This is a genomic window from Sulfitobacter delicatus (assembly GCF_900102535.1).
In the GTDB taxonomy this organism is placed as follows: Bacteria; Pseudomonadota; Alphaproteobacteria; order Rhodobacterales; family Rhodobacteraceae; genus Sulfitobacter; species Sulfitobacter delicatus.
Genome location: NZ_FNBP01000012.1, coordinates 57,016 through 114,289 on the forward strand (window position 1 = coordinate 57,016; position 57,274 = coordinate 114,289).

Below are 57,274 nucleotides of genomic sequence, written 5' to 3' on the forward strand. Positions count from 1 at the left end.
TCTGCTTTCCGGCCACCAGAACGAGAACGCGGTCTTCGGCTTTGACTCCATCCCCTTCCTCGCGCCCTCCTTTGAGGCCAGCGCGCAGCTTTGGGAAGCCGCCAAGCCCAAGGTCGAAGAGGTGCTGGCCGAGCAGAACCTCGTGCTCCTGTATAACGTGCCATGGCCGCCCCAAGGTCTCTACTTCAAGAAAGAGGTCGGCTCGGTTGAGGACATGAAGGGCGTCAAGTTCCGCTCTTACAACAACACCACCGCGCGTCTGGCCGAGCTGACCGGCATGTCGCCCGTTACCATCGAGGCCGCTGAAGTCAGCCAAGCCTTTGCCACCGGCGTCGCGGAATCGATGATCTCTTCGGGGGCCACCGGTTACGACCAAAAGGTCTGGGAAAGCCTGACGCATTTCTACGAAGTCGACGCATGGCTGCCGCGCAACTACGTGATGATCAACGCGGATGTCTGGGAAGACGTCTCGGACGCCAACAAAGAGGCGATCACCACCTGCGCCACCGAAGCCGAAGAGCGCGGTCTGACAGCGTCGAAAGAATACACCCAGTTCACCTATGACGGTCTGCGCGAAGGCGGCATGAACGTGGAGCCTGCCAGCGAAGAGCTGATGAAAGGCCTGCGCGAAGTCGGCGACACCATGACGCAAGAATGGCTTGAAGCCGCGGGCGAAGACGGTCAAGCGATCGTCGATAACTACAAAGCGATGCAGTAATCGCATCTGCGGCGGCCCTGATCCGGGGCCGCCGCTTTCATGCCAAGGCATGATCTAGGGAGGGTCACATGACAACGCTGCGCAAAATATTGGACGGGCTATACACCGGGGCGGGGGCGCTGGCGGCGGTCTGCCTGGTGGCCATCCTTACCTTGATCGTCGCCCAGATGGTCGCCCGCTGGACCGGCAATGTCTTTCCGGGGGCTGCAAGCTATGCGGGCTACGCCATGGCCGGCGCCAGTTTTCTGGCCTTTGCCAACGCGCTCAACCGCGGCTCGCATATCCGCGTCTCGATCCTTGTGAATGCGTTGAGCGATAAAGGCCGCCGCCTGCTCGATATCTGGTGCTTCGCCGTGGCAGCTGCTGTCGCTTGGTACTTCACCTATTACGCCTATTGGTTTGTCTACTGGTCGTGGAAGTTCAACGAAGTCAGTCAAGACCAAGACGCCACTGCGCTCTGGATTCCGCAATCGGTCATGGTCATCGGCGGCGGCATTCTCGCCATCGCGCTGACCGACAACCTTTTGCATCTCATCTTTAAGGGCGACCACCGCGTCACCCGTGATCTTGTCGATCAAAGCTTCGGGGAATGACGCCATGACCGAGATTTACGCCATCGCCCTGTTTCTGATCGTCCTGTTCTTCCTGCTCGGCACCGGTGTCTGGGTCGGGCTGGCCCTGATGGGCGTCGCCTGGGTCGGGATGGAGCTTTTCACCACCCGCCCCGTGGGCGACACGATGATCACCACGATCTGGGCCAGTTCCTCAAGCTGGACTCTCACCGCCCTGCCGCTCTTTGTCTGGATGGGCGAGATCCTCTACCGCACGCGGCTATCGCAGGACATGTTCAAAGGGTTGTCGCCTTGGCTGGCGAAACTGCCGGGCGGGCTGGTGCATACCAATATCGTCGGCTGTACGGTCTTCGCCGCCGTCTCTGGCTCTTCCGCCGCGACGCTGACCACCGTGGGCAAGATGTCGATCCCGGAACTGCGGGCGCGCAATTACCCTGAGAAGATGATCATTGGCACGCTAGCGGGCGCCGCGACGCTGGGCCTGATGATCCCCCCCTCGCTGGCGCTGATCGTCTATGGCGTGACGGTGAACGAAAGCATCACCAAACTGTTCTTTGCCGGCGTCATGCCCGGCCTGCTGTTGGCGCTGATGTTCATGGGCTATGTCGCGATCACCAGCCTCATGTCCAAGGACTGGAACCCCGACGTCGAGACCGACATGAGTTTCGCGGAAAAGCTGCGCAATTCGCGCTTCCTGCTGCCAGTCTTTGCGCTGATCTCGGTCGTGATCGGCTCGATGTATCTCGGCTTTGCTACCGCGACCGAGGCCGCCGCGATTGGGGTGATCGGCTCGCTGACGCTGGCGCTGTTCCAAGGCTCGCTCGACTGGCACAGTTTTCGCGAAAGCCTCATGGGCGCGATGCGCACCTCCGCGATGATCGCGCTTATCCTTGCCGGTGCCGCCTTCTTGAAACTGTCAATGGGGTTCACTGGCCTGCCCCGCGCGCTGGCCGACGGCATCGCGGCAATGGAACTCTCGCGGTTTGAGCTGCTGATGGCGCTTTTGGTCTTTTACATCGTGCTGGGCATGTTCCTTGATGGCATCTCCTCGGTCGTGCTGACCATGGCAGTGGTCGAGCCCATGGTGCGCGGCGCGGGGATCGACCTGATTTGGTTCGGCATCTTCGTGGTGGTCGTAGTTGAGATGGCACAAATCACCCCGCCCATCGGCTTCAACCTCTTCGTGCTCCAAGGCATGACCAACCACGAGATGGGCTATATCACCAAGGCCGCGCTGCCAATGTTTGCGATCATGGTCTTTATGGTCTTTGTCCTGATCTGGTTCCCCGAGGTCGCCACATGGCTGCCCGAAAACCTGCGCAGCGGTCCGGCGACCGGGTGATCCTAGATGCTGCATATCCTGAGGCTGGCCTCGCGCCATGCGCGGGCCTGTCTGGTCGCTGGCCTGCTGGCCGGGTTGGTCCTGCCCGGCCTCGCGGCGGCGCTTGCAGACTGGCTGCCGCAGATGGTGGCCGCACTGTTGACGCTCACGGCGCTCAGGATCGGGCACCGTGCGGCGACGGGCGCGGCGCGCGATCTACGGTGGGGCTTGGCCTCGGTGCTGGCCTTGCAGACGGTGCTGCCGCTGGTGCTGCTCGGAGGCTTCACCCTCGCAGGGTTGGGACACACGCCTGCGGCGCTGGCGGTGACGCTGGCTTCGGCGGCGCCCGCGCTGACGGGCAGCGTCAACCTCGCGCTTTTGCTGCGGCTCGACGCAGGGCGGATGATGCAACTAATGGTGCTGGGCACCGCCGCGTTCCCGCTGACGGTCCTGCCGGTTCTGGCGCTGCTGCCGCAGCTTGGTCCAGCGTCGGACGTGGTTGCCCCGGCCCTAAGGCTGCTGGCTGTGATCGTCGCGGCCACCGGGCTCGGCTTCGCCCTGCGCCACTTTTTGCTGCCCCGCCCAACAGCGCGCCAGATCGAGACGCTCGACGGGGCGTCGGTGCTGGCTTTTTGCATCATCGTCGTGGGCCTGATGGCCGCGCTCAACCCCGCGCTGCGCAGCGACCCTTGGGTCGTGGCGGGCTGGACGGTGCTGGCCTTCGCCCTAAGCTATCTACTGCAAGCGGCGGCTCTGCTGGCGCTGCGCCGTGGCCCGCTGCATCCCGTCGCCGGACCACTGGCGATTGGCGCCGGGAACCGCAATATCGCGCTTTTCCTCGTCGCACTCCCGCCCGAGGTTCTGGCTCCCCTGATGATCTTTATCGGCTGCTGGCAACTGCCGATGTATCTAACCCCGGTGCTGCTGCCGCGCCTTTACGAAAGGATGCTCCGCAATGACTGACTGGCCCCGCATTCGCAGCGTCGGCCTCTCTGGCCTGTTGATCACCTTTGCCGAGAAAATGTCCGAACCCGCCAACCGCGCAGCACTCGCCTTTCGCGCGGCGGTCGAAGCGCAGGACTGGCCGGAGGTGACCGAGACCAGCACCTCGCTGGTGTCGACCTTCGTGCAGTTTGAGGTCAGCCAAGACGCCATCGCAAAGATGACCGACCGCCTGCGCGCGTTGCTGCAAACCCGCGACTGGTTCGCCGAAGCGCTCCCCGCCGGGCGCAGCCTGTGGCATGTGCCGACGGTCTATGGCACCGACCTCGCCCCGCAGCTTGAGGAAGCCGCCGAAGCCGCGGGCCTCGACCCCGATGCGGCCATCGCCGAGTTGTCGCAGTCCCGCGTGCGGGTGCTCACCATCGGCTTCGCCCCCGGCCAGCCGTATATGGGTGAGTTAGCCGAGCATTGGGACATTCCGCGCCAGCAGGGGCTCACCAAATCCGTGCCGCCCGGGGCGCTGGTCGTCGCGATCCGGCAGTTGATCATCTTCACCAATGCCTCCCCCACCGGCTGGCGGCATATCGGACAGACCGCCTTCCGCACCTTCCGCCCCGGCAGCGAAATGCCCTTTCCGCTGTCCCCCGGCGATGAATTGATCTTCCCGTCGATCACCCGCCAAGAGTTCGAGCGCATCGCAGATGACCCCACCGGCGGTGCCGAGCAGGAGGCGCTGACATGAGCGCCCTGACCATCCTCCAAGCCGGCCCGGCCATGACGGTCCAAGACCTTGGCCGCCCCGGCTACCGCGCCTTGGGCCTGACCCACGGAGGGGCCGCCGACCCCATAGCGCTGCACGAAGGGGCCGCTTTGTTGAACCAAGACCCCGGCTGCGCAGCGCTTGAAATGGCGGGCAGCGGCGGGCAGTTCTCGGCGGACAGCGACACCCGCATCGCCCTCGCAGGCGCGCAGATGCAGGTGAGCATCGACGGCGAGCCGGTTGCATGGGACGCCAGCCACCTGCTGCCTGCGGGGGCCACGCTGACCATCGGCGGCGCACGGGATGGAGCTTACGGCTATCTCCACGTCGGGGGCGGGATCGACATAGAGCCAGTAATGGGCTCACGCTCCAGCCACCTCGCCGCGGGCATCGGCCAGCCCTTGGCAAGTGGCGATAGCCTGCCCATCAGCAAAGACAGCGGCGGCGAGACCAGTCAAACCTTGCCCCGCGACAGCCGCTTCGGTGCCGAACGCGTGCGCATCGTCGCCTCCATGCAGACCGAGGCTTTTGACGAAGAGACCCGCACCCGCTTCACCAATACCACCTTCCGCCGTGACGCCCGCGCCAACCGGATGGGCGCGCGGATGGACCACGACGGCGACGGCTTTGCCACCGGCGGGCAGCTCACCATCGTCTCCGAAGTCATCACCCCCGGCGACATCCAGATCACCGGCGACGGCGCGCCCTTTGTGCTGATGTGCGAATGCCAGACCACCGGCGGCTACCCCCGCATTGGCACGGTGATCCCCTGCGACCTGCCGATCGTCGCGCAAGCCCAGCCGGGCGCTGCGCTGCGGTTCGAGTTCATCGACCTCGACGAGGCGCTGGCCGCCGAGACCCGCCACCGCGATGCCCTCGCGGCCCTGCCCAAACAGCGTCAGCCCCTGCTGCGCGACCCTGCGCGCATCCGCGATCTGCTGGCCTATCAATTGATCTCCGGCGTGGTTTCGGCCACCGCCGACCCTTTCGAAGAGGACAAGACATGACATCCGTCGATCTCAACGCCGATATGGGCGAAAGCTTTGGCCCTTGGACGATGGGCGATGACGCAGCCCTGCTGCAAATCCTGACCTCAGCCAATATCGCCTGCGGCGGCCATGCGGGCGACCCTGATGTCATGGCAAAGACCATGCGCATGGCGCATGACAACGGCGTCGGCATTGGCGCACATCCGGGGTTCATGGACCTCGCCGGTTTTGGGCGCAACCGGCTCTCGGTGCCGCGCGCCACGCTGCAAAACCAAATCCGCTATCAGGTCGCCGCCAGCACCGGCATGGCGCGCAGCGTGGGGGCCGAAGTGCGGCATTTGAAACTGCACGGCGCGCTGGCCAATATGGCGTCGGAGGACGAAGGGCTGGCCCGCGACCTCTATGAAGCCGCCCTGAGCGTCGCGCCGGACCTGATCGTCATGGTCCTCGCCGCCACAGCGCAAGAACGCGCAGTGAAATCATTGGGCTGCAAATGGGCCGGGGAAATCTTTGCCGACCGCGCCTATAACGACGACGCCACGCTGGTCGACCGCAGCAAGCCCGGCGCGGTGATCCATGACGCCGAAGCCGCCGCCATGCGCATGGTCGAAATGGTCAAGGCCGGCGCAATCATCACCGAGAGCGGCAAACACATCCCCACGCAGATCGACACCATCTGCCTGCACGGCGACACCGCGGAGGCCGTTCAAATCGCAACCGCCGTCCGCAAGGGTTTGCAGGACGGCGGCATAACTTTGGCAAAGTTCAACGGAAACGCTTAGGAGCGCACCAGCTTTTCGTAGTCGGTGGCGATCTCACGGGTCAGCGCGCCGACCTCGAAATGCCAGTCGCCGATCTGCCCCACCGGGGTCACTTCGGCGGCGGTGCCGGTGAGCCAGCACTGCTCGAAGCCTTCAAGCTCTTCCGGCATGATGTGGCGCTCATGCACGGTGATGCCCTTGTCCTTGAGCATACCAATCACGGTCTGACGGGTGATGCCGTTGAGGAAGCAATCAGCCAGCGGCGTGTGCACTTCGCCGTCTTTGACGAAGAACATATTCGCGCCCGTCGCCTCGGCCACATAGCCACGGTAGTCATACATCATCGCGTCCGAACAGCCTTTGGCTTCGGCGGCATGTTTGGACATGGTGCAGATCATATAGAGACCGGCAGCCTTGGCGTGGCTTGGGATCGTCTCGGGGCTGGGGCGTTTCCATTTGGAGATGTCGAGCTTGGCGCCCTGCATCTTGGCGTCGCCGTAGTAGGCACCCCATTCCCAAGCGGCAATCGCCAGCCGCACCGGGTTGCGCGCCGAGGCGACACCCATGTCCGGCCCCGCACCGCGCCACGCGACTGCGCGCACATAGGCGTCCTGCAAGCCGGAGGCGGCGAGGACTTCGGCCTTGGCGGCTTCGATCTCATCAATCGTGTAGGGGATTTCAAAGTCGATCATCTCGGCCGAGCGCTTCAGACGCTCGGAGTGCTCGCGGCTTTTGAAAATCTTGCCGTTATAGGCGCGCTCGCCCTCGAAAACCGAAGAGGCATAGTGCAGCGCATGGGTCAGGATATGGACATTGGCATCACGCCATTCGACCATTTTACCGTCCATCCAGATGTGCCCGTCCCGATCATCATATCCGCCTGTCATGGTTTTACCCTCCCAAATGACCCAATATCTTTTCATAAATTGCGCAAACACCGGCAAAACCGGACATTTAGTTGCGCAAAACTCACGATTCGATAGCCTTTCACCCTTGGAATGTCAACAACGCTGACATAAACTGATCTCGACCGGCCCTTCGCGGGCTAAGCCAAGGATGAGGCACGATATGGCAGATGGGCGCATGATGGCCCCGCACAGCGGCGAAAGCCTGCTGTTCCTGACCGACGAACACCTGCGGCAGGGGATCGAGGCGATGTTCTTTGCCTATCGCGGTTTCACGGCGGATCCGGACCGGATCTTGGCCGACATGGCCTACGGGCGCGCGCACCACCGGGCGATCCACTTTATCAACCGCGCGCCGGGCACGACGGTGAATAACCTGCTGAACATCCTCGGCGTTACCAAACAATCGCTCAACCGTGTCTTGCGCACTTTGATCGCGGATGGTCTGGTGCAAAGCAGGGTTGGCCGCAATGACAAGCGCGAGCGGCATCTGTATCTGACCGACGAAGGTCGGGCGCTGGAGCAGGAACTGTCGGACGCACAGCGCGCGCGCATGCGACTGGCCTTTCGGACCGCCGGGCCAGAAGCCGTGGCCGGTTTCAGGACGGTATTGGAGGCGATGATGGACCCCGAAATGCGCGAAAGCTTTGACCGGCTGAGAGACAGCTGCCCATGAATGAGATGGACGCCCATCTGCTTGTTGTCGATGATGACGAGCGCATCCGCAGCCTGTTGAAGAAATTCCTGATGCGGCACGGCTTTCTGGTCACCACCGCGCGCGACGCCGCCCATGCGCGGCGGGTGCTAGCGGGGTTGGAGTTCGACCTTATCGTGCTCGACGTAATGATGCCCGGCGAAGACGGCATGGCGCTGACCCGCTCCTTACGCGAGAGCCTGCAAACCCCGATCCTGTTGCTCACCGCGAAAGGCGAGACCGACAACCGCATCGAAGGGCTGGAAGCCGGGGCCGACGACTATCTGCCCAAACCGTTCGAGCCTAAAGAGCTGCTGCTGCGGATCAACGCGATCCTGCGCCGCATGCCCGACACCTCTGCCGCCGACACCGCGCCAAAGGTGCTGTCGCTCGGCGCGATCCGCTATGACATGGAACGCAGCGAGATGTGGCAGGGCGATGAATTGGTGCGTCTCACCGCGACCGAAGTACATTTGATGAAAATCTTCTCGGCCCAGCCCGGCATCGCGCTCAGCCGCGCCAAGCTGGTCGAGGAATTGGGCCGCGACCGGGGCCAAGCGCAGGAACGCGCGGTGGATGTTCAGATCACCCGCCTGCGCCGCAAGATCGAGAGCGATCCGAAACAGCCGCAATACCTGCAAACCGTGCGCGGCGCGGGCTATATGCTGGCCCCAGACTGAACACCGACTGACCCCCGGCGCGGCTCTGCCGAATTCCGCAGCACCCCGCTGGCAATGCCCGGCGCGGCGTTCTATTGTCCCGCGAAATTCTGATACATGAGGCCCAATATGTCCGACACACCCGTAGAAGAAATGAACTTCGAAACCGCCATGGCGGAGTTGGAAAAAGTGCTTGGCCAGTTGGAGCGCGGAGATGTGGCGCTGGACGAAAGCATCGCGCTTTACGAGCGCGGGGCCAAGCTGAAGGCCCGCTGCGAAGCCAAGCTGAAAGAGGCCGAGGAAAAGGTCGCTGCGATCACCCTCGACGGCGAAGGCAACCCCAATGGGCTGAAGCCTGTCGAAGGGCTTTGACCGCCCACATGCTGACCCAAACCGAACCTTCCCTGCGCGACGCGCTGGCCCACGCCCGCGATCTGGCACAGGCCCAGATCGAAGCCGCGCTTGCCCCTCACGCAGGCCCAGTGGCCGAGGCGATGCGCTATGCATGCACCGGCGGCAAAGGGCTGCGCGGGTTTCTTGTGATCGAATCCGCGCGCCTCCACGGCCTCGCCCCCGGCATGGCCGCCCCGGCGGCGGGCGCGATCGAGGCGCTGCACGCCTATTCGCTGGTGCATGACGATCTGCCCTGCATGGACGACGACGACCTGCGCCGCGGCCAGCCCACGGTGCACCGCAAATGGGATGAGGCCACCGCCGTGTTGGCTGGTGACGCGCTGCAAACCTTGGCGTTCGAGTTGATCGGGCATCTGCCCTGCTCTGCCGAAGCGCGGTTAAATCTAATGATCAGCCTCGCGGAAGCCGCAGGCGTCGGCGGCATGGTGGGCGGCCAAGCACTCGACATCGCCGCCGAGACTGCCGCCGAGCCGCTGACATTGGCCGAGATCACCCGGCTGCAAGCAGGCAAGACCGGCGCACTGATTGAATGGTCCGCCATGGCCGGCCCGCGCATGGCGGGGGCTGACCCGACCGCGCTTGGTCAATACGCCAAACACCTCGGTCTGGCCTTTCAAATCGCCGATGACATCCTCGATGTCGAAGGCGACGCCGCGACCGTCGGCAAGGCGGTAGGCAAGGACGATGCGGCGGGCAAGGCGACCTTCGTCTCGCACCTCGGCCTCGATGGGGCAAAGGCCCGTGCCGCCGAATTGGTGGACATGGCCTGTGACGCCCTATCTGACTATGGACAAGAGGCGCAAAGCTTGCGAGCGGCTGCGGCCTTCGTTATTGCCCGCGACAGCTAGTCGCGCAGCAAATGCACCGCACCGGCACCAGAGAGGCCCCGATGAGTGACACAACCGCCACCCCCCTGCTCGACCAGATCGCCCGCCCGGCGGACCTGAAACGCCTGTCCGATGCCGAGCTGACGCAGGTCGCGCGCGAGTTGCGCACCGAGACGATTTCTGCCGTGTCGGAAACCGGCGGGCACTTGGGCGCAGGGCTTGGCGTGGTGGAACTGACCGTGGCGCTGCACGCGGTCTTTGACACCCCGCGTGACAAGATCATCTGGGACGTCAGCCACCAGTGCTACCCGCATAAAATCCTCACCGAACGCCGCGACCGCATCCGCAGCCTGCGCATGAAAGACGGGCTCTCGGGTTTCACCAAACGCAGCGAGTCCCCCTATGACCCGTTCGGCGCGGCGCACAGTTCGACGTCGATCTCGGCGGCCTTGGGCTTTGCCGTGGGCCGCGATCTGGGCGGCGTGGTGCCCGAAGGTTTGGGCGACGCAATCGCCGTGATCGGTGACGGCGCGATGTCGGCGGGCATGGCTTACGAGGCGCTCAACAACGCGGGCGATCTGAAAAAGCGCCTGATCGTGATCCTTAACGACAATGAGATGTCCATCGCTCCACCTGTGGGCGCGATGTCGAGCTACCTCAGCCGCCTCTACGCCGAAGCGCCATTCCAAGATTTCAAAGCCGCCGCCAAAGGTGCCGTCAGCCTGCTGCCGGAGCCGTTCCGCGAGGGGGCGAAGCGGGCCAAAGATATGCTCAAGGGCATGGCCGTCGGCGGGACGCTGTTTGAGAACCTCGGCTTTTCCTACCTCGGCCCGATCAATGGGCATGACATGGACCAACTGCTGCCCGTCCTGCGCACCGTGCGCCAGCGCGCCACCGGGCCGATCCTGATCCATATCCAGACCCAAAAGGGCAAGGGCTATGGCCCCGCCGAAGCAGCACGTGACCGGGGCCATGCGACGGCCAAGTTCAACGTGGTGACCGGGGAGCAAAAGAAATCCCCCTCCAACGCGCCCAGCTACACCCGCGTCTTTGCCGACAGCCTGCTGACTGAGGCCGCCGCCGATGACAAAATCTGCGCCGTGACCGCCGCGATGCCGGACGGCACCGGGCTGGACCTTTTCGCCGAACGCTACCCCAGCCGTTGCTTTGACGTGGGCATCGCCGAGCAACATGGCGTGACCTTCTGCGCAGGGCTTGCGGCGGCAGGGATGAAACCCTTCTGCGCGATGTATTCGACCTTCCTGCAGCGCGGTTATGACCAAGTCGTCCATGACGTCGCGATCCAGCGGCTGCCGGTGCGTTTCGCTATCGACCGCGCCGGGTTGGTGGGTGCTGACGGGCCAACCCATGCGGGCGCATTTGACGTGACCTTCCTTGCCAATCTGCCGGGCTTTGTGGTCATGGCCGCCGCCGATGAGGCCGAGCTGCGCCATATGGTGGCCACCGCCGCCGCGCATGACGAGGGTCCCATCGCCTTCCGCTACCCGCGTGGCGAAGGACGCGGGGTCGAGATGCCCGAGCGCGGCACGCCGCTGGAAATCGGCAAGGGTCGGATGATTAAGGAAGGCAGCAAAGTAGCGCTTCTGTCCTTTGGCACGCGGCTTGAAGAGGTCGAAAAGGCCGCCGAAGCACTTAGCGCCAAAGGCATCACCCCCACCATCGCCGATGCCCGCTTTGCCAAGCCGCTGGACCGCGAGATGATCTTGAAACTGGCCGAAGATCACGAGGCGCTTATCACCATCGAAGAAGGCGCAATCGGTGGTTTTGGCAGCCATGTGGCACAGCTTCTGGCCGAGGAAGGCGTTTTTGATACCGGATTGAAATACCGCTCGATGGTCCTGCCGGATATCTTCATCGATCAGGCCAGCCCGGCGGATATGTATGCAGTGGCGGGGATGAATGCCGAACAGATCACCGCCAAAGTGCTCGAGGTCCTCGGCATCGGAAATCTCGACGCGCAGCGCGCCTGACCATCAGGTCGCGGTGAGCAGCAGCCATGCGCCTGCCCCCAAGGTTATCGCCACAAAGAGGTAGCCCAAGAGCACAAAAAGCCCGTCACGGGTAAAAAGCCCGAACACCAGCAGCGCCACGGTGGCGGCGCCGATGGAAGACATCATCGGCAGCACCTCCATAAAGGGCCATCCGATGGGGATGATCGTCACCATCAATAGGGTCAGAAAACGCATTGGCCCGGTGGTTAGAAACTGCAATCGCGGGCGGCAGCGGCGGTCGACAAAGGCGCAGGGGCGGCGCAGATAGCCGACGCAACCGCTCAACCTTTGGCCAGCGACCTCGCGGCGCAGCAGGAAACCCGGCAGCCAAAGGCTCCGCTTCCCCCGCACCGCCTGCACAGCGAGAATGATGATCGTGACCGCAGCGAGCGTCGACACCCCCGGGATGCCCGAAAGCGGCGAGACCAGCAGCAGCGCGACGACCAAGATCAAGGGCGTGATCGACCGGTCGCCAATCTCCTGCAACACGTCTTGTATCGAAACCGTCTCCCGCTCAGCCGCGCGGTCGATACTGTCGAGCAGAAAGGCAAGTGTATGTTCGTCTTGGCGCATGCGCAGCCTCGGGTTCAGCCGTCCGACGCCAGAAGGGCGGCCAGACCAGAGCGGTAGCCAGGATATATCGGCTGCCAGCCCAACGCGGCCTTCGCATGATCGTTCCGCACCCGCTTGCTCTCGGCATAGAAACTGCGCGCCATGGGGGACATTTCAGCGTTCTCGAAACCCTCCTCAGGCGGCAGGGGCAGGCCCAAAAGTTCGGCGGCATAGGCGATGACATCCTGCGGTGGTGCTGGGTCATCGTCGCAAAGGTTATAGACGCCGCCCGGCTGGGGCGACTTCAGCGAAAGCTCCAACGCCAGTGCGATGTCCTCTACATGCACCCGAGAAAAGACCTGACCGGGCTTGATAATGCGACGCGCGTTGCCGCTGCGGACCTTGGCAAAAGGGCCGCGACCGGGGCCATAGATGCCCGCAAGCCGGAAGATATGCAGCGGCAAATCGGGGATCGCACCCCAGGCTGTTTCAGCCTGCACCCGCGCAGCTCCACGCCGGGTGGACGGGGTCAGCGGTGTGGACTCATCCACCCAGTCCCCGCTGTGATCGCCATAGACGCCGGTGGTGGACAGATAGCCGAGCCAACGTAGCGACGGAGCAGCCGCAGCAAACTGGTCCGCGAGTGCCAAGAGCACCGGATCGCCCTCCGGCCCCGGCCCGGCTGAGACCAATACATTGGGGATTTTATTCAGCAGCGGCGCGAGATCTTCACTCGGCCAAAGCAGTGGCTCCGCACCGGTATCGGCAATCTCACGCATATTGTCGGCACTCCGTGTCGTGCCGATAACGCGCCACCCCTGCGGGATGAGACGTGCCGCCAAAGCGCGCGCGCTATACCCGTAACCTATCGAAAGAAGCGTTTTGTTCATGCCGGCAAACTGACCTGCCCGCCTGCGGAGCACAAGCGCAGAGCGCCCCGCCTGACGCGGAGATGATCAGCCCTTGAGCCGTGTGATCGTCATATACCCGTACGTCGGCCCGGCCCACTGCTTTGAGCGGCGCATCTTCCCTGTGCCTGTCTCGACCCAATATTCATTGCTGAATCGGGTCTCGCCAAAGGCGCAGTCTTCGCGAAGGTGATGGGTGGCCACAGTTTGATCTACAATCTGGATCACGTCACGACCAAGCTGGGTCACATCGCAAGAAAAGGGCACGGTTTGTGCTGTGCCATCCAAACGCGCCAAAGTGATCAGCCGCTCGCCGCCGCCGCCCTGCCCGTCAAACCCGTTAATCGTAGTTTGCGCCTGTGCCGAGCGCATGTCGCCGCCAAGGCCCTTAGTGCCGACAAGAACGCCTTCGCGCAGGATAATTTGAGCATTGTCCGAGGATTGCCAAACTTCGACTTTGCCGGGTGTAGGGTCGTCGCGTTGTCCGACCAACTTCAAGAAGTCTTGCAGACCGGTCCTGTCTGGCACAACTTCTAAAACAGCGCCGGGCGTCTTATCCAAACTTGCGCGTGTTACCGCGACCTTGATCAGGGGTGCATTGCCATTCGCACCCCTTGCTTTGACCGAATTCACCAGCGCCGAACCCGCGGTTAGCATCGGGCTGCGCGCCGTCTCGCGACCGCCCCCGGAACAGGCAGCCAAGGTGAGGGCAGCGATCACGGTCAATCCGATTGCAAAACGCTTCATTCCCAAACCCTCGACCATTGATCTTCGAGCGCATTGCGATGTCCGCTGCGCACCTGTTCATAGAGACGACCCGGCACATCAAGCCGCGCCCCGCCATCCCGCTGGATCGGCCGAATGGTCGTCGAAATGCTGCGTTTGTCTGGTGTGCCCAAGAACCAGCTCACCGGGATCGTCAGGTTGATGCCCTTGTCAAATGAGCCCTCCCCGAAATCATCCGCAGATACGTCGGTCACGGTGAAGAAACCGCCGACCCGCCAGCCGTTTTCAAACTCACGGCTAACCGTCACCGTCGCCCCGATATCGCCAGCGAGATAGCGGCCCACATCTACCTGTCCGTGATAACCGCCGCCAAATTCGTAATAGGCCGAGACATGGCCCGTGGCGACACTGTAGTCCTGAAAGCCGAAACCGCCGTCAAATTCGCGCTGTTTGACATAGTTCGCCTCTACCCCAAGGGCGAGATTGCTGGTCACCGGCTTCCAAAGAAGCTCAGCCGAAACACCCCCGAACATACGCTCAAGATAGCCTGCCGTTACCCGTGCATAAAGATCGTTTCCGACACTCCACTGCTTGCTGACATAGGCATTATCCAATACGGTTTCGGCCGTGAAGTAGCGCGGGCCGTTGGTGCGCACGGGTTCGAGTCTCGAGTTGCTTCTATGGGCGTCATTGCCCTTGTTACCCCAAAGCCGGTGCTTCAGGCTGCCTGCAATCGTCCAGCCGGGCGCCGGACGGTAGGTCGCGGTGGCCTCGACCCCTAAATTCAACCGAACGGGGGCCTCAGGATCGAAATAGCTGGTCGAGACATAGGGCCCGATTGACCAAGCAAAGTCGGGATATAGGTCCTCATTCTCCAACGCGCCCGGCAAGCGCGGCGCAGCCTCGCCAATTCCGACGACCGCCAGAAGCGCGTCAGCCGCCTGCGGATCAAACTCAAGCGCTTCCAGATCGGTGCGACGCACCGTCACCGCGGATTGGGCAAGATTGTCTTGCACCAATACGATGCGGAAGGTCTCGACAGAGGCAGGCAACACCTGTGCCATGGCCCGCGCAGCCCGGCCAACGGCGACTGCGGGCGCCTGATACCGTTCATTGCTAAAGCGCATCTCGGCACTGGCTGAGCCGAGCTGGAGCGCTACCAGCGTCAAGCCGCTCTCGTCCAAGATAGCTTTAAGACCATCACGCAGGCCAACTTTAGACTGGGTGCTAGACGCCCAAGCGGTATCCCAGGCCTGAGGCTCTACCGTACGGTTGGGACGGACACGAAGCGGGGCCGTCGGGGTATTGGCGATCGGTGTGGCCGGCTTCCGAGGGTGGAACTGGTATTGCAGGTTTACGCCAAACTCAGACCCATAAAGATAATAGGCACCCAGCCGCAAACCTTCGGAATATTGGTATTCCGTACCGAAGTTGAACTGCGACTTACGGGTGAATACGCCGCGCTGTCCTTCTTCAGTCTCATAGGCGTCAGAGCTGTACTCGGCCTTTAGGGTCCAACGGTCATTCACCTCCCATTCAACGCCCGCAAAGGGCGCAGCGGGGCCGCGGAACCATTGGTCGTAAGACGGTCTGCCGCCCGTCGCGCCCGGCGTGAAAGCACCCCGGTTTCCCCCGAACGGTGACCCAATGCTGTTGTGACTGCCCAAGCGCCCCCAACCCAGACCACCGGTAACCTTCACGGTGCCCGGTAGCGGACTGTTGTCGAATGTCTTGGTGGCGACAACGTATTCGCCGGCGTAAATCCCTGTGCCTGCGAAATCCTGCAGCCCGACAGTAACGGCAGGCCAGAACCCGTCTTCTTTCTTCAACAGATAGCGCAGGTCAAAGCTGCGGTCCCGATAGGTTTCAAAAGCACTTGGAACGACCGAGTTCCAATCTTGAATACCAATGTAGCGAAAGCTGGCAGAGAGACGCGGCGTGGCCTGAAATGTCAGGGTGTTGCGGGTCATCCCCGCAAAATGCGACACGCCAATCGCAAACTGCCCGTCCGGCATAGCATGAGCCGTTGGCATATCTACCAGCCCCGGTGAGCCGTAGAAGTTCAACGAGGGGCGGTTAGGGGTTTCAAAGATGCTGTAGGGCGAATCTGCGAGGGCGAGCCCGGCAGGTCCGACCGCAATCGCCGAAGCCAGCAGCGTCGCTTTGCCAGACCACAGGCTGCGTTCTAGCATTCCTAATTCCGTCCCCATGCGCACTTCCGCTCCCTGCCTGCGTTGCCTTACCGATGTGACACAGACTTCGCTGTGAAAGCAATCTTCAAGCTGGCTTCACAGCGCCCGCGGAGCGGAGCGCGGCATTAACGCGACAGATGCAAGCCTAGGAAGATTTTCGAACCGCTTCGTCTGACTGGAAGCCTTCGACCCAGCGGTAAACGACACTACGCGCCATATCCTCGTCGCTGGCGACCAATGCCTCCCGCAGATCGCGCAGGATTGCGGCGATCTCAATTTCGTTCACCCCATTTTCGCGGGTCGAGAAAATCTTGGGGTGTTGGGTCCCGATTAAGCTGCCGCTGAGGGTCAACTCTTCGGTCATCTTTTCGCCGGGACGCAGGCCGGTGATCTCGATCTCGATATCCCCGTCGGGGTTCTCTTCGTCCCGCACCGTGTAGCCTGCGGTTTCGATGACTTGCCGGGCGAGCTTCAAGATTGGCACCGGCTTGCCCATATCCAAAACGAAGACTTCACCACCCTCGGCCTGTGCACCAGCTTGCAGCACCAACTGAACCGCCTCTTCCACCGTCATAAAATATCTTGCAACGCCACGATCGGTTACGGTCAGAGGGCCGCCGCGGCTCAACTGGTCTTGGAACAAGGGCACCACGGAGCCCGAAGAGCCCAGAACATTCCCGAAACGCACCATCGAATAGATGACACCCCCTGGCCCGCCATACTTCCGCGCCATATCCTGCACCACCAACTCGGCCAGCCGCTTAGACCCGCCCATGATATTGGTTGGGCGCACAGCCTTGTCGGTAGAGATCAGGATAAACCGCTCAACCCCCGCCCGCGCGGCCTGTTCGGCAAGCGCTTGCGTGCCAAGCACATTGTTCACCAGTCCAGATAGCGGATTTGCTTCGACCAACGGCACATGCTTGTAGGCTGCCGCATGCAGAACCACATCGACCGAATGGTCGGAGAAGACTTTGCGCAGCTGCCTTGTGTCAGTCACCGTGCCGAGCACTGTCACGATCTCGATCCCAGTGCCTTCGGCCAACTGCCGCATTTCCATGTCAGTGTTGTAAAGCGCAAGCTCGCTCAGCTCGAAAAGCACCAGCTTTGTGGGGCGACATTCCAAAACCTGTCGGCAGATTTCCGACCCGATTGACCCACCGGCCCCCGAAACAAAAACAACTTTTCCAGCGTAACAGGCTGTGCTTTCACCAATTGTCTGCGCAACTTCGTCGCGATTTAGAAACCTGCGCGGCGCAACTGGCGAAAGTTTGTCTACAAGCGCTTCTTCGCCAATCAACTGCGCAAAAGAAGGCAGGGTCTGCACCTCCAGCCCCATTTTTTCGAGCCGCCGGGCAATCTGCGCTTGTTTAGGTGTGCTGAGCGAAGGAACCGCCAGCAGCACCCGGTTAATCTGCTTCTCCGCCACCAGTTCGGCGATACGCATGGGCGAATGCACTGGGAGCTTGGCAACGTTTAAGCCCTGCAGTGCAATATTGTCGTCTACAAACGCGATGGGCTCGATATTCTCATGCCCGCGCAGAGCTGAAACGAGTTGGGTACCGGTTGTACCAGCGCCGTAAATCAGAACACGGCAACGTGCGGCACCCTTGCGGTAAATCGCCAAAACCACCTGCAACAGCAGCGCGCGTGAAATAACGACGAATGAAAAGAAAATGGCGCCGAACATCACATGGACGCCAAATGGGTAGGTCACCCCCAACACCATTGATACGAGGAAGGATGTCATCGCCAATACTATGCCCAGTACAGCCGTGACCCCAACTGCCGCCGTCTCATAGGCGTTTAATTGAATGCTACAAATCCCGAGCCATATTGAAGTTCCTGCCGCAACGATAAGCACATAGGGCAACACAGGGATATAGCCGGCCAGAGCATCAATGAGGCCGCTAGGAAGACCACGAAGTGCCAATGCAGAGATAATAGCGAGAATAACTAAGACTGAATCGACGGTCAGCAGGATGGCGCGCTTTTGCCGTTTGGTTAGCGACTTAATAAAGCTCAACATGGGCTTTCCCCTGCTCTTAGTAACACCATTTAAACAATCAATAATGATCGGGTCCGGCAATATCGGACCAGCTGCCGCAATGGCAACATTCTCGCGCCGCGCCCAATGCCCGACCTTTTCGAGAAATTCAATTTTTTTCGAATCTTAATCATCCCCGATGCAACCTGCACAATGGCATGGCTTTACAGAAAAAACCAGAGCCTGCTCAAAAGCTTGGGCGGCAACCTGCCGCGGAATGCCGCGCTAACGCCGTTTAAACAGATTGCCGATTGTCTGGAATACGAGGTCAAAATCATAGCAGGTGCTTTGGTGACGCTGGTAAATCAGATCAAGGCGCGCTTTCCGGGGAACGCAGATCCGGCAATAGACGGCGTCAGTTTCCTCGGGGGTCTTACAACGCTCTAACAACCGATCTTCGTGCTTGTGAAACCGGATCGTCGCCAAACCGGTCACGCCGGGACGCGACTGAAGCACCTGACCGTAAATATCCGGGAAACGCTCCACATACTCACGCAACGGTGGACGCGGGCCGACAAAGCTCAGATCACCCCTTAGGATATTCCACAACTGCGGAAATTCATCCAACCGGCGTTTGCGCAGCCAAGCGCCTGTCGGCGTGATCCGCGCGCTTTTGTTTCCCCCAGAAACGCCCTGATCCCCTTCGACAACCGTCATCGTGCGAAGTTTCCACAAGTTGAAGCTCTGCTCCGGTGTCTTCATCCGTTCGGCGACATGAAACAGCGGTCGGCCTTCTTTTAGCAGAAGCCAGATCACCAGTCCCAGCAAGATCGGACCTAGGATGATGACAAGAAGGCTGGCGAAAAACAGATCAAAGATGCGTTTACGCCAAGTCATTGGGTAGAGCTCATGAGTGGTTACGGTCCTTCTGCCACTCGCCGACCAATCCGGAAGGGCTTTCGTTTTCTGGCGCAAAATCCACAAGGCGTTCAAGCATATTCGTGTCGAACTGCACTTCGGCAATACTGCCCTCCGCCGCCGGGCGAGGCTCCCACGGCAAACCCGCGGCGTCGAGCAACGCCCCCATCTCTACCGCACCCGGGGCCGAGAGATTCAGCACTGACGGAAGCTCATTGCTCGCGCACAGGCGGTGAAGCACCCGAGCAAAGGTAACAGGCCCGATATAGCTGCGACGCGGGGTGCGTCCGTCTGGGAACTGGTCAATTTGCATGCCGGGGCGCCAACCGCCCAAGATTGCATCAGCGCCTGCGACATTCCCGATGCGTAGAACGGTTGTGCCTGTCACCCCGCGGGCGAGCACGGTCTGCTCCATCTCCAGCTTTGCACGTCCATATTCAGACAGCGGCGTAGGCTCATCGGTTTCTCTAAGCATCCCCCCCCGGGCGCCGTAGACCGCCGCAGATGAGGCAAAAAATACCCGCGGCACCGCGGCTTCTTGGGCCAGTTCCAAAGTCGCAAGCGCGAGATTGGCATTCTCGCTCAAAAGTGCGCCGCTGCGCTTCGCAGCGGCAGGGGTCACGCCAGCAAGACAGATGATCGCTCGGACACCCCGCGCAGCGGACAGGGCCGTGTCAGACGCAGCCCCGCCCGGTTTCGGAAGCTCAAAAGGAATAAATCCGGGGATCGGTCGGCGACTATGACAGCGCAACTCCCCTGCCACCGGCCAGTGCCGGCGCAACATGCCCCCCAATTGCCCGGACGCGCCAATCACCAGCACGTCACCCGTTTGCTCGCTATCCGTAGAAGTCATTGACGCCATAGGTCTAGTCACTATCCTGTCGCGGTGAGAACTCCAATGGGGGTGGGTTCAAATCAGCCTTTACCACCACCGATTCCCCACTGCATACAGGCGGGGCCAAACCGGTTCACCGGGATAAAACATAAGAAAGCGGTCGCGCGACATATGAAGCAAGTATCCAAGCTTTTCCTGACGGCTCTGATGGCACTGACCCTCGCGGCCTGTGGCTCTCTGCCCCGCGGCGCAGCCATCGAAAAAGAAGTCACGCAGGATGCCACGGCACCCGAATCCGATATCGCGGTTTACCCCGTAACCCGCGCCTTTCTTCCCAGTATCGCGCAATGGCCCCGGACGGGTGAAGCCCGGCACGGCTGGATTGGCGCGAGCCGCGGGTCAAACGCGCAAGTCATTCGTCCCGGAGACCGGTTGGATCTACTGGTCTGGGACAGCGGCGATAATTCACTGCTCACAACACCCGCTCAACAGGTAGCGAACCTCTCGGGCATCCGGGTGTCAGAGAGCGGAACGATCTTTGTGCCCTATGTAGGCAATATCCGGGTTTCGGGCCGCACACCGGGATCTGCACGCTCCCTGCTGCAACGACGGCTTGAGGCGATCGTCCCCTCAGCACAGGTACAGCTTGCGATGACCGAAGGTCGTGGCAATTCGGTTGACCTGGTCGGCGGGGTCAGCCGCCCGGGCAATATCCTGATGCCCGACAACAACTTCACGGTTCTGGCCGCGATCTCAGCAGGCGGCGGGGTGCAAAACAATCTCGAAAACCCGCAGGTTAAGCTGCTGCGTGGCTCGAAAATCTATGCCACATCAGTCGCGGAGCTTTACGAAAACCCGCATCTCGACACGCGGCTAATTGGCGGCGACAAACTGATCATCGAAGAAGACCGCCGTTACTTCTTGTCGCTTGGTGCGGCGGGCCGCGAAGCGCAATTCCCCTTCAACCGCGATGACGTCTCGGCGCTGGACGCGCTGGCCATCATTGGTGGTGTGAACGACTCTCGCGCCAATCCCGAAGGCATCCTTATCCTGCGCGAATACCCCGCCAGCGCGATCAGCGCAGGGGTCCGCGGACCGCGTCGGACGCGGGTGGTCTTCACCCTCGACCTGACCACCTCTGACGGGCTCTTCTCCGCGCGGAACTTCTATATCCAGTCCGGCGATCTGGTACTGGCAACCGAAAGCCCGCTGACCGATACCCGCACCATTCTCGGCATTGTTGGATCGGTCTTCGGGCTGGTGAATACCGCGGGCAATCTGGGCAACTGATCCCAGCCAGATCGGCGCATCCTTTGCGCCGATCTAGCTAATCCGCTTGTCCTCAGGCACCAACGCGTTGATCTGCCTGATATGCTCGGGCAGACAACGGGTGAGGAAATCATAATTCTCAACCACATGCGCCCGCGCCGCCTGGCCAAGATGCGCATGGCCCTCTGGCCGCGCGACCACGTCGACAACCTGGGCGGCGAGCGCGTCCGGATTGAAGAAATCAACCAGCATCCCCGTTTCCCCATGGGTCAGCGCTTCGCGCACCGGAGCGACATCCGCCGCGACAATAGTGGCTCCCATCGACATGGCTTCCAACAAGGACCATGACAGCACGAATGGCATCGTCAGATAGATGTGACAGCGGCTGATCTGCACGAGCTTTTGAAACTCGGGGTAAGGCACCTTGCCGACAAAATGCACCCGGTCCCAATCGACCTCTTGCCCGACCTTGGCCGCCATCTCGCCGCGCAGTCCACCGGGATGGTCGCTCTGTTTGCCATAGGACACGTCGTTGCCGCCAACGATCACCACCCGCGCATTAGGCCGCTCCCGCAAGATGCGCGGCAGGGCCTGCATCATGATGTGAAAGCCGCGCGCTTTCTCCAGATTGCGCGCGACATAGGTGATGATCTCATCGTCGCGGGTAACGGGCCGCGCCAAACGGCCAAGACGCAGGCTGACCTTAGGATCAGGCAAAAGCTTGTCGGTCCGGATACCGTCATGGCAGACGTAAATCTTGTCGTGAAAGCTCTTCGGAAAACGGTCACGCTGCCAATACGTCGGGCAGTGCCCCAAATCGACCGTCTCGATATTCGCCAGCGGCACGAGATTGCGCGCGTGGTTCAGATAGGGCGCATGTTCCGAGATCGGCTCCTCCGGGTCAAACCCCACCATCCCGCCGGTCATGTTGTAGTAGTATTCAAAGTAGCCGATGATCGGCACATCAGGCCAAAGCTGCTTGAAAAAGGTCAGTTCCCCCCACCCCACATGGCCGATGATGATATCGGGGCGAAAGCCTTCCTTGGCTTCAATCTGCTGCGCCGCAGTTACCGCCCCAAAACCGCTGCCCGCGGCCTCTTCCCAGACCTTCGAGAGACCATAGGCTTTTCCATCAGGGCGGTGATGGGGGCGGTAGATGCGTGTCTCTACTCCCGGTATCTGTGGCGCATCGCGTCGCTGCGTCAGAAAATAGATCCGGTGTCCGCCCGCCTGCGCCAACCATTGCACCAACTCCCGGTACTGGCCGGGCATGTTCTGATGCACAAAGAGAAAATTCATCCGTAGTCCTGCTCTTGCCTTGCGCCCCAGTTAGCCGCAAGCGCGCACCTCTGGCAACCAGAGCGGGCGTTTCGCCCGCTTGAACCTCCCACACACCTATGTCACCTTGCGACATGACAGATAAAACGTTCCCCTCTTGGCCCGATGTGGCCGCACAATTGGTCGAAGTCGCCGCCGGACGGCGCGCTGCTGACACGATCATCACCGGTGGCATCTGGGTCAATGTCCATACCCGCGAATGCCTGCCCGACCATGACATCGCCATCTCTGCCGGGCGCATCGCCTTTGTCGGCCCCGACGCCAGCCATTGCCGCGGCGACGATACCCGCACGATTGAAGCGCAGGGCCGCTATATGGTCCCCGGCCTCTGCGACGGGCATATGCATATCGAAAGCACCATGCTCACCCCGGCTGAGTTCGCCCGCGCCGTGATCCCGCATGGCACGACATCGGCCTTCACCGACCCGCATGAGATCGCCAATGTGCTGGGCTTGAACGGCGTGCGCATGATGCATGACGAAGCGCTGATGCAGCCCATCAACATCTTCACCCAAATGCCCTCCTGCGCGCCCTCCGCGCCGGGGTTGGAAACCACCGGTTTTAGGATCACCGCCGAGGATGTGGCCGAGGCCATGGCATGGCCCGGCATTGTCGGCTTGGGCGAGATGATGAACTTTCCGGGCGTCAGCAACGGCGACCCGCAGATGCTGGCCGAGATCGCCGCAACCCAACGCGCGAACAAGACCGTCGGCGGCCACTACGCCTCGCCCGACCTTGGCCCCGCTTTTGCCGCATATGTCGCGGGCGGGCCTGCGGATGACCATGAAGGCACCTGCGAGGCCGACGCCGTGGCGCGAATGCGCCAAGGCATGCGGTCGATGATCCGACTGGGCTCGGCATGGTATGACGTGAAGACCCAGATCACCGCGATCACGGAAAAAGGTCTCGATCCGCGCAATATGATCCTCTGCACCGATGACAGCCACTCGGGCACAATCACCAACGAAGGCCACATGAACCGCGTCGTGCGCCATGCCATCGACTGCGGCTGCGACCCGCTGGTCGCGCTGCAAATGGCAACGATCAACACCGCGACGCATTTCGGGCTGGAACGCGAGATTGGCTCGCTGACACCGGGCCGCCGCGCCGATGTCATCTTGACCTCGGACCTCAAAACCTTCCCCGTAGAGACGGTGATTGCCCGGGGCGAAGTCGTGGCCGAAGACGGCAAATGCCTCGCCGACTGCCCGCACTTCGACTGGCCCGACATGGCGCGCCAGACCGTGAACATGGCGCGCGACCTCTCGGCCGAGGATTTCGACATCCCCGCCCCCGAGGGCGCCAATGCCGTCACCGCCAACGTCATCGGCGTGGTGGAAAACCAAGCCCCGACCCGCGCGCTCAAATTCGAACTGCCCGTCACCGAAGGCCGCGTGCAAGCCACCGGCGAAGTCTGCCAGATCGCATTGGTCGAACGCCACCGCGCCACCGACACCGTGACCAACGCCTTTGTTTCCGGCTTCGGCTACGAGGGCCGCATGGCCATGGCCTCCACCGTCGCGCATGATAGCCACCATATGATCGTTGTGGGCACCGATGCCGAGCAGATGGCCTTGGCCGCGAACCGACTGCGCGAAGTCGGCGGCGGCATCACCATCTTCCGCGAAGGCGAAGAACTGGCGCTCGTCGCCCTGCCAATTGCCGGGCTGATGTCCGACCGCCCTGCCGCCGAGGTTGCCGCCGATGCCGACCGTCTCGTGCAGGCGATGGTCGACTGTGGATGCAAGCTGAACAACGCCTATATGCAGCACTCGCTACTGGCCCTCGTCGTGATCCCGGAACTGCGGATCTCGGACCTTGGGCTGGTCGATGTGCAGAAATTTGAAATTATTCCATTGTTAGAGCCGCAAACATGAGCACCATCCTGACCCCGGACGCCCCGCACCCCGAAGAGTTCCGCGACGCCACCGCCGCCGTGGACCGTTTGACCGAGCTTTACCACAGCGCCACCCAGTTCCTGCGCGACGGCTTTGCCAAGGCGATGCAAAGCAGCGCGCCCGAGGCCCGCATCCGCGCTTTCTACCCGGAGGTGCGCTTTCGCACGTCGTCCTATGCGCAGGTCGACACCCGGCTGTCTTTTGGCCATGTCTCCTCGCCCGGCAGCTTTTCCGCGACGATCACCCGGCCTGATCTGTTCCGGAACTACCTGATCCAGCAGATCGGCCTCCTGATCGAAAACCACGACCAGCCGGTGATCATCGGCCCCTCGACCACGCCGATCCCGGTCCATTTCGCCATGGGCGGCGACAATGCGATGAACGTCCCCCAAGAAGGCGCGGCGGAGTTCACCCTGCGCGATGTCTTTGATGTGCCGGACCTCAGCACCACCAATGATGACATCGTCAACGGCACCTTCGTCCCCGAAGACGACATCCGCCCCCTTGCCCCCTTTACCGCACAGCGCGTCGATTATTCGCTCGCCCGCCTGTCGCACTACACGGCGACCGACGCTGAGCATTTCCAAGCCCATGTGCTCTTTACCAACTACCAGTTCTACGTCACCGAGTTCGAGCAATACGCCCGCGCCATGCTGCGCGATCCCGAGAGCGGCTACACCTCCTTTGTCTCCACCGGCAATGCCGAGATCAGCGACCCCGACGCGCCGTTGCCCGAGACGCTGAAGACGCCGCAGATGCCGACCTACCACCTCAAACGCGCCGATGGGTCGGGCATCACGCTGGTCAACATCGGCGTTGGCCCCTCCAACGCCAAAACGGCGACGGACCACATCGCCGTGCTGCGCCCGCATGCCTGGCTGATGGTTGGCCATTGTGCGGGTCTGCGCAACACGCAGGCTTTGGGCGATTTCGTTCTGGCCCACGGCTACCTGCGCGAAGACCATGTGCTTGACGACGATCTGCCAGTCTGGGTGCCGATCCCAGCGTTGGCCGAAATTCAAATCGCACTGGAGCAGTCGGTGGCCCAAGTCACCCAGCTGGAGGGCTATGAGCTGAAACGCATCATGCGCACCGGCACCGTCGCCACGATTGACAACCGCAACTGGGAACTGCGCGATCAGTCCGGCCCGGTGCAACGCCTGAGCCAATCCCGCGCCATCGCGCTGGATATGGAAAGCGCCACAATCGCCGCCAACGGTTACCGCTTCCGGGTGCCTTACGGCACGCTGCTCTGCGTGTCGGACAAACCGCTGCATGGGGAATTGAAGCTGCCGGGCATGGCGTCGGACTTCTACAAAACCCAAGTGGCACGTCATTTGATGATCGGCATTCGGGCGATGGAGCTGTTGCGACGCATGCCGTTGGAGCGTATCCATAGCCGGAAACTGCGGTCCTTCGACGAAACCGCTTTCCTGTAAGGGCAAAAACAGCAGAAAATCGCATGTTTTCGTGTTTTCGGCACCACAATTCGTTGTGTTATGCCACAACATACCGTTACATTCTGCCCTAGAGGCCCTAAAAAACGGGCAGTCCAAGGAGATAAAAAACATGGCAACCAAACCAATGACCAAGACCCAGCTCGTCGCCGCTCTGGCAGAAGAGATGGACACGGACAAGAAATCCGCAGGCGCAGCGCTTGACGCCGTTTGCAACCTGATCACCCGCGAAGTGTCTGCTGGTGGTGCCGTAACCCTGCCTGGCGTTGGCAAAATCTATTGCCGCGAGCGCCCCGAGCGTATGGTGCGTAACCCCGCGACCGGTGAGCAGTTCAAGAAAGACGCCGACAAAGTGGTCAAGATGACCATCGCGAAGGCGCTGAAGGACAGCGTGAACGAGTAAGCCATCGGCTGAGCGTTTACGAAAGGGTCGCCCGCGGGCGACCCTTTTTCGTTGGGGACGCTGAGGGCCATCGCCTGCCCGCGGGTCGGCGATCCAACGTCGCCTCGTGCTACTTTATGGTTCAGCCTTGGTGAGACTACGCAAAGTCGCACCCAGCCTCACCAAATCGCCTACCCGGTGAGGCGGGCAGGCGATGGCCCGGAGCCTACGGCTTGATCCCGGGCCGGGGGCAGATCGAAACGGAGAACCGCATCCCTATCAGCCCGAGAACTAGTTATCTGAGGGCCAGCGCCTGACCGCGGGTCGGCGATCCGAGGCCAGCTTCGTGCCACTTTGTGGTTCAACCGTGATGAGACTTCGCAAAGTCGCACCCAGCCTCACCAAATCGCCTACCCGGTCGCACCAGAGGTGCGCCCCTAAAAACACGGCACGCCTTTGGCGTGACGGGCGGGCAGGCGATGGCCCGGCGCCTGCGGCTTGATTCCGGGCTGGGGTGGTAGCCTTACCCGTTTTCCCCACCTTGTCCTCTCCCCGCAAACCAGCCATTGCTTAGCAAGTTCAGAACAGGGGGCATCTCATGGACATACGCGCAATTCTCATGGGTCTGGCCTTTGCCGTGATGTGGTCCTCGGCCTTCACCTCCGCCCGCATCATCGTGATGGACGCCTCGCCCCTCCTCGCCCTTTCCCTGCGCTACCTGATCTCCGGTCTCATCGGTGTCGGTATCGCGCTCGCCTTGGGCCAAAGTTGGCGCCTCACCCCCGCCCAATGGCGCGCCACGGTGATCTTCGGCATCCTGCAAAACGCCGTCTACCTTGGCCTAAACTTCATCGCAATGCAGACTATCGAAGCCTCCCTCGCTGCGATCATCGCCTCCACCATGCCCCTGCTCGTCGGCTTCGCCGCCTGGGCCTTTCTGGGGGAAAAACTCCGCCCCCTCGGCATCGCAGGCCTCCTCGCAGGCGTCCTCGGCGTCGCCATCATCATGGGCGCGCGCCTTGGCGGCCAAGTCGACCTCTACGGCCTCATCCTCTGCGCCATCGGCGTCGTCGCCCTCACCGCCGCCACCCTGCTGGTGCGCGGTGCAACCTCGGGCGGCAATTTCCTCATGGTCGTCGGCCTGCAAATGCTCGTCGGCTGTGTCGCGCTCAGCATCGCGACCCTTCTGTTTGAGGCCCCGCGCATCGACCCCAGCCTGCGCCTGACGCTGGCCTTCGCATATACCTGCCTCGTCCCCGGCCTTGCCGCCACCGTGGTCTGGTTCTGGCTGGTCAACCGCATCGGCGCCACCCGCGCGGCGACCTTCCACTTCCTCAACCCCTTCTTCGGCGTCGCCATCGCGGCCATGCTGCTGGGCGAAACCCTCGGCCCCCGCGACATCCTCGGCGTGGCGATCATCGCGGGCGGCATCCTCGCCGTGCAGGTCTCGCGCCAGCGTAAAACGTAACACCTCTGTGAGCCGCAAACCCTTTGAATTCCGTTCCCAGACCCCATCTAATAGGCCAACACCCCATCCGGAGGACGCCATGCCCCAATACGAAAAAACCACCGAAGCCATCGACGCGCTGAGCGCGGAAGAGTTCCACGTCACCCAACGCAGCGGCACCGAACGCCCCGGCACCGGCAAATATCTCAGCAACAAAGAGCCGGGCATCTATGTCGACATCGTCTCTGGCGAACCGCTCTTTGCCAGCGGCGACAAATATGAAAGCGGCTGCGGCTGGCCGAGCTTTACCAAACCGATCGAGCCCGCCTATGTCGAAGAGCTACAAGACGCCTCGCTCGGCATGGTCCGCACCGAAGTGCGCAGCAAACATGGCGACAGCCACCTCGGCCACGTCTTCCCCGACGGTCCACCAGACCGGGGCGGCCTGCGCTATTGCATTAACTCCGCCTCCCTGCGCTTCATCCACCGCGACGACATGGAAGCCGAAGGCTATGGCGAATACCTCAACCAAGTGGAGAACGTAACATGACAACCGAACGCGCAGTACTGGCCGGTGGCTGCTTTTGGGGCATGCAAGACCTGATCCGCCGCCGCCCCGGCGTGGTCTCGACCCGCGTCGGCTATACTGGCGGCGACGTGCCTAACGCGACCTACCGCGACCACGGCACCCACGCCGAGGGAATCGAGATCATCTTTGACTCAGAGAAAACCTCCTACCGCGAATTGCTGGAATTCTTTTTCCAGATCCACGACCCCACCACGATCAACCGCCAAGGCAATGACCGTGGCATGAGCTACCGCTCCGCAATCTACTACGTAAGCGACGAGCAAAAAGCCGTGGCCGAAGACACCATCGCTGATGTCGAAGCCTCCGGCCTCTGGCCCGGCAAAGTGGTGACCGAAGTCGAACCGGTTGGCGATTTCTGGGAAGCCGAGCCGGACCATCAAGACTATCTGGAACGGATGCCCAACGGCTACACCTGCCACTTCCCCCGCGCCGATTGGGTGCTGCCCAAACGCGACGCCGCCGAATAAACGACTGCCCCCGGCCCCGCGCCGGGGGTTCAGCCCACCGCCACGCGCGGACGGCCCGAGGCTTCGACGGTCACATCCGCCTCAACAAAAACCTCCCGCCCCTCGACACCCGCCGTGCGGATATTGCGCGAGACCTGCACCTCAATCTCCGCCGCACCCGCTGACTTTGCCCGCTCCCGTGCGGCCCGCGTCAAAACCGTCTCTAACAGGGCCAAAGCACTCTCCGGATCGCTGAAATCCTCCGGCCCCGCGTCCAAATGCACGCGAAACTTCCCTTCGACCGGCGAGGTCACCGTCCCGCTTTGCCGCATGATGACCCGCCCCACGACCGCGCCGATGGCATTCGCCACGCCCGCATGTTCCGGCAAAATCATTTCGGTCCCAAGCCGCGCCCCCACCGCCGGATAGTAACTCGCCGCCGACGCGCCCAGCCCTACGATAGGCAAGTTCAGCCCCGCATCAATTCGCAACAGCCCCCGATGCCCTGCCAAACCCCGCTGCAACAAAACATGCCGCGCCAAAACCTCCGGCGGAAGGTCGAAACCGGGGTCTTCCTCCGCAAAAGCAGTCTCTAACAAGGCCAAACTGGTCTGATAAATGAGCCGATCGATAATGATCTGCGCAAGCTTTTCAGGCTCCGGACAGAACTTGGCCCCCGATCCCCCGCGCTGCCGCCCGAACAGTTCCAACGCCTTGCGCGCCGCATGCGCATCCCAAGCGTCCAACTGCCCCGCCACATGGCTCGCATCCGAAGGCGTCACCCCCGCGACCTGCACCAAGCCCCGCGCCACCAACCGCGCCAGCGCGCCCTTCTCCATCCGCGACCGCAGGACATCTCCCAAAGGATGCACCGCAGCACCAATCCGCTCCAACAGAGCCGCTTCACGCGGGGCCAGCCCTTCCGCCTCCTGCCCGGACACAGCCCGCACAAAGCGCCCGTCATGCTCGCCCGGCACCGTCCGCCGCAACTGCGCATCAAGTGCCGTGTGGACGACTTCCGGTGCCTCCGTGGCCATCAGCGACACCGGCAAAACCCGCTTCGGCCCCAGCGTCACCCCCGCCATCAGCCCTTCGGCGACGAAATGCACCTCACTGTCCCCGCCCAGCCCATGGGTGCGCATCGCCACTGCTTCGACCATCGTGCGATAGGCCCCGACCTGCGCCCCCGCCGGGTCAATCGCGGGCCGCCCATCGCGCAACAGAGCCACATCCGTCGTAGTCCCGCCAATGTCCGACACCAGCGCATGCTCCGCCCCCGTCAGCCATTTGGCCCCGACCAAGGACGCCGCAGGTCCGCTTAAAATCGTCTCAATCGGTCGCTGCCGCGCCTGCGCGCTCGACATCTGCGCGCCGTCGCCGCGCACCACCATCATCGGCGCGTTGATCCCTAAAGCGCGCAACTGCGTCTCTGCCCGGCCGATCAGGCGGTCAATCATCCCAATCAACCGCGCATTCAGCAGCGCCGTCAGCGCACGCTTCGGTCCGTTCAACCGCGCCGATAATTCGTGCGAGGCCGAGACCGGTCGCCCCGTCACCTCAGCCACCAGTTCCGCCACCCGCACCTCATGCGCCGGGTTGCGCGTGGCGAACTGGCTTGCCACGGCAAAGCCGCTCACATCCCGCTTATGTGTCTCTAAAAAGGCCAATAGCGCCGCTTCATCCAGCGCCGCCACCTCGGCCCCGGCATGGTCATGCCCGCCTGCCAGCAGCAAAGATGGATCGCCGCGCAGCGCCTCTTCCAGCCCATGCGCCGCCAAGTCCCGCGCCCGAAACCCGACGTAGATCAACGCCACGCGCCCGCCTTGCCCTTCAACCAACGCATTGGTCGCCAAGGTCGTCGACAGCGATGCCATCGCAATGTCCGAAGGCGCGAAACCCGACTGCGCCAGCACCGCGCTCACGGCATTCCCGACACCAATTGCCAAATCCGCCCGCGTCGTCAGCGCCTTAGCCGAAGCAATCACCTCCGTCTCATCCCGGATCAACACCGCATCCGTATAGGTGCCACCCGTGTCCACACCCAGTAACACTGTCATTGCCTACCCAAGCCTTTCAGCCGCCCAACGCGCCGCATCCGCGACCGTCGCATCGGCATCCTCCGCCAAAGATTGCGCCACCGGGCGCAGCTCTGCCAGCCCAGAATTGCCGATGGCATAAAGCACATTGCGCACAAAGCGGTCCCGCCCGATCCGCTTGATCGGCGAGCCGGAAAACCGCGCGCGAAACGCGGTATCATCCAGTGTTGCCAGCTCTGCCAGATCGGCAGGCTGCACCGCTGGGCCGTGATAGCGCATGTCGCTCGCCGCCACGGCGAACTTGTTCCATGGGCAGGCGGCGAGGCAGTCATCACAGCCGTAAATCCGGTTGCCCAGTTTTTCGCGCAGCTCCAGATCGACCGGGCCTTTATGCTCAATCGTCAGATAGGAAATGCAGCGCCGCGCATCGAGTTGATAGGGCGCGGGGAAAGCATCGGTCGGGCAAGCGTCCAAACAGGCGCGACAAGAGCCACAGTGGTCCACCTCCCGCGCATCGGTTGCCAGATCGAGGGTCGTAAAAACAGAGCCTAAAAAGGCCCAATTGCCGAACTTCCGGCTCAGAAGGTTGGTGTGTTTCCCCTGCCACCCCAGCCCCGCCGCCTGCGCCAAGGCCTTTTCCGGCACCGGGGCGGTATCCACAAAAACCTTCACTTCAGGCTCCTGCGCGCGCGCCTCTTCCATCAGCCAACGTGCCAGCCGCTTGAGCCGTTTCTTGACGATGTCATGGTAATCACGCCCCTGCGCATAGACGGAAATCGCCCCCTTCTCAGGCTGCTCCAACACCGCACGCGGATCATGCTCGGGCGTATAGCTCTCGGCCAGCATGATGACCGACCGCGCCTCGGGCCACAGCACCGCCGGGTTGCCGCGCCAATGCATGCGCTCTTCCATCCAGCCCATCTGACCATGAAAGCCTGCTTCGACAAAACGGCTCAACCGCTCCGGCACCTCCGGCACGTCAGCGGGGCGGCAGATGCGGCAGGCGACAAACCCTTCCTCCAGCGCCCGTGCCACCACGCGCGCCTTCAGGTCTTCGCTGTCCACAGTCACCCTCGTGGCGCCTCGGACGCCATCAGAAGTCGAGGTTGTTGTATTGCTTGGGCGGCGGGAAGCCCGGCACCTGATCGGCAAGGATCGAGCGGAAGGCCGGGCGCGATTTGATCTTGGCGTACCAGTCCTTGACCACGGCAGAGCGGTTCCAATCCACATCCGAGATATAGTCGAGCGAGGACAAATGCGCCGCCGCCGCGAAATCCGCCAGCGTCATCACATCTCCCGCCAACCAACGGCGGTGGTCGAGCAGCCATGTCATGTAATCGAGATGATATTTGATCGCCTTAGCCCCGGCCTTGACGTTTTTGCTGTCTGGGTAGCCCTGCTTGGTGACCTTCTTGTTCACCCGCTCATAAAGCAGTTTTGACGTCACCTCATGGTGGAACTTGTCGTCAAACCAGCTCACCAGCCGCCGCACCTCCAACCGCTGCACCGGGTCGCTGGGCAGCAGGGGCGCTTCGGGGCGGGTCTCTTCGATATATTCGCAGATCGCCGCGCTTTCGGACATCATGATCCCGTCCAGCCGCAGCACAGGCACTTTGCCCGCCGGGTTACGGCGCAGGAAATCCGGGTCTTGCTCCCAATAGCGTTCCTCAACCAGTTCCACCTCGATCTTCTTCTCGCCCAGGCTCAGCCGCACCTTGCGGCAGAAGGGAGACAAGGGAACATGAAACAAGCGAGCCGTCATAAGAAGTCCGTCTGATAAAAGGGGTTACACTCTTCCATGCCTGTTGGCGTAGGGATTTTCAACTCTCGAAACAGGCGGCGCGACCGTCCGCGCGGATGGTCGCCGCCCCGTCCATGATCTGTGCCGTGCGTTTGCGGGTGAAGTCGCCGGGCTTGGAGGCCGAGCGGTCTTTGGGGTCCGGCAGGATCGCCGCAAGCCGTGCGGCCTGCTTGTCGCTGAGGTCCCCAGCGCTCACGCCAAAGTAATGTGGGGCCGCTGCGCCGACGCCAAAGACGCCCTCGTCGAACTCCGCAACATTCAGATAAACCTCGATAATCCGCCGCTTCGGCCAAAGCGCCTCAACCAGCGGCGTCATCCCGGCCTCCATCGCTTTGCGTATCCACGAGCGCCCGTGCCAAAGGTAGACATTCTTGACCGTCTGCTGGCTGATCGTGGACGCCCCGCGCTCCGAGCCGTTCTCGATCGCCGTGCGGATCGCCTCCATGTCAAAGCCCCAGTGGTTGCAGAAATTCGCATCCTCCGCCGCCACAGCCGAGCGCGCCATAACCGGGGCAATCTGCTCCAGCGGCACCCAGTCGCGCTGCACCCCGCCCAAACGGCGGCTTTCGGAGAACATATAGACCCCGGTCGGCGGATTGACGAAACGAAAGAGCAGCACGAGCAGCACCGCCAGCGCACCCAACAGGAGGATCGCGCCGAAAAACCAGCGTGTGACGCGTTGTTTGAAGGTGATCTGCGGCGCAGCCTTACGGCGACCCCGGCCCTTGGTGGCGGTCTTTTTACGTGTGCTCATGGTCTAGCTATAGGCTGCTGGCAGGCGTTTGTGAACGTTTCTCGCGCGCCGTGATCTCTTGGGCGAGGTAGGCCCCGATCCGTGCCGAGCCGCGTTTGGAGGGATGCACATTGTCGCCTGCAAAGAGCCCCCGGTCGCTGCGGTCGATCACGTCTTCGGAATCGACGAAATGCACGCCGGGGGTGCGGGCGGCGAAGCGGGCGATGCGGGCTTCGATCTCGACCAGATCGTCGCGGCACCCGGCGAAGGAACCGCTGCCAGAGCCTGCGTAATAGCCCATCCACATCACCTGCGCACCGGTTTCCGCGCGGAGCCTTTGCAGGAAGGCCGGTATGCTGCCCTGCCCATCGGGGCTGATGAGCGCGTTGACCGACGCTGCGCAGGCACCGCAGCCGCAGTCGGCGCTCAGGTCATTGGCCCCACCGTTGACCAGCACCCAGTTCCAGCGCCCACCGGGGAACTGCTGTTGGATGTCAAAGCCGACGGCGGAAGCAATGGTCGAGTCGTTGTCGAATTGCGCCCCCGGCACCGCGCGGCTGGTGACGCTGCGGCCCGTTGCGCTGGCGATGACATCGGGGATCGCGGCGCTGCCGTTCCATGCCATGATGGAATCGCCGAGGACGAGAATGTCGCCTGCGCCGCGGGGGGCGGTGTCTGTGCAGGCGGTGAGGCCTATGAACAGGGCCAAGATGATCAAAATTTTCCGCATACCGCCTCCTGTAAGACGGTTGAGGTAGTGCCCCCGGCAATCTCTACCACCCCAGCCCGGAATCAAGCCGCAGGCGCCGGGCCATCGCCTGCCCGCCCGGACGGGTAGGCGATTTCGAAAGACTAGGCGTGCCCTCTCAAGCGCACATCAAGGCCGAACCATAAAGTGGCATGAGGCCACGGAGGATCGCCCACCCGCGGGCAGGCGATCGCCCTCGTCACTCAGCCGGAACCGCCGTCTCTTCAACACTCAACGGCGCGGGCAGATGCACCAACATCTCCTTCGGGCAAACCTGCAAGAAGTTGTGCTTCTCCGTCTCCCAATGCTGCAGAATATCCGCTGCCTTGCGACTACCCGTCTCCGCCAAATGACGCTCGATCAGCCCGTGCAACTGATCCATCCAGTGATCCACCGTCACCGGACAGGTCACAATGGTCTCGGCATTCATCAGCTTCGGCGCCAGCCCATCAGGATCATACAGATACGCCATTCCCCCAGTCATCCCGGCGGCAAAATTCGCCCCGATCTCTCCAAGGATCACCGCCACACCGCCGGTCATATATTCACAACCGTTGCTGCCGCAGCCTTCGATCACCACATGCGCGCCCGAGTTGCGCACCGCAAAGCGCTCACCCGCACGCCCAGCGGCAAAGAGATAACCCGCCGTCGCGCCATAAAGCACCGTGTTGCCAATGATCGTATTCTCCGACGCCACCACCGGGCTGGCCATCGAAGGCCGCACCACAATCGTACCGCCCGACAAACCCTTGCCGACATAGTCATTGGCATCGCCCGAGACTTCGAGCTTCAGTCCCGGCGCCGCAAAAGCACCCAAAGACTGCCCGGCACTCCCGGTCAGCTTCACCGTCAGGTGATCCGGCTGCAACGAATTGCGCATCCCGAACCGCTTGACGATATGGCTCGACACACGCGTGCCCACCGTCCGATGCGTATTCTGCACCGCATAGGAAAGCTGCATCTTCTCGCCGTCCTCCAAGAACCGCGCCGCATCACGCACGATCTGCGCATCCAGCGTATCGAGCACCACCTGACGCGGCTTATCGCGGTCATAGACATTCTCATGCGCGCCATCGACGGTGATCAAAAGCGGGTTCAGGTCCAGATCATCCAGATGCGCCGAGCCTCGGCTCACCTGCGTCAGCAGGTCCGCCCGGCCAATGACCTCATCAAGGCTCCGCGCCCCAATGCTGGCCAAAATCTCCCGCACTTCAGTGGCGTAGAAGGTAATGAGGTTCACCACCTTATCCGCGTTCCCGGTGAACTTGCCGCGCAGGGCTTCGTCCTGCGTACAAACACCCACGGGGCAGGTGTTCGACTGACACTGGCGCACCATGATGCAGCCCATCGCGATCAGCGCAGCGGTGCCGATGCCATATTCCTCGGCCCCCATCATCGCGGCCATGACGATGTCACGCCCGGTCCGCAAACCCCCATCGGTCCGCAATGTCACCCGGTCGCGCAGGTTGTTCATCGACAGAACCTGGTGCGCCTCGGTCAGGCCCATCTCCCACGGCAAACCCGCGTATTTGATCGAGGTCGCAGGCGACGCCCCGGTGCCGCCGTTATGGCCGGAAATCAAAATGATATCTGCCTTGGCCTTAGCCACACCCGCAGCAATCGTGCCAACACCCGAAGACGCCACCAGCTTTACCGTCACCTTACAGCGCGGGTTGATCTGCTTTAGGTCATAGATCAGCTGCGCGAGGTCTTCGATCGAGTAGATGTCGTGGTGCGGCGGGGGCGAGATCAGCGTCACGCCCTTGGTCGAATGCCGCAGCCGCGCGATCAGGTCGGTGACCTTCATCCCCGGAAGCTGCCCACCCTCACCGGGCTTGGCACCCTGCGCGACCTTGATCTCCAACTCTTCACACTGGTTCAGGTACTCCGCCGTCACGCCAAAGCGCCCCGAGGCCACCTGTTTGATCTTGGCACTCGGGTTGTCGCCATTGGACTCCGGCACGAAATGCGCTGGATCTTCGCCGCCTTCACCACTGTCTGACTTCGCACCGATACGGTTCATCGCCACGTTCAGCGTCTTATGCGCCTCAGGCGACAGCGCCCCCAACGACATGCCCGGCGTCACGAACCGCTTGCGGATCGAGGTGATGCTCTCCACCTCCTCCAACGGCACCGGATTGCCCCGCGGCTTGATGTCGAGCAAGTCACGCAGATGGATCGGCGGGTTGCTCTGCATCTTCTTCGAGTATTGCTGCCACATCTGGTAGGACGCTTTGTTGCAGGCCATCTGCAGCATATGCATGCTGCTCGCCTCCCAAGCGTGTTTCTCACCCGACTTGCGCTGCTTGTAGAAACCGCCGATTGGCATGACGACGCCATCGCCCAACCAGCCACGCGCATGAACTTCCTCGGCCTTGCGCTGGATACCGACAACACCGATCCCGCTGATGCGGCTTGTCATGCCGGGGAAATATTCGGCGCACATGGCGCGCGACAGGCCCACGGCCTCAAAGTTCAACCCGCCGCGATAGGACGAGATCACCGAAATCCCCATCTTCGCCATGATCTTGAGCAGACCCTGATCAATCGCCTCACGGTACTTCTGCACCGCTTCGGTCAGCGACATATCCAGCAGCCCACGCCCAATCCGATCCGCCAAGGAATCCTCGGCCAAATAAGCGTTCACCACGGTCGCACCACAGCCCACCAGCACGGCAAAGTAATGCGGATCGACACATTCCGCAGAGCGCACGTTGAGCGAGGTAAAGGTCCGCAGCCCCTTGCGCACCAGATGGCTGTGCACCGCGCTGGTGGCCAAGATCATCGGCATCGCGACCCTGTCTTCGCCGCTATACTGATCCGTCAGCACCAGATGCCCCGCGCCCGAGCGCACGGCATCCTCCGCCTCGGCCCGGATACGCGCCAGGCCGGCGCTAAGGTTGCCGTTGCCCGGCTCAAAGCTGCAATCGATTGTCACTGTATGCACTTTGAACTGCGCCATCAGCTCTTCGAACTGGGCATTGCCGACGAAAGGACTGTCGAGCACCAGAATCTCGGTCTGGCTGCTGTCTTCGTCGAGCACGTTCTTCAGGTTCCCGAAGCGCGTCTTCAAGCTCATCACCCGGAATTCGCGCAAGCTATCAATCGGCGGGTTGGTCACCTGGCTAAAGTTCTGCCGGAAGAAATGGCTCAAAGGCCGGTACTGCCCGCTCAAGACCGCCGACGGGGTATCATCCCCCATGCTCGCCAGCGTCTCTTTCCCGTCCTCGGCCATCGGCGCAAGGATCTGCTCCAACTCTTCAATCGTATAGCCCGCCGCCACCTGACGCCGACGCAGCTCATTGCCCTCAAACAGCGGCTTTTCGGTCACCGCGCTCAACACATCGTCCAGCTCATGGATCTTGCTGACCCAGTCACCAAAGGGCTGGTTGCCCGACAGCTTGTCCTTGATCTCAGTGTCGTGGAACAGCTTGCCCTCGGTCATATCGACCGCAATCATCTGCCCCGGCCCAAGCGCGCCCTTGGCCACGACCCGCGCCTCATCCAGCGGCACCATCCCGGCTTCCGAACCCGCGATCAGCATGCCATCCGAGGTCACCACATAGCGCATCGGGCGCAGACCGTTCCGGTCCAGCCCCGCGCAGACCCAGCGGCCATCGGTCATCGCCAAGGCCGCAGGCCCGTCCCAAGGCTCCATCACCGAGTTGCAATAGGAATACATGTCCCGCCACGCCTGCGGCAATTCCACCGCCAGCTTGGACCAAGACTCCGGCACCAACATCGTCTTCGCCATCGGCGCCGAACGCCCCGCCCGCACCAAGACCTCAAACACCGAATCCAACGCCGCCGAGTCGCTCGACCCCGCCGCCACGATCGGTTTGATATCCTCGGCCATCTCACCAAAGGTCGCCGACGCCATGCGAATCTCATGGCTCTTCATCCAGTTGGTGTTGCCCTTAAGCGTGTTGATTTCGCCGTTATGCGCCAACATGCGGAAAGGCTGCGCCAGCCACCACTGCGGGAAAGTATTGGTCGAATAACGCTGGTGATAGATCGCAAAGGCGCTGACGAATTGGTCATCCTTCAGATCGGGATAGAACTCAGCCACCTGCTCGGCGAGCATCATGCCCTTGTAGATGATGCTGCGGCAGGACATCGACGCGATATACATCTGCGGCACCTGCGCCGCGATGGCAGCTTTCTCGATCCGGCGCCGGATCACATAAAGCTCACGCTCAAAGGTCTCCTCGTCCACGCCCTTGGCGTTGGAGATCAGGATCTGCTCAATCTCGGGCCGCGTTGCATTGGCCTTCTCGCCCAACACGGAAATATCCACCGGCACATGGCGCCAGCCATAGATGTAGTAGCCCATGCGCAGGACTTCGGTCTCAACGATGGTCCGGCACGTCTCCTGCGCGGCAAAGTTGGTGCGCGGCAAGAACACCTGCCCCACGGCAATCAGCTCATCCTCACGCGGCGTATGCCCGGTGCGGCGCACCTGATCGTAAAAGAACGGCACCGGAATTTGCAGGTGAATGCCCGCGCCATCGCCGGTCATCCCATCCGCGTCCACCGCCCCCCGGTGCCAGATCGCTTTCAACGCGTTGATCCCGTTCAGCACCACTTCGCGGGTCTTTTCGCCGTTGACGTTCACCACCAAGCCAACACCGCAAGAGGAATGTTCCTCTTCAAAGCTATACATGCCCTTCTCGGCCATCATCGCGCGTTTGGCTTCTTCGCGGGCTACCCAGGCGTCATCATATTTGGTCATGGCTTGGTTCCTTCCACAAATGCCGCAAATCCTGCTTCGACTTCGGCCTTGGTTTTGGTTTCGTGCTCCCCGGCAAAGGCATAGCCTGCGGGCTTCACATCAATGTAAATCTCGGTTGTCAGCTCTAGCCCGCCGGCGTCATCAACCAGCCCGGCACTAATGCTGTAATAATCATGCCCCGGCAGCGTCAGGTGATACCAAAGCGTCGTGCCACAGGCGTCGCACCAAGCGCGCTCGGCCCAGTCTGACGACGCAAAGCTCTTCACCGGCCCCTCATGGGTCAGGCTTCCGGGCTTCGCGTCGATCTCCAGAAAAGCGCTCCCGGTCCAACGACGGCACATCTCGCAATGACAGGCCCCAAGCGCATCCTTCAGCGGCTCGAAACTCAGCGTCACCGCCCCGCACAGGCATTTACCTTCCAAACGGCTCATGGCTTGTCCTCCACATGCAGGTTGCGCGCCTCGTAATCGGCTTTGCTCACCCGCTCCAAATCACCCGCGAGCGTCACATTGCTCGGCGCACGGTCGGCATAGACCACCCGCGCCAGCTTGGCCCCGCCAAAGCCGTCAAACAGCCCCGGTGCCAGTTCCAGCAGATGCGCATTATCGCCCTCGTGATCGGCAAACCAAACCGCCGTGCCGCAAGTCTCGCACCACGCCCGCTCGGCAAAGGAGGATGACGCATAGGTCCGGATCGGCCCCGCATAACTCACCTGCTCGCGCGGCACCTCAATGCCCATCTGCATGGACCCGCTCCAGCGCGTGCAGGGGTCGCAATGGCAGGCCGAAATCTCACCAAGCGGCCCGGTGACATCGACCGTGACCGCCCCACAAAGACAGTGCCCGTGATGCTTCTCTTCAGACATTCTTCACCTTCGCCCCGGCAAAGGTCACAGATGCTGACCTATCGGTCAAAAACGGGCGCAAGGGCATATGCACGCCCTGTGTACCTCCGGTGTACAGTTTGTGACATTTAACCTTTGGGTAATGAATCTTCATGTCATTCCGCAGCTATACGCTGCACCCCGTTGAAATCATTCAAGATTGCCTCAGCACAGTCGCGCCCGTCCTTGATCGCCCAAACGACGAGCGAGGCACCCCGCACGATATCCCCCACCGCATAGACACCTTCCAGCGCCGTCGCCCCGGTGACGTAATCGGCCTTGATCGTGCCCCAGCGGTTCACCGGCAGGTCCGGCTCATCCCAAAGCGTAGGCAGGTCTTCCGGCTCAAAGCCCAGCGCCATGATAACAAGGTCCGCATCCTCAACGTAATCCGCGCCCTCAATCACCTCAGGTGCCTGACGGCCCGTCACATCCGGCGCGCCAAGGCGCATCTTCTGCACCATGACACCCGTCACCGGATCGCCAACAAAGCCCTTCGGCGCGCTCAGCCATTCAAAAATAACGCCTTCTTCCTCGGCGTTTTGCACTTCGCGCTGGCTGCCCGGCATATTGGCCCGGTCCCGACGATACAGGCATTTCACGCTCTCCGCGCCCTGCCGGATCGAGGTCCGCACACAGTCCATCGCCGTGTCACCGCCGCCGATCACAACGACCTTCTTGCCAGCGGCATTCAGACGGCCATTCTCAAACTCTTCAACCGTATCGCCAAAGCTTTTGCGGTTAGAGGCCGTTAGAAAATCAATCGCCCGCTCAACACCAAAGCCACCCACACCGGGCGCTTCGATCTCGCGGGTCTTATAGACGCCCGTCGCGATGATCACCGCGTCATGCTTGCCGCGAATGGCGCCAAAGCTGATGTCGGTGCCCACGTCGCAGTTCAATTCAAAGGTCACGCCGCCTTCGACAAGCTGCGCATTGCGGCGCTCGACCACGTCCTTTTCCAGCTTAAAGCCGGGGATGCCATAGGTCAGCAGCCCGCCCGCACGGTCATAGCGGTCATAGATCGTGACCTGCACACCCGCCCGCCGCAGCATATCCGCCGCCGCCAGCCCGCCGGGGCCAGCGCCGATGATGCCGACGCTTTCCTGCCGCTCTTCACGCGGTGCCGGGGCTTTGACCCAGCCCTTCTCCCACGCGGTATCGGTGATGTATTTCTCGATCGAGCCGATGGTCACGGTGCCATGACCGGACTGCTCAATCACGCAGTTGCCTTCGCAAAGCCGGTCCTGCGGGCAGATACGGCCACAGATCTCGGGGAAGGTGTTCGTCGCCTGGCTGATCTCATAGGCTTCTTCCAACCGCCCCTCAGCCGTCAGGCGCAGCCAGTCGGGGATGTTGTTATGCAGCGGGCAGTGGGTCTGGCAGTAGGGCACGCCACATTGGCTACAGCGGCTGGATTGCTCGGCCGCCTTACGGTCGGCGTACTCGGCATAAATCTCGTCGAAATCCGTCCGGCGCAAATTGGGCGGACGTTTCTCAGGCATATCCCGCGCCACATCCGTAAATTTCAGCATAACCTGCTTCGCCATATACCCGTTCCTTCGACAAATTCCGTCAGAAGACCCGCATACGACAGCGCTTCAGTAAAGAAAAGACAGCAATGCTGACCTATTTAACTCTTTCCGGGCATTCACCCCGCCCAGCCCGCATTTTTATGCATCATTTAAGGTCCGATGCGGACCTAACGCCTCACGCCCCAGCCCAAAGCCCCAGTATAACAAGCCCACCGACAAGGATTCGCCACCAGCCAAACAGCGCGTAGCCATAGCGCCCCACGTAATCGAGCACCCAACGCACCACGATCACTGCCGAGATAAAGGCCATGACAAAGCCCACCGCGATCTCACCCATTGCCGAGGCATCGAGCACGTCACGGTTCTTATAGAGGTCGTAAGCAAAGGCACCCGCCATCGTCGGCATCGACAGGAAAAACGAGAACTCCGCCGCCGCCCGCTTGCTGGCTCCCAACATCAAGGCCCCCACAATCGTCGCCCCCGAGCGCGACACGCCCGGCACCATCGCAAGGCACTGAATAACGCCAATTTTCAATGCCATCGGCAAGGGAAACCGCATCGCGTCCGGCTCCGTCGTCGGCGGCGCGATCCGGTCGACCACAACCAAAATTATCCCGCCCAAAATCAACATCACTGCAATCAGCAAAGGCGTCTCAAACAGCACGGTCTTGATAAAGTCATGCGCCAGCACGCCCACAAAAACCGCAGGTAAAAAGGCCACCAGCACCGACAAGATAAACCGCCGCGCCTGAGGGTCATGGGGCGCCGCCGAGAACACCGCCCAAAGCCGCGCCGAATACACCGTCAGGATCGCCAGCACCGCGCCCAGCTGGATCACCACCTCAAAGGTGCGCCCTGCGCTCTCAAACCCCAGAAAATGCCCAGCCAGCAACAAATGCCCGGTCGAGGATACGGGAATGAACTCCGTCAGCCCCTCCAGCAAACCCAGAAAGGCGGCGATCAGCGTCGTATTACTATCCATTAGCCTTGGCGCAGATTTCGCGCCGAAGCTTTGATGGCGTCATACTGCCCAGAGGGGCGGAACCGCCACAGATAGTCAGGCAAGACTGCCTCCATCGTGACCGGCGTGATGCCCAGCTCGGCAAAGCCCTTGGCGTCTGCACCCACAACATTGTCGTTGCGCAGGTTTTTGACCTGATCCCGCGTCAGCATGGAGTTTGTGAACAGCCCCAAAGACACGGCCTGCAACATGTCAAAACCAAAGGCCATCACGCGCGCCACCACCCAAGGCATATTGAGCACCAGCCTGCGCCGATGGACCACTTTAAGCATCCGCTGCATCAACCCCCTAAAGGTATCAACATCCGGCCCGCCAAGCTCATAGATCCCCGGTGCGGCCAACCCCAACACGGCCTTTTCCGCAGCCTTGGCCACGTCATCGACATAGACCGGCTGAAAACGTGTATCCGCCCCCACCACCGGCAGGATCGGCCCCATACGGGTCATCCCGGCAAAGCGGTTGAAAAAGGAATCTTCGGCCCCAAACATGATGGAGGGGCGCAGGATGACCGCCTGCGGCATGTGCTTTAGCACCCCGGCCTCGCCCTCACCCTTACTCCGGGCATAATCACTGTCGGCGTCCATGTCGGCCCCGATGGCAGAGATCTGCACCATGCGCGGAACGCCCTCTTGGGCGGCCAACCGCGCCACGCGCTCGGCCCCTTCTGATTGGACTGCGTCGAAACCGTTTTTGCCGCTTTCGACCAGCACGCCCACGCAATTCACCACCGCATCTGCCCCACGCAGCGCTGCACGGACCGAATTGTCATCACGGATATTACACAGGATCGGCTCGACCTGGCCGACAACGCCGTAGGGGCGCACAAACAGCGCCTCATTGGGGCGCCGCACGGCCACCCGCACCCGCCAGCCGGCCTTGGCCATCCGACGCGCGATATAGCGTCCGACAAACCCCGAACCGCCATAAATCGTGACCAGCTTAGACATTCTGCCGCTCCTGTAGCTTATTCTTTGACAGGATGTACCTGCGCGCCGCCCCTGTAACAAGGCAAAACCCCTAGCGTCGGCGGTCTTTGGGACGGATTTTCAGGAATTCCGCCAAAATGCGATTGACAGCCGCCCAGCCGAGCCTTAGAGCACCCCACACGATACGTGCCCAGGTGGCGGAATGGTAGACGCGCTAGCTTCAGGTGCTAGTACTGGCAACGGTGTGGAGGTTCGAGTCCTCTCCTGGGCACCAATATTCCCCGATAAGTGATTGATAGTATTTGGCTTTTAAAGCCCCGCCCAAATTCAATCCACCCTCCAGCCCACCTTTCACCTGTCGAACGAATTGCATTGCGCAATACTGCACACTGATGTGATAGCCCGGAGAAACGGCAATGCCTGCCATAAATAGCAGTTTGCACGAGGCAGCGGCACAAGGTGTTAAGTGATCCATTGCACGGAGCATTAACAGTGCCATATAAAAGACCTGTTAGAGCTTTCTACATCAAACAGATTGTGAGACTTGCTAAGACCACAAGATCACAGCAAAAAGACTTATTCTGCTGATCCGCACCAGACGGCGAAAGCTTGGCCTCCACTCATGCGCACGCCCAAGACAAACAATTGCGTAAAGGTGCAGTCGAGAAACCGGCATGAGGGCAGAACCACACCACAGCGTCTGTCGGCCAGCACCAGATTGGCCGTCGAGCAACAAGCCGCCATACGTACTGTGTCTGCGATGTGACCAACCACCTGACAGACAGCTTAGCATCAGAGCGCGGCTAAGGTCGCGACTTTTAATCAGTGGGTCGATGGTTCGATCCCATCACGGCTCACCACTTTATCTCGTAGATCAAGTGGTTGATCGGCGCCAACTGGATACCGCCTCTCCTTTATAAACATCAGCGGGATAAAACAGGTTAGATTTGCCATGGGTTCGTTTCCTAATCCTTCTACAAAGCAGGGCCCACTGGAACGGTTAAACGCTGCTGATGTTCAATTGCGCAACGAAGCGGGAGATTATACCTGCGCCTTACCGGAGGCTTTCACAATCCAGTATTATCTGGCCATCGCTCGGATTTCTTATGGCCTTTCGCCTACCAGTTACTGGTACTATGATGGCCCCGACGTTCTTCCATTTGAGATCTACTCACGCTGTAGGAAAGGTCACTTTACCATCGCGAACATTCAAGGCTTTACTGATCTCCCAAAGACTACCTGCGTGGCTCAGCGCAAGGAGCATTGCCGAGGAAATCGAATGCCCGCAATTACTGAAGCATTAGAGGTTCTTGCTAGAGCAGAAGGGCTATCGGTTGAGTTTGAGAGCGTAAAGAATGAACACCTTTCGAAGTTCCTAGCTACACAGGATTATGAGAGCACCCTGGAAGAATGGAAAAAATATGTGCCTGACTGCCTCCCCATGGATCTGCTTCCAAGTCCAAGTATGATTTGGCGGGCGCCTCCTAGGGTTTGAGCCGTCATGATAGGTAACCTCGTAGGGTAGTAGATTCCGAGATCTGGAATTTTGTTAGATTCCCGGCCCGAAAACCCGCTTCTGTAGCTTTCAGGGGGTATTTCTGATCTATCCGACCCGATTTGTAAGCCTTCCTGGTGCCCGCGCTGTAGTATAACCTCACTACAATCCGACCAGATTGATGAGAGGATTCCGTATCCTTCGATATCTGGACCCCCGACTGGGAAGAGATCAGGCTTTGTGGCCCCCGAGCCTTCAGGTTCTAGTGGTTGGTTTCCCCTGATGACACCGTTTTGAACATTTCCCAGAAGCTGCTCAATTGTGACATCAGAAGAGGTCTTTTGGGCAGCTTCTTGAGCGGTTTTTTTGGCGGCATCAGGCAAGTATTTATTGATAGTGTTCCGGCTCACACCAAGCTTCTTGGCCAGCTGTGAGACGACGATCTTGTCACCAGCAGCCCGCAACTCAGAGACCGCATCGAGGACGATCTGGCGCTTCTTGTCTGCGTTCTGTTTAGCAGCGTACCGACCGCCAATGGCCTGGCGCTCATCGATCTCCATGCTGTCATTGATGAGGCCTGCCCGTTTGCAGGCGCCGCGATCTTTGGTGCTGCCGGATCCGGAATAGACGTTCCAGGTCCACCAGCTGATCGACTTCGCAGTTTCATGGATTTCGTGGTCTGGGAGCAAATTATCTGAGAATTTGGTCTCATTGTATTTTGCGCATTGCTGAAGCATGTAGCGATACAGGTGCTCCTCCGAAGAAGCTTTCGCTTTGAATGCATACGCGAGATATCTAATATTTGAGAATAGATTGCAGTTTTTGCCTCGTGCCGCGTACTCCTCGTCGAAAGAGGCGCCAATCGTTCTCTCCAGATACGACTGATCGGAGCCTTTGCCATCGAAAGGGGCGGCATGAGTTGCCCGCTTGGAGCCATCAGCAGACCTGAACGATGTCTTCTTGGCCTTTGGTGGTGGAGTGTAAGTGATCTGCGCAGGATGAATAGGCGCGTTCTCAGCTTCAGTGATAGCCTCATCCAGTTCCGCAAGCGTCCAAGTACGATTATCGCCTTCGACGACGTCCCAATATAATTGCTCGCTGCTATAGTGGCGTAGTTTAGCTGGATTTTTGGTTGTGATCGGGTTCACGGCCTCGACGTAGCTGATAGTGCCGACCAATCTTGCTAGGCGGCGGGCAATCAATCTGTATTGGTTTGCCTGCTCGTAGTCGTCCATCCAGATCGGCGTGTGGAGCCAGTAAATGAGATGTGGACGGTTAACCGAGAAATCTTCTGAAGGCTCAGGATCGCTTGGAGAGCGTCCGCCAAAGTTGGCGCTGTTTGCTGTGAAAGTTTTCGGCATCGGCATGCCGATTTCACGCATGTCAGACGGACGAATATTGCTGTCTACATCAAGGACGATTGCGATCCGGCGTTCAGGCGCACGTCCTTTTTTCGTTCTGAGTGGTGGGTGGAGATCGATATAGTGCGCATCGACATAATCGAACAATGGCAGTTTCTTTATGATCTTTTTATCTTCATTGGCACACCGGCTCCACGTCGACATGTGCTTCAGATGTAGGTAGTCTGTCACTTGCAGCGGCAGCAGCAAAGACATGTTCATGTCGTTGCCGATTGAGAACCGGAACTTATTGTCCCAGCGGACCTGCGCCGGGCTGCGAGCCTGCTTCTTCTTGGAAGCTGACTTAGTTTCTGATGCTGTATTAGTTGAAAAATGTCTATGATCTAGCCGTGCCATCGGTGGCCAGCCTTCTGGCCAACCGCTGTAGCTTTGTAAGCACGCGCACGTGGTGAAGGCACAATTGCCTCAAAGAAAAAATGTGACGCAAATTCTTTTTCGAAATTGGACTGCATTCTATACACCTTTGATTGCATTCCCAGTGGTATGGCGGCCGATGCGATGCCCAGGGTGATGCTGACGCGAAATTGCGCCCATTATTGATATTGGGCACAGTATCGAGTTGTGGTTAAAACGCGGTTAAAGCTGTCCGTATATTCAGGTTGATCCGACGATTTTTTTGTTAACTCATTTGCATTTAGCCAGTGTGCAACCTAAATTTTAGTTAGGCGCTGCCTTCCCTGTGCTAGATGCCTCCCCATGCTGCGCACCTCGCTGTATGGTGGGTGTTCGCGGCCAAATCGTATGAGCCCGTCGGTCACATGACTGGCGGGTTTCATATTTTCCTGACGCTTTCGACGAGGTCCTAAAGAGCGGACTGATACTGGACGGGGCGTTTCATATATCTGTCTGGGTAAGAGTCTCAGGAGCGTCCCGTATCCGTACACTGCGCGACTTCACATAGGGGCTTAAGCGATTTTCTCGCTTACTTGTGCAGGCCGCTTACAATGTGTACCTTTATTATGTGCGGGCGAAGCGCATTGCGCTAGTTCCCCTGGCAGGGACTAAACTTAAAGCACGGGCATGTCCCAGCTTAGGCTACTTCTAGAAATTCTAGGAATCCAAACTGTGAGATTATTGCGCCCGCACATTTTTTTGAGGCAGTTGATTGAACGAAGAAGAAAAAGAACAGCCTGGCGACCCTTTTGGGAATATCTGGATTACATCCCGAACACGGATGCAGTCGCACGCGAAATATACGCGGTATGACCTTATATCGCACATCGTACTTACAGCGTACTCAGTCTTGCTTCTGGGGTTCTCTGTTTTCTCAAGGCACTTGAGCGAGACCAAGCTCGGTCCATACACGTCAGAGGTGTCGATAGTGCTTTCCCTTTCGGTGCTATGCGCTTCGCTCGTGATTTGGGGCCTCAAGTTTGGGAAAACCGCTGATCAGCACAGAGAGTGTTATCTGGCCTTACAACGTCTGTACGATGACGAAGATGCTCGGAAGAACGTTGCAACATATCATCAGATTCTTGATCGATATCCAAACCAATCAGACTTCGACTATGAAGCGATGCTATACAAAAATGTTTGGTCTCAGAACAAGGAGCTTAGGGATCGTTCCGGTGTTTTGAAATATAGCTGGTGGAGAGCTAGAAAGTTCGAATTCCGGCAGCTTAGCCGAATTTTCGGCACATTATTTGTACTTACCTGTCCAGTAATTTTTCTAGCAGTTTTGTATGTCGCAGGATGATCAACCCCTCACCTTCGATCATGTTTTTTCGGAGCCGTACCTGAGATCGGTTTTTGAAGATCGTTTAAAAGATGCCAAGTTTATCGGGTTAGACGGAGTTTCGGTGTGTTCCTTCAGAAGGGACTTGGATGCTGAGATTGCGCTGATCAGTCGAAAGGTTTTGTGTGGAGAGTTCGACTTTACGAGGTTTCGAGAAAAACTGATCCTTAAGACGTCGCGAAAACCACCCCGCCAGATTTCGATACCAACGGTGCGAGACGCCATAGCCCTACGTGCTCTATGTGATCACCTCACACATCAGTTCCGCGAGTGTAGGATGCGGCCACCGCATGACTGCACAAAAAGGGTTGCGATTGCCGCGAAACGGGCGGCTGCTTCGGATCGTTTCCTGCGGTTGGATGTCGTGAACTTCTATCCGTCAATCAATCATAAAATTTTGTTTGATCAGCTTAGAGGCAAGGGGGCTGACCCTAGAACCGTTGCATTGATTGAACGCGCTGTCACGAACCCTACAGGGTTTGATAACGGGGATGCATCCGAAGTTGGTGTGCCTCAAGGGCTGAGTATTTCGAATATTTTGTCCATGCTTTATCTGGAAGGCCTAGATGATCATTTTTCCGAGAAGTATCAGTATTTTCGATATGTAGATGATTTGCTCTTGATAGTTGCGGAAGCTGAGGCTGTCAGCGTTCACAATGAGATTGCGGATTATATGCAGGTTGATCTTGCCTTAAGGACCCATGAACTTGACCCAAAGCAGCCAGACAAAACTGCCATCACGCCTGTTGAATCGGGCACAGAATATCTTGGGTATCATATTTCGAGTACCGGTCTCAGAATTAGGGAGCGATCTTACAAGAAGATGTTCCGTGCGATTGTCGGATGTCTTCGACCGTTGAAAGGCACGGCACGAACTGAGCAGGTACTATGGAGACTGAACCTGATCATTACCGGATGCCGGGTTGAAGAAAGATCGGTTGGCTGGGTGTTCTTCTTCAGGCAATCAACCGATGTTGGGCAATTCCACAGGATGGATGCCTTTGTCCGCCAACAACTCAAGCTGTATGGCCTTAAGGATCACATTTCGAGTGTGAAGAGGTTTGCTAAAGCCTACCACGAAACAAGATACAACAGGGGTGGCACGACCTACATACCCGACTTTGACAACTTCACACTCGCGGACATGATGAGAGCTATTCATCTGGTCAAGGGTACGTCTCTTGAAGCGCTTGGAACAATGGATCGGTCCGAGGTCGAGGATATCTACTGGAAGATGGTCAAACGCGAGGTGGCCAAACTCGAAAGAGAGACCGTTGATTTTTTTACCTACGGATCATGAGTGGTTTTTACCTCACTTGGCGCATAAGTCATAGCTTTAGCAGCCCTCTGATGTCACTTGTCGCGGTTCACGTTGTCCTTTTTTGAGCGATCGGGGTTATCCCTAGCATACTCTCGGCCGCCGATTTTAACGATGTGTGCATCAGGGTGTTCGCCTTTCTTAATTTCGGCGACGATGTTGCGACGAGGTACGTTTTTCCTGCTACCGACATCGTAATGTTCATTTCTTCCACCTGGGCCATCACCCTTGCCCTTAATTCTCGTCATCGTATTCTCCTTCTCAGAACTATCAGAAAACAGGCAAGGACTGGGTTAGACAACGGTCTCACACCTAGACTTGCTCAGAACCGCCCTCGATAATACTATATATCGTATCATTGTTGTATGCGTTAACTTCATATTGTTTTTGTGCCGCCCCTTGCTATGTTGTCCGGGGTCTATCTTGGGAGGTTTTAGTTCCCTGCGCTATCGCTCATCGAACCGGTCATTCATTGCCAGTTCAAAACCTCTATACTGTTTGAATTCCCCGACTACAGACATCATGCACCTCTGAGCCATGCAGACTTATCTCGAAAAACATCAGCCGGTGAAGAACGTCGCCCGGTTCTACCGAATGGCAGTTTTGCCAAACCTGTTTGGCGAATGGACGCTCTGCCGCGAATGGGGCCGGATAGGGCATGGCGGCCAGGCTCGGATGGATTGGTTCGTAAATGAAGAACAGGCCGTCGCGGCTCTGATTGCACTGGAAGCCTCTAAGCGTCAGCGTGGCTATTGGGTGGAGCCTCAGCAGCTGGCGATGTTTGATCTGATCAGTTGAGTCACATCTCAGTTCTTCAGCTGGATTTACAACAAGGTTGCCAGTATGTTCGACTTTAGGTCAGCAACATTGAAAGGCAGAGTATGCGGGGTGAAAACGATAGCAGCAGCAGAGAAACGACGCCTGCACCAGTCATGGAGACAAGGCAGCAGAGCAGTGAGAACGTTTCGATAAACTCGCAAAAGCCCCTGGCAAGCGCTCCCGTCGCGTCGCCACCGCCAAAGCCAAAGAGATAGGCGTAGTGGCGAAGACCCCGAAACCTCCCCCAGTCAAACTGCCTCCGCGAAAGACAACATTCGGGGTCAAAGTCCAAGGGTCACAGCAGCCCATTGCTGCTGCACCTCGAACACCACCGCCACCAAAACCCAAAAGGTGAAACAGATGGCAAGAGAGCCCGCGCCCCCGCCTGTCCCCCGCCCTTCAAGCATTCCCCGCTCAACACCCGAAACGAATACGAGACCTAGCCCGAGCGCACCGATTGCGCCGCCGCCCCCAAAGAGGTAAAAAATGCAATCATCCGAAAATCAGACGCCGATATCAGCTAGCGGGCGGGTCTTCATCCCCGACAACGCCAGACCCCTTCCCAGTTCTCCGTCCTCGTCGCCACCGCCGAAGAAGTGAGGGGGCGTGCCTGATGCGCACTTCTGCGATTTCTGCGGCAGTAATGATCGTTAGTTCCGGCCCCCAGTCGCCATGCTCGGGATCAATCTTTTCCCATTCACCGGATTCCTCGTCTCGGTAGTCAGTCACATAGAGTGCGATAGAGCCGTCTTGCCCGAGTATCATTGGGCCAAAGGGAGCCTTCTTGAAGTCGTCAAGACGCTCGCATTGCAGTGTTACCCCGTCTTTTTTTACAACAGTGATCTGGGACGGTCCGGAATCTTCTCGATTGATAACCGTTTCCCATGCAGCGGTATTTCTGTCTGATGACGATATCCCTGCACCACGTAGAATTTCTGGAAGGCTGTGGGCACTCACTCGACGCCAGATAGCAGCGACAACCAGTGCAGCCACTATGCCCCCCACACTGGCAGCATATCCGGCCCATAAGGGCAGTGCGCCAGCATGGGTGGGGATTGTAGGCTTCCATGCCAGATAGATTGCAAGAAGGAGAGCGGATGCGGCTTGCGATATGAAGGCAAAAACGAGGGCAATCGCTAACGTGTCCAAGGTCTGGTGGGTGCTATCGCGCCCTGTATAAGCCAGTCGATAAGATAGATACCCGGCAACCAATATTGCTAGGGTTTGATAGGGTAGCTGTAAGAGTCTTTCGATAGCTTCCATGCCGATAGTCAGAGCACTGTTTCACCGCGCCTGCAACATGGCCGGACGCAGTCATGCCACGGGTTAAGCTCGAAAATCTCACGACTACCTCAGAGGTTCTATCCCCTGCGAAATGCCACATTTCCATCCTTGGGGCCTAAAAAGATGTCATCATACTTTCTCTCCATAATTTCATTGATTTTATGGCGTTTGATCCCGCTCAGCCTGTCGATGGATCCCAAGTCGTGCCCGTGTCCGTGCAGGCGCCAGATATCCTTATTGTTGCCTGGTTTGAGCTCGTAGCCAGAAGTCAGGACATGCTCGATGAATTGTTCGGGTGACCTATCGGCCGCCCATTTTCGCATCTGAGCTCGAATTTTCGGGATCGAGAGATCGGCTTCGACACCGGCGGTGCGCGCTTTGCGCTTGATGACCTGGTGACTGGTCGACGTGTAGCTGCTCTCAGCTCTAAAGGATTTCCAGTTACCGCGTTTCAGACCGGCAGCCTCAGAGGCGTCTTCGAGTGCTGCTTGGTACCGACTAAGATCGAGATCAGGCTGTTCGCGGGCTAGGGCATCGTAAACCTCACGATTAAAGCGTCCCGGCGTGATTTCGTGCCCGGTTCGCAGCTCGGCTAACCTACTGATCTTCTCATTCCGCATGTGAGTGAACTTGCTATCGAGCACCCGGCCAGTGTCCGTATCCAGTTCAGGCACCGCGAAATGATAGTGGTATTCGAAGCCAGCGCCCTCTTCTCTTGGCTTCTTATGAACGACGGCTGTGATGCGATCTTTCATATTTTTAGTGACGCCATACTCTTGGCAGACGTTATCCAGGATCTGTCCTAGCTCGTGCCCGCCAAGTTTTTCACCAGGGGCGATAATGAGGTGTCTGACACTGAACGCACGTTCTGCCAGTTTGGCGGTGATGCCCATGAGTTGAATTTCGGCCTGCGTGCCTTGCAGCCAACCGATTTTCTCGTTCTCGCTCTGGTTACCAAAATAGGCTGCGATGGCGCCGGTATCAGAAACTGGAACGCGGGTGCTTTTGATGATCATGCCAGCAGCTCTCCTAGGATCCTAGCATAGAGCGCTTGTACCTCTTTGATGGTCGTCTCGAGCTGCTTGAAATGGCTCTCGGTAAGCTGGTCTGATTTGCGCGCGGTATGTACCTGAGCCAGCGCCTGATTGAGGTTGCTGCCAACGGCCCCCAGCTCACCGGCGAAGCGCATGGCGCCCCTGCCCTCCTCAGTGATCTTGTGATTGGATCCACGTCGCGCCCGGGGCAGCACGCGTTCGGTCTCAGCACCCAATGACTGTGAGATTAGGTGGCGGGCCCACGCCGTCGGAGCGACATCATGTCGACGTGCAGCAGCCACCAGACGAGCATACAGGTCATCATCAAGTCTGAGACCTATCTGGTGGCTCATCTGTCTGCTCTCTGACCTGCTCATGCCTGCTCTCCTTTCTGGTGGGCGATGGGAACCATCCCCGGGGGTCAACGGGGGGCCTAGCCCCCCTTGCCAGGATGTTACGGACCGGCGTGTGGCGGCGGCTAGCAACACAACTGGCTGTCAAAATAGAGAGCTATGCACCAACCATTTCGGAATCGTTAACCTCACCCTTGCAGGGGAGCATTCCGATGCATGTCAGAAGACCAGAAGAGGACCCGCAGGAGACCTATTCGGGGGAGAGAGGATGGGAGCCCTATTCACGAAAATAGGGCTTCCCTATCCGAAAATATGGCATGGGGCGGGAACTTCATGCCCCAATTGGCATCGACAGTTATCGACACTAACCTATGGGGAACCTAAGGGAAAAACTTGTACCTGCCTTAAAGTCATAAGCGTGCGACCCGTGGAGTTGCATGACCATCCCCTTAATAATTTTTGTGCCCATTCCTGAGTGACCCGTGTTGGGATCAAACCCAGGTCCGTTGTCAGCGATGATCAGTTCAGCTGTGTCTTCCGTCAAAAGCTTAAGACCTATGCGGATCTCAGCATCTGTCATATCTATGACGGCATATTTCAAAGAGTTGGTGACAACTTCATTGATCAGCATAGCTAGAGAGGTGGCCTGGTCGTGGCTGATTGGGATCTGATCCACGTCAAGGTTCAAACGCGCGGGCGAGCCATGTGCTTTAAAGATATTTTCCGTCACTGAGGCGATAAATGCTGGCGCGTCCAGAGCAGCGTATTTGTCGTAGTTGTACATATGCTCATGTACAGTAGCCATCGCCGCTAGTCGCAATTTGAAATTGGTCTCCACTTCGGGGGTGAGTTTCTGCATGCCTACAAGGGCTTGCATCGCTTGCATGTTGTTTTTAACTCTGTGGTGGATCTCGCGAAACAGCATTTTATTTGTCTCGAACGATGCTTCCAGCTTTTCATTTTTCACAACATCTCGCCTAAGAAGGCTGATGACCCAAAAGGCGCATGCGGCAAGCGCGAGAATGGATGGAATGACGATCGCGAGGAAAACCCAGACACGTCGCCAAAATCGCTCCAACGCTTCACTATAGCCCATCGAGGCAATTGTAATGAGCTTCCCTTCGGGAACGGTCTGATATCCTACAAACCGTTTTTCGCCATCTACAGGAGACTCGCTAATATAGGTGCCTGCGTTTGAATTGAGCAGGTGATCTTTGAATATTACATGTTGAGTGAGGTCCACCGAGCCATCGACAGGGGGATAACGGGCCACCAACATGCCATCACTGCGTAGAATAGCCAGTGTCGATCCTGCCCCTAGGTCGAGAGAGTCTAGCAGTTCCCCCAATAGGGCTGCATCGAACGAAATTATTGCAACGCCTATGAAGACGCCCTCCCGTTCAAGCCGTCGGCTGAACGTGAATATTGGACTGCCATCGATGCGACTGGTGAGAAGTGAAGAAGTGAAGAACTGCTGTCCTGAGGCGGGACCCGTAAAATACTCTCTGTCGCGAACATCAATGTTTGAAGCGTCGGGGTCGGTCGTATAGAGGGTTCGCCCGTCAGCGGAAACGATGTAGGCTTTGGCGCTGCTGGGCAGCCCTTCGAGTGAGGCCCGGATGCTCGTTAAGGTCGCAGGGTTGTCGGATTCAACATCGGGCCCAAGGGCGACGACCATCTGGCGCAGCGCTTGCCTGGCCACCTCAACGATCCAACCGGTGTTGATCTTTACTGCCTTGGCGGCGGCCGTCACTGAACTCTCTGCTCTATCTTGGGCAGCGTTGTAGCCTTGATAGATGAGCGCCCCCACGATGCTGGAATACACCAAAAAGGTGACGGCAATGAAGATAGTTGCAGCACGAGCTGAACCAACAATCGCTCTGGTTACCATGTAACTTCCTTCACGGACTGGCCCTATCTAAGGTTATAGTGCTCAGATAACAGCTTGGAACTAGGAGGATTCCCGCCGAAGTCTACGGAGATAAATCGTCGTGCCACGGTAATGATGTCTGATCGACCCAGCAGCCGGATTGGCACAGCCGCCAAGTTTATGTCTTACAAGTTAGAATAAGTTGGAACTAGATGGCCCGCCTTTGGTTAAGGTACGTTATCTAGTGGGGTTTGAGAATGAGCAGCAGAGTAGTTTTGTTGGTTGAGGATGAGGCGCTCATTCTAATGGATATTGAAGCCGCCCTTGTTAATGAAGGATTTCAAGTCGTGACGGCTATAAATGGGTCAAAAGCCGTAGAGGCCTTCGAGGCAGATCCGATGAGCATCAGTGCTGTCGTGACCGACATTAACCTAGGTAAAGAGCCCAATGGATGGAACCTCGCCAGGCAAATTAGGCAGCAAAAGCCAGAGATGCCGATTGTATATATGACTGGCGATAGCTCTCACGAGTGGGAGGCTGAAGGCGTCCCAAAGAGTGTCCTGATACCAAAACCATTCGTTCATGCTCAAGTTATTACAGCGTTGGCCACGCTTATGAGCCATTCCAGTCAAGCCTAGCTCCATCTTTACGCAATTCATTGTTAGGAGGAGTCCAACAGAAAAGGGTTCCGGCATTCCCTGCGATGTAAGTGAAAGGCAGGTCCGGGCCGTTCGCGTAGGACAAGTTATTCTGCATTCGCACAATGCTTCGGAGCAACATTCGGTAAAGAGGGTTCACCTCCTTCTTTCGCCGCATGGTGCATCTAACAGGCTGCTGAAAAAGTCGGCCCTCGACGCGGTTATGGGAACATGATTCACTTTCAGCATGACAGCGGCGGCGGGAGGTGGCGATGCGTGGGACGGACGAGGCGAGCGGGTCGCTGTTCAGCTATGTTGATCTTGAGGAGCGGGTTCCGGAGCGTCATCCGCTGCGGTTGATCCGTCGGGTCGTCAATGACGCGCTGGCGAGCCTCGATGCCGAGTTCGCCGCGCTCTACACCGACTTTGGCCGCCCCTCCATCGCGCCGGAGCGGCTGATCCGTGCGAGCCTTCTTCAACTTCTGTTCTCGATCCGCTCGGAACGGCAGCTAATGGAACAGATGGACTACAACCTGCTGTTTCGGTGGTTCGTCGGCCTTGGGATCGACGATCTGGTCTGGGTCCCTACGGTGTTTACCAAGAACCGTGATCGGCTGCTGACGACCGACATGTCGCGCAAGCTGATGGCCGCGATCCTGGCGCACCCGGAGGTCCGTCCGCTCCTCTCGGATGAACACTTCTCGGTAGACGGCACTTTGGTCAAGGCGTGGGCGTCCATGAAGAGCTTTCAGCCGAAGAACGGCGCACCGCCACCGCATGACGATGATCTTGGCGGACCGCCGCCACCGACCACCGCGACCTCCGCAAACACCGAACGGCAGCCCCAGCAGACAGAGACGCAGCCGATGCCCGACACGCCCCGCCATATCCGCAACGCCGCAGTGAACTTCCGGGGCCAGAAGCGCTCGAACGCAACCCACACCTCTGTGACGGACCCCGATGCCCGTCTCTACAAGAAGGCGCCGGGCGCCGCGGCGACACTGTGCTTCATGGGGCATACGCTGATGGAGAACCGCAGCGGGCTGATCGTGCAGGCCGATCTGACCCACGCCGATGGTCACGGCGAGCGCAAGGCGGCGCTCGAGATGATCAACCGACACTCCCCTGGCTCGACCCGGCGCCTGACGCTGGGAGCAGACAAGGGTTATGACAGCGCCGAATTTATTACCGCACTTAGGCGCATGGTTGTGACGCCGCATGTCGCGCAGAAGGCTCGGCATTCCGCAATCGACGGGCGAACCACCCAGCATCCCGGTTATGCCGCATCACAGCGGCGCCGGAAGAAGATCGAGGAACCCTTCGGCTGGGCGAAAACCGTGGGCGGCATGGCCCAGACTGTTCATCGCGGCCTCGACAGGGTCCGCGCCCAATTCACAATGACCATGGCAGCCTGCAATCTGGCCAGACTACCGAAACTCCTTGCCACCTGACGAGGGGGTCAAACCGGACCCGGCGTCCGCAGCCGCAAAGAGTCACCTTCAAACCGTGATGGCAAGAACAGCGTCCTTCAAAGCCAACTTCTTCAGCAGCCTGCTAATGCGGCATAACCTTAGCGTAGGATCCGTGCGTCGTCCGGCATCAGCCCCTCATATCGACGATAGTTCGCGCTGCTAGCGAACTAGGATGCTAGGATGCTAGGATGCTAAAATGCTAGAATCATATGAGACACATCGAGCTCCCTCACGAGGTGCAGCAGCTTGTAGAACTCTGCAAAAGAGAGATGCAGGCGACTGAGGTCTGGCTGTTCGGCAGCCGTGCTCGAGGCGACCATCATGAAGATAGCGACTACGATCTGCTGGCCGTGGTGCCTGATGACGCACCTGCTGACATCGACAGTCCACAGGCTGCTTTCAGACTCAGAAGGAAATCAGGCGCTCACGCAGACCTACTGACAGCGCGCAAGACTGATTTCAATGAGGCCAAGGTCGTGCCAACCTTGTTTGCGCACACAATCGTCACCGAAGGCGTCCGCCTTGATAAAGGTTGCCCTTTCACCTCGTGAGTGAAGCTTTCTTTGGGAGCCGTGTCGTCTGCGGCCAGGTCGCCTAGCACTGGCTGCAAACAGCACGCCTCTCGAAGTCGTGCCGGTCCAAGCCATCAGGCACCTGATGGCGCTTCAGTGTTATTGAATGACTACACTGCCAGCAGCGCACCTCCACATGTGTCGCTAGATTACCGAACATTGGATCCGATACATCATCAGACGACAAAACTGGCCTCGGCGCTCACCAAGAGCTGCTCCACCTGATCTCGACCAAAATGGCTGTCCAGCAGATCCTGAGGTGGATGCATTTTTAGCAATGGATGCGGCCTGGCGAGCCACTCTCGTGCACGATCCTGATCTTTCAGCACC

At 59.6% G+C, this 57,274-nt stretch carries 52 protein-coding genes and 1 tRNA gene (2 of these 53 running past the window's edge); 26 read left to right on the plus strand and 27 right to left on the minus strand.

What is annotated here, in order from left to right; genetic code table 11:
• From BLS57_RS16870 to BLS57_RS16900, 7 genes are all read left to right on the plus strand, one after another.
• Window positions 1–718: the 3' portion of a TRAP transporter substrate-binding protein gene (locus BLS57_RS16870; RefSeq protein WP_208597597.1), read on the plus strand. The gene continues 272 nt to the left of window position 1, outside the view; only the last 718 of its 990 coding nucleotides appear in the window; its start codon lies off the left edge, out of view; its stop codon occupies window positions 716–718.
• Between the two features lie 68 nt (window positions 719–786).
• Window positions 787–1,311, plus strand: a complete 525-nt coding sequence (locus tag BLS57_RS16875) for a TRAP transporter small permease (protein ID WP_093743822.1) — start codon at window positions 787–789, stop codon at window positions 1,309–1,311.
• Window positions 1,312–1,315: 4 nt separating this feature from the next.
• Window positions 1,316–2,632: a TRAP transporter large permease gene (locus BLS57_RS16880; RefSeq protein WP_093743823.1), complete on the plus strand. Its 1,317-nt coding sequence runs from the start codon at window positions 1,316–1,318 to the stop codon at window positions 2,630–2,632.
• Window positions 2,633–2,638: 6 nt separating this feature from the next.
• A complete protein-coding gene (locus BLS57_RS16885) occupies window positions 2,639–3,574 on the plus strand; it encodes a hypothetical protein (protein WP_244153720.1) in 936 nt (311 codons plus the stop codon).
• Complete coding sequence (locus BLS57_RS16890; RefSeq protein WP_093743824.1) at window positions 3,567–4,295, plus strand: 5-oxoprolinase subunit B family protein; 729 nt, start codon at window positions 3,567–3,569, stop codon at window positions 4,293–4,295. Before BLS57_RS16885 ends, BLS57_RS16890 begins: the two co-directional genes overlap by 8 nt.
• A complete protein-coding gene (locus BLS57_RS16895) occupies window positions 4,292–5,320 on the plus strand; it encodes a 5-oxoprolinase subunit C family protein (RefSeq protein WP_093743825.1) in 1,029 nt (342 codons plus the stop codon). The genes BLS57_RS16890 and BLS57_RS16895 overlap by 4 nt, the downstream gene beginning before the upstream one ends.
• Window positions 5,317–6,084: a LamB/YcsF family protein gene (locus BLS57_RS16900; protein WP_093743826.1), complete on the plus strand. Its 768-nt coding sequence runs from the start codon at window positions 5,317–5,319 to the stop codon at window positions 6,082–6,084. Before BLS57_RS16895 ends, BLS57_RS16900 begins: the two co-directional genes overlap by 4 nt.
• On the opposite strand, the gene BLS57_RS16905 is transcribed toward BLS57_RS16900, so the two are convergent.
• Window positions 6,081–6,950: a branched-chain amino acid aminotransferase gene (locus tag BLS57_RS16905; RefSeq protein ID WP_093743827.1), complete on the minus strand. Its 870-nt coding sequence runs from the start codon at window positions 6,948–6,950 to the stop codon at window positions 6,081–6,083. The genes BLS57_RS16900 and BLS57_RS16905 overlap by 4 nt on opposite strands.
• A gap of 181 nt (window positions 6,951–7,131) precedes the next feature.
• On the opposite strand from BLS57_RS16905, the gene BLS57_RS16910 reads away from it, so the two are divergent.
• The 5 genes from BLS57_RS16910 (at window position 7,132) to dxs (ending at window position 11,553) form a co-directional block, all read left to right on the plus strand.
• Complete coding sequence (locus BLS57_RS16910; protein ID WP_093743828.1) at window positions 7,132–7,644, plus strand: MarR family winged helix-turn-helix transcriptional regulator; 513 nt, start codon at window positions 7,132–7,134, stop codon at window positions 7,642–7,644.
• Window positions 7,641–8,342, plus strand: a complete 702-nt coding sequence (locus tag BLS57_RS16915; protein WP_093743829.1) for a response regulator — start codon at window positions 7,641–7,643, stop codon at window positions 8,340–8,342. The genes BLS57_RS16910 and BLS57_RS16915 overlap by 4 nt, the downstream gene beginning before the upstream one ends.
• 108 nt (window positions 8,343–8,450) lie before the next feature.
• Entirely contained in the window at window positions 8,451–8,693 is a 243-nt protein-coding gene (locus BLS57_RS16920) for an exodeoxyribonuclease VII small subunit (RefSeq protein ID WP_093743830.1), read from the plus strand.
• Window positions 8,694–8,701: 8 nt separating this feature from the next.
• The gene (locus BLS57_RS16925; RefSeq protein WP_093743831.1) at window positions 8,702–9,583 is read left to right on the plus strand and encodes a polyprenyl synthetase family protein; all 882 of its coding nucleotides are present in this window, start codon (window positions 8,702–8,704) and stop codon (window positions 9,581–9,583) included.
• A gap of 41 nt (window positions 9,584–9,624) precedes the next feature.
• Complete coding sequence (gene dxs, locus BLS57_RS16930; protein ID WP_093743832.1) at window positions 9,625–11,553, plus strand: 1-deoxy-D-xylulose-5-phosphate synthase; 1,929 nt, start codon at window positions 9,625–9,627, stop codon at window positions 11,551–11,553.
• Between the two features lie 3 nt (window positions 11,554–11,556).
• On the opposite strand, the gene BLS57_RS16935 is transcribed toward dxs, so the two are convergent.
• From BLS57_RS16935 to BLS57_RS16965, 7 genes are all read right to left on the minus strand, one after another.
• On the minus strand, window positions 11,557–12,147 hold the full coding sequence (locus BLS57_RS16935; RefSeq protein WP_093743833.1) for an exopolysaccharide biosynthesis protein: 591 nt from the start codon (window positions 12,145–12,147) through the stop codon (window positions 11,557–11,559).
• Window positions 12,148–12,161: 14 nt separating this feature from the next.
• Window positions 12,162–13,016, minus strand: coding sequence for an SDR family oxidoreductase (locus BLS57_RS16940; protein WP_093743834.1), 855 nt, complete (start codon window positions 13,014–13,016; stop codon window positions 12,162–12,164).
• Window positions 13,017–13,082: 66 nt separating this feature from the next.
• Window positions 13,083–13,781: a YjbF family lipoprotein gene (locus BLS57_RS16945; protein ID WP_167356452.1), complete on the minus strand. Its 699-nt coding sequence runs from the start codon at window positions 13,779–13,781 to the stop codon at window positions 13,083–13,085.
• Complete coding sequence (locus tag BLS57_RS16950; protein ID WP_093743836.1) at window positions 13,778–15,952, minus strand: YjbH domain-containing protein; 2,175 nt, start codon at window positions 15,950–15,952, stop codon at window positions 13,778–13,780. Before BLS57_RS16950 ends, BLS57_RS16945 begins: the two co-directional genes overlap by 4 nt.
• Window positions 15,953–16,097: 145 nt before the next feature.
• Complete coding sequence (locus BLS57_RS16955) at window positions 16,098–17,981, minus strand: polysaccharide biosynthesis protein (protein WP_093743837.1); 1,884 nt, start codon at window positions 17,979–17,981, stop codon at window positions 16,098–16,100.
• Window positions 17,982–18,224: 243 nt separating this feature from the next.
• Window positions 18,225–18,836 (minus strand): sugar transferase, encoded by a 612-nt coding sequence (locus tag BLS57_RS16960; RefSeq protein WP_093743838.1) that lies wholly within the window; start codon window positions 18,834–18,836, stop codon window positions 18,225–18,227.
• A 10-nt stretch (window positions 18,837–18,846) separates the two neighbouring features.
• Entirely contained in the window at window positions 18,847–19,710 is an 864-nt protein-coding gene (locus BLS57_RS16965) for an NAD-dependent epimerase/dehydratase family protein (RefSeq protein ID WP_167356453.1), read from the minus strand.
• A 153-nt stretch (window positions 19,711–19,863) separates the two neighbouring features.
• Between BLS57_RS16965 and BLS57_RS16970 the strand changes: the two genes are divergently transcribed.
• On the plus strand, window positions 19,864–20,982 hold the full coding sequence (locus tag BLS57_RS16970) for a polysaccharide biosynthesis/export family protein (RefSeq protein WP_093743840.1): 1,119 nt from the start codon (window positions 19,864–19,866) through the stop codon (window positions 20,980–20,982).
• 33 nt (window positions 20,983–21,015) lie between these two features.
• Here the strand turns inward: BLS57_RS16970 and BLS57_RS16975 are convergent, their stop codons facing one another.
• A complete protein-coding gene (locus BLS57_RS16975) occupies window positions 21,016–22,260 on the minus strand; it encodes a glycosyltransferase family 4 protein (RefSeq protein WP_093743841.1) in 1,245 nt (414 codons plus the stop codon).
• A 113-nt stretch (window positions 22,261–22,373) separates the two neighbouring features.
• Between BLS57_RS16975 and ade the strand changes: the two genes are divergently transcribed.
• The 6 genes from ade to msrA all read left to right on the plus strand — a co-directional run bounded on the left by ade (window position 22,374) and on the right by msrA (window position 28,539).
• Window positions 22,374–24,176, plus strand: a complete 1,803-nt coding sequence (gene ade, locus BLS57_RS16980; RefSeq protein ID WP_093743885.1) for an adenine deaminase — start codon at window positions 22,374–22,376, stop codon at window positions 24,174–24,176.
• On the plus strand, window positions 24,173–25,636 hold the full coding sequence (locus BLS57_RS16985; protein WP_093743842.1) for an AMP nucleosidase: 1,464 nt from the start codon (window positions 24,173–24,175) through the stop codon (window positions 25,634–25,636). Before ade ends, BLS57_RS16985 begins: the two co-directional genes overlap by 4 nt.
• Window positions 25,637–25,766: 130 nt before the next feature.
• Window positions 25,767–26,057 carry an HU family DNA-binding protein gene (locus BLS57_RS16990; protein ID WP_093743843.1) on the plus strand — a complete coding sequence of 97 codons (291 nt, stop codon included), beginning with the start codon at window positions 25,767–25,769 and terminating at the stop codon, window positions 26,055–26,057.
• 577 nt (window positions 26,058–26,634) lie between these two features.
• Entirely contained in the window at window positions 26,635–27,504 is an 870-nt protein-coding gene (locus BLS57_RS16995) for a DMT family transporter (RefSeq protein WP_093743844.1), read from the plus strand.
• Between the two features lie 79 nt (window positions 27,505–27,583).
• Complete coding sequence (gene msrB / locus BLS57_RS17000) at window positions 27,584–28,033, plus strand: peptide-methionine (R)-S-oxide reductase MsrB (protein WP_093743845.1); 450 nt, start codon at window positions 27,584–27,586, stop codon at window positions 28,031–28,033.
• Entirely contained in the window at window positions 28,030–28,539 is a 510-nt protein-coding gene (gene msrA / locus BLS57_RS17005; protein WP_093743846.1) for a peptide-methionine (S)-S-oxide reductase MsrA, read from the plus strand. The genes msrB and msrA overlap by 4 nt, the downstream gene beginning before the upstream one ends.
• Before the next feature lie 29 nt (window positions 28,540–28,568).
• Here msrA and BLS57_RS17010 read toward each other — a convergent pair whose 3' ends face one another.
• From BLS57_RS17010 to BLS57_RS17060, 11 genes are all read right to left on the minus strand, one after another.
• Window positions 28,569–30,575, minus strand: a complete 2,007-nt coding sequence (locus BLS57_RS17010; protein WP_093743847.1) for a hydantoinase/oxoprolinase N-terminal domain-containing protein — start codon at window positions 30,573–30,575, stop codon at window positions 28,569–28,571.
• A gap of 3 nt (window positions 30,576–30,578) precedes the next feature.
• A complete protein-coding gene (gene queG / locus BLS57_RS17015) occupies window positions 30,579–31,625 on the minus strand; it encodes a tRNA epoxyqueuosine(34) reductase QueG (RefSeq protein ID WP_093743848.1) in 1,047 nt (348 codons plus the stop codon).
• Between the two features lie 22 nt (window positions 31,626–31,647).
• The gene (gene fzlA / locus BLS57_RS17020; RefSeq protein ID WP_093743849.1) at window positions 31,648–32,316 is read right to left on the minus strand and encodes an FtsZ-binding protein FzlA; all 669 of its coding nucleotides are present in this window, start codon (window positions 32,314–32,316) and stop codon (window positions 31,648–31,650) included.
• A 58-nt stretch (window positions 32,317–32,374) separates the two neighbouring features.
• Window positions 32,375–33,109 (minus strand): monofunctional biosynthetic peptidoglycan transglycosylase, encoded by a 735-nt coding sequence (gene mtgA, locus BLS57_RS17025; RefSeq protein ID WP_167356454.1) that lies wholly within the window; start codon window positions 33,107–33,109, stop codon window positions 32,375–32,377.
• Between the two features lie 7 nt (window positions 33,110–33,116).
• A complete protein-coding gene (locus tag BLS57_RS17030) occupies window positions 33,117–33,818 on the minus strand; it encodes an SGNH/GDSL hydrolase family protein (RefSeq protein WP_093743850.1) in 702 nt (233 codons plus the stop codon).
• A gap of 217 nt (window positions 33,819–34,035) precedes the next feature.
• A complete protein-coding gene (gltB, locus tag BLS57_RS17035; RefSeq protein WP_093743851.1) occupies window positions 34,036–38,568 on the minus strand; it encodes a glutamate synthase large subunit in 4,533 nt (1,510 codons plus the stop codon).
• The gene (locus BLS57_RS17040) at window positions 38,565–38,999 is read right to left on the minus strand and encodes a GFA family protein (protein WP_167356455.1); all 435 of its coding nucleotides are present in this window, start codon (window positions 38,997–38,999) and stop codon (window positions 38,565–38,567) included. The genes gltB and BLS57_RS17040 overlap by 4 nt, the downstream gene beginning before the upstream one ends.
• On the minus strand, window positions 38,996–39,433 hold the full coding sequence (locus tag BLS57_RS17045; RefSeq protein WP_093743852.1) for a GFA family protein: 438 nt from the start codon (window positions 39,431–39,433) through the stop codon (window positions 38,996–38,998). Before BLS57_RS17045 ends, BLS57_RS17040 begins: the two co-directional genes overlap by 4 nt.
• Window positions 39,434–39,567: 134 nt before the next feature.
• On the minus strand, window positions 39,568–41,001 hold the full coding sequence (locus BLS57_RS17050; RefSeq protein ID WP_093743853.1) for an NAD(P)-dependent oxidoreductase: 1,434 nt from the start codon (window positions 40,999–41,001) through the stop codon (window positions 39,568–39,570).
• Window positions 41,002–41,161: 160 nt separating this feature from the next.
• Window positions 41,162–41,968: an undecaprenyl-diphosphate phosphatase gene (locus BLS57_RS17055; RefSeq protein ID WP_093743854.1), complete on the minus strand. Its 807-nt coding sequence runs from the start codon at window positions 41,966–41,968 to the stop codon at window positions 41,162–41,164.
• Window positions 41,968–42,954, minus strand: coding sequence for a complex I NDUFA9 subunit family protein (locus BLS57_RS17060; protein ID WP_093743855.1), 987 nt, complete (start codon window positions 42,952–42,954; stop codon window positions 41,968–41,970). The genes BLS57_RS17055 and BLS57_RS17060 overlap by 1 nt, the downstream gene beginning before the upstream one ends.
• 167 nt (window positions 42,955–43,121) lie before the next feature.
• Here BLS57_RS17060 and BLS57_RS17065 point away from each other — a divergent pair.
• Window positions 43,122–43,207: transfer RNA gene (locus tag BLS57_RS17065), tRNA-Leu, on the plus strand.
• A 1,115-nt stretch (window positions 43,208–44,322) separates the two neighbouring features.
• Here BLS57_RS17065 and BLS57_RS17070 read toward each other — a convergent pair.
• Entirely contained in the window at window positions 44,323–46,185 is a 1,863-nt protein-coding gene (locus tag BLS57_RS17070) for a primase C-terminal domain-containing protein (RefSeq protein WP_093743856.1), read from the minus strand.
• Window positions 46,186–46,954: 769 nt separating this feature from the next.
• Between BLS57_RS17070 and BLS57_RS20160 the strand changes: the two genes are divergently transcribed.
• Both BLS57_RS20160 and BLS57_RS17080 read left to right on the plus strand, forming a co-directional pair.
• The gene (locus BLS57_RS20160) at window positions 46,955–47,545 is read left to right on the plus strand and encodes an SLATT domain-containing protein (RefSeq protein WP_139186656.1); all 591 of its coding nucleotides are present in this window, start codon (window positions 46,955–46,957) and stop codon (window positions 47,543–47,545) included.
• On the plus strand, window positions 47,532–48,884 hold the full coding sequence (locus BLS57_RS17080; protein ID WP_093743858.1) for a reverse transcriptase domain-containing protein: 1,353 nt from the start codon (window positions 47,532–47,534) through the stop codon (window positions 48,882–48,884). Before BLS57_RS20160 ends, BLS57_RS17080 begins: the two co-directional genes overlap by 14 nt.
• A gap of 53 nt (window positions 48,885–48,937) precedes the next feature.
• On the opposite strand, the gene BLS57_RS17085 is transcribed toward BLS57_RS17080, so the two are convergent.
• Entirely contained in the window at window positions 48,938–49,150 is a 213-nt protein-coding gene (locus BLS57_RS17085) for a DUF3892 domain-containing protein (RefSeq protein ID WP_093743859.1), read from the minus strand.
• 289 nt (window positions 49,151–49,439) lie between these two features.
• Between BLS57_RS17085 and BLS57_RS17090 the strand changes: the two genes are divergently transcribed.
• On the plus strand, window positions 49,440–49,700 hold the full coding sequence (locus BLS57_RS17090; RefSeq protein ID WP_093743860.1) for a WGR domain-containing protein: 261 nt from the start codon (window positions 49,440–49,442) through the stop codon (window positions 49,698–49,700).
• 537 nt (window positions 49,701–50,237) lie between these two features.
• On the opposite strand, the gene BLS57_RS19630 is transcribed toward BLS57_RS17090, so the two are convergent.
• From BLS57_RS19630 to BLS57_RS17110, 4 genes are all read right to left on the minus strand, one after another.
• A complete protein-coding gene (locus BLS57_RS19630) occupies window positions 50,238–50,984 on the minus strand; it encodes a hypothetical protein (protein WP_139186657.1) in 747 nt (248 codons plus the stop codon).
• 98 nt (window positions 50,985–51,082) lie between these two features.
• A complete protein-coding gene (locus BLS57_RS17100; RefSeq protein ID WP_093743862.1) occupies window positions 51,083–52,021 on the minus strand; it encodes a hypothetical protein in 939 nt (312 codons plus the stop codon).
• Window positions 52,018–52,392, minus strand: coding sequence for a hypothetical protein (locus tag BLS57_RS17105; RefSeq protein ID WP_139186658.1), 375 nt, complete (start codon window positions 52,390–52,392; stop codon window positions 52,018–52,020). The genes BLS57_RS17100 and BLS57_RS17105 overlap by 4 nt, the downstream gene beginning before the upstream one ends.
• A gap of 364 nt (window positions 52,393–52,756) precedes the next feature.
• Window positions 52,757–54,283 carry a sensor histidine kinase gene (locus BLS57_RS17110; RefSeq protein ID WP_093743864.1) on the minus strand — a complete coding sequence of 509 codons (1,527 nt, stop codon included), beginning with the start codon at window positions 54,281–54,283 and terminating at the stop codon, window positions 52,757–52,759.
• A gap of 236 nt (window positions 54,284–54,519) precedes the next feature.
• On the opposite strand from BLS57_RS17110, the gene BLS57_RS17115 reads away from it, so the two are divergent.
• The 3 genes from BLS57_RS17115 to BLS57_RS17125 all read left to right on the plus strand — a co-directional run bounded on the left by BLS57_RS17115 (window position 54,520) and on the right by BLS57_RS17125 (window position 56,923).
• Window positions 54,520–54,900, plus strand: coding sequence for a response regulator (locus BLS57_RS17115; protein WP_093743865.1), 381 nt, complete (start codon window positions 54,520–54,522; stop codon window positions 54,898–54,900).
• A gap of 272 nt (window positions 54,901–55,172) precedes the next feature.
• Window positions 55,173–56,351 carry an IS5 family transposase gene (locus BLS57_RS17120; protein WP_093743866.1) on the plus strand — a complete coding sequence of 393 codons (1,179 nt, stop codon included), beginning with the start codon at window positions 55,173–55,175 and terminating at the stop codon, window positions 56,349–56,351.
• Between the two features lie 230 nt (window positions 56,352–56,581).
• Window positions 56,582–56,923, plus strand: coding sequence for a nucleotidyltransferase domain-containing protein (locus tag BLS57_RS17125; RefSeq protein WP_093743867.1), 342 nt, complete (start codon window positions 56,582–56,584; stop codon window positions 56,921–56,923).
• Between the two features lie 197 nt (window positions 56,924–57,120).
• On the opposite strand, the gene BLS57_RS17130 is transcribed toward BLS57_RS17125, so the two are convergent.
• Window positions 57,121–57,274, minus strand: the 3' portion of a protein-coding gene (locus BLS57_RS17130; protein ID WP_093743868.1) for an MbcA/ParS/Xre antitoxin family protein. It continues 35 nt past the right edge of the window; the window shows 154 of its 189 coding nt (coding positions 36–189); its start codon lies off the right edge, out of view; it ends in the stop codon at window positions 57,121–57,123.

What these genes read in the sequence shown, in the direction of transcription:
- msrA (WP_093743846.1), top strand. Translation starts at nt 28,030, where the DNA reads ATGACAACCGAACGCGCAGTACTGGCCGGTGGCTGCTTTTGGGGCATG.
- mtgA (WP_167356454.1), bottom strand. Translation starts at nt 33,109, where the DNA reads ATGAGCACACGTAAAAAGACCGCCACCAAGGGCCGGGGTCGCCGTAAG.
- BLS57_RS17070 (WP_093743856.1), bottom strand. Translation starts at nt 46,185, where the DNA reads ATGGCACGGCTAGATCATAGACATTTTTCAACTAATACAGCATCAGAA.
- BLS57_RS17100 (WP_093743862.1), bottom strand. Translation starts at nt 52,021, where the DNA reads ATGATCATCAAAAGCACCCGCGTTCCAGTTTCTGATACCGGCGCCATC.
- BLS57_RS16885 (WP_244153720.1), top strand. Translation starts at nt 2,639, where the DNA reads ATGCTGCATATCCTGAGGCTGGCCTCGCGCCATGCGCGGGCCTGTCTG.
- BLS57_RS17010 (WP_093743847.1), bottom strand. Translation starts at nt 30,575, where the DNA reads ATGACAGTGTTACTGGGTGTGGACACGGGTGGCACCTATACGGATGCG.
- BLS57_RS17125 (WP_093743867.1), top strand. Translation starts at nt 56,582, where the DNA reads ATGAGACACATCGAGCTCCCTCACGAGGTGCAGCAGCTTGTAGAACTC.
- BLS57_RS17060 (WP_093743855.1), bottom strand. Translation starts at nt 42,954, where the DNA reads ATGTCTAAGCTGGTCACGATTTATGGCGGTTCGGGGTTTGTCGGACGC.
- ade (WP_093743885.1), top strand. Translation starts at nt 22,374, where the DNA reads ATGACAGATAAAACGTTCCCCTCTTGGCCCGATGTGGCCGCACAATTG.
- BLS57_RS16950 (WP_093743836.1), bottom strand. Translation starts at nt 15,952, where the DNA reads ATGCTAGAACGCAGCCTGTGGTCTGGCAAAGCGACGCTGCTGGCTTCG.
- BLS57_RS16990 (WP_093743843.1), top strand. Translation starts at nt 25,767, where the DNA reads ATGGCAACCAAACCAATGACCAAGACCCAGCTCGTCGCCGCTCTGGCA.
- BLS57_RS17090 (WP_093743860.1), top strand. Translation starts at nt 49,440, where the DNA reads ATGCAGACTTATCTCGAAAAACATCAGCCGGTGAAGAACGTCGCCCGG.
- BLS57_RS16915 (WP_093743829.1), top strand. Translation starts at nt 7,641, where the DNA reads ATGAATGAGATGGACGCCCATCTGCTTGTTGTCGATGATGACGAGCGC.
- BLS57_RS17040 (WP_167356455.1), bottom strand. Translation starts at nt 38,999, where the DNA reads ATGAGCCGTTTGGAAGGTAAATGCCTGTGCGGGGCGGTGACGCTGAGT.
- BLS57_RS17030 (WP_093743850.1), bottom strand. Translation starts at nt 33,818, where the DNA reads ATGCGGAAAATTTTGATCATCTTGGCCCTGTTCATAGGCCTCACCGCC.
- BLS57_RS17115 (WP_093743865.1), top strand. Translation starts at nt 54,520, where the DNA reads ATGAGCAGCAGAGTAGTTTTGTTGGTTGAGGATGAGGCGCTCATTCTA.
- BLS57_RS16955 (WP_093743837.1), bottom strand. Translation starts at nt 17,981, where the DNA reads ATGTTGAGCTTTATTAAGTCGCTAACCAAACGGCAAAAGCGCGCCATC.
- BLS57_RS17045 (WP_093743852.1), bottom strand. Translation starts at nt 39,433, where the DNA reads ATGTCTGAAGAGAAGCATCACGGGCACTGTCTTTGTGGGGCGGTCACG.
- BLS57_RS17120 (WP_093743866.1), top strand. Translation starts at nt 55,173, where the DNA reads ATGCGTGGGACGGACGAGGCGAGCGGGTCGCTGTTCAGCTATGTTGAT.
- BLS57_RS17085 (WP_093743859.1), bottom strand. Translation starts at nt 49,150, where the DNA reads ATGACGAGAATTAAGGGCAAGGGTGATGGCCCAGGTGGAAGAAATGAA.
- BLS57_RS16935 (WP_093743833.1), bottom strand. Translation starts at nt 12,147, where the DNA reads ATGCGCCAAGACGAACATACACTTGCCTTTCTGCTCGACAGTATCGAC.
- BLS57_RS17055 (WP_093743854.1), bottom strand. Translation starts at nt 41,968, where the DNA reads ATGGATAGTAATACGACGCTGATCGCCGCCTTTCTGGGTTTGCTGGAG.
- dxs (WP_093743832.1), top strand. Translation starts at nt 9,625, where the DNA reads ATGAGTGACACAACCGCCACCCCCCTGCTCGACCAGATCGCCCGCCCG.
- BLS57_RS16960 (WP_093743838.1), bottom strand. Translation starts at nt 18,836, where the DNA reads ATGACTTGGCGTAAACGCATCTTTGATCTGTTTTTCGCCAGCCTTCTT.
- BLS57_RS17110 (WP_093743864.1), bottom strand. Translation starts at nt 54,283, where the DNA reads ATGGTAACCAGAGCGATTGTTGGTTCAGCTCGTGCTGCAACTATCTTC.
- BLS57_RS16905 (WP_093743827.1), bottom strand. Translation starts at nt 6,950, where the DNA reads ATGACAGGCGGATATGATGATCGGGACGGGCACATCTGGATGGACGGT.
- BLS57_RS16900 (WP_093743826.1), top strand. Translation starts at nt 5,317, where the DNA reads ATGACATCCGTCGATCTCAACGCCGATATGGGCGAAAGCTTTGGCCCT.
- BLS57_RS16920 (WP_093743830.1), top strand. Translation starts at nt 8,451, where the DNA reads ATGTCCGACACACCCGTAGAAGAAATGAACTTCGAAACCGCCATGGCG.
- gltB (WP_093743851.1), bottom strand. Translation starts at nt 38,568, where the DNA reads ATGACCAAATATGATGACGCCTGGGTAGCCCGCGAAGAAGCCAAACGC.
- BLS57_RS16970 (WP_093743840.1), top strand. Translation starts at nt 19,864, where the DNA reads ATGAAGCAAGTATCCAAGCTTTTCCTGACGGCTCTGATGGCACTGACC.
- BLS57_RS16995 (WP_093743844.1), top strand. Translation starts at nt 26,635, where the DNA reads ATGGACATACGCGCAATTCTCATGGGTCTGGCCTTTGCCGTGATGTGG.
- BLS57_RS16875 (WP_093743822.1), top strand. Translation starts at nt 787, where the DNA reads ATGACAACGCTGCGCAAAATATTGGACGGGCTATACACCGGGGCGGGG.
- BLS57_RS16975 (WP_093743841.1), bottom strand. Translation starts at nt 22,260, where the DNA reads ATGAATTTTCTCTTTGTGCATCAGAACATGCCCGGCCAGTACCGGGAG.
- BLS57_RS17105 (WP_139186658.1), bottom strand. Translation starts at nt 52,392, where the DNA reads ATGAGCCACCAGATAGGTCTCAGACTTGATGATGACCTGTATGCTCGT.
- BLS57_RS16890 (WP_093743824.1), top strand. Translation starts at nt 3,567, where the DNA reads ATGACTGACTGGCCCCGCATTCGCAGCGTCGGCCTCTCTGGCCTGTTG.
- BLS57_RS16895 (WP_093743825.1), top strand. Translation starts at nt 4,292, where the DNA reads ATGAGCGCCCTGACCATCCTCCAAGCCGGCCCGGCCATGACGGTCCAA.
- msrB (WP_093743845.1), top strand. Translation starts at nt 27,584, where the DNA reads ATGCCCCAATACGAAAAAACCACCGAAGCCATCGACGCGCTGAGCGCG.
- BLS57_RS17080 (WP_093743858.1), top strand. Translation starts at nt 47,532, where the DNA reads ATGTCGCAGGATGATCAACCCCTCACCTTCGATCATGTTTTTTCGGAG.
- BLS57_RS16940 (WP_093743834.1), bottom strand. Translation starts at nt 13,016, where the DNA reads ATGAACAAAACGCTTCTTTCGATAGGTTACGGGTATAGCGCGCGCGCT.
- BLS57_RS16880 (WP_093743823.1), top strand. Translation starts at nt 1,316, where the DNA reads ATGACCGAGATTTACGCCATCGCCCTGTTTCTGATCGTCCTGTTCTTC.
- BLS57_RS16985 (WP_093743842.1), top strand. Translation starts at nt 24,173, where the DNA reads ATGAGCACCATCCTGACCCCGGACGCCCCGCACCCCGAAGAGTTCCGC.
- fzlA (WP_093743849.1), bottom strand. Translation starts at nt 32,316, where the DNA reads ATGACGGCTCGCTTGTTTCATGTTCCCTTGTCTCCCTTCTGCCGCAAG.
- BLS57_RS17050 (WP_093743853.1), bottom strand. Translation starts at nt 41,001, where the DNA reads ATGGCGAAGCAGGTTATGCTGAAATTTACGGATGTGGCGCGGGATATG.
- BLS57_RS16925 (WP_093743831.1), top strand. Translation starts at nt 8,702, where the DNA reads ATGCTGACCCAAACCGAACCTTCCCTGCGCGACGCGCTGGCCCACGCC.
- BLS57_RS16945 (WP_167356452.1), bottom strand. Translation starts at nt 13,781, where the DNA reads ATGAAGCGTTTTGCAATCGGATTGACCGTGATCGCTGCCCTCACCTTG.
- BLS57_RS16910 (WP_093743828.1), top strand. Translation starts at nt 7,132, where the DNA reads ATGGCAGATGGGCGCATGATGGCCCCGCACAGCGGCGAAAGCCTGCTG.
- BLS57_RS19630 (WP_139186657.1), bottom strand. Translation starts at nt 50,984, where the DNA reads ATGGAAGCTATCGAAAGACTCTTACAGCTACCCTATCAAACCCTAGCA.
- BLS57_RS16965 (WP_167356453.1), bottom strand. Translation starts at nt 19,710, where the DNA reads ATGACTTCTACGGATAGCGAGCAAACGGGTGACGTGCTGGTGATTGGC.